Origin of the sequence: Sphingobacterium sp. SGL-16 (assembly GCF_011043515.1) — a bacterium.
Classification (GTDB): domain Bacteria; phylum Bacteroidota; class Bacteroidia; order Sphingobacteriales; family Sphingobacteriaceae; genus Sphingobacterium; species Sphingobacterium litopenaei.
On record NZ_JAAKGQ010000023.1, the window covers coordinates 1 to 56085 of the forward strand.

The following is a 56085-nucleotide window of genomic DNA, read 5'->3' on the forward strand; positions in this document are numbered from 1 at the left end:
TAATAAGATAACCGTAAATTAAGTTGTTAATTCTTAAGTGGATTGATAACCAAGCAAGTATCTATATTTTTCTCGATGTAGATATATGCGATTGTCTATTAACAAATTAAAAAAATTAATATGGGGAAGTTTGAAATTAAAAAGCGTTCTAATGGCGAGTTTCAGTTTAATTTAAAAGCTGGGAATGGTCAAATAATTTTGGGTAGTGAAGGCTATTCATCCAAAGCAGGTTGTTTAAATGGAATTGAATCTGTTCGGACTAATTCACAGATTGACGAAAGATTTGACCGCAAAGAATCCGCTAGCAACAAATATTATTTTAACTTAAAATCTTCTAATGGCCAAATCATAGGTTCGAGCGAAATGTATGAATCTGCAGCGGGCAGGGATAACGGTATTCGTTCCGTAAGTGAAAATGCACCCGATGCTTCAATAGAAGATTTAACAGTTTAAAAAAAATAGGTTTATAAAAAATGAGACAACACGTTGTCTCATTTTTTATTTACTAGAAATTTCATTTTTAAGCATTATGTCGGCATAATAATTATTAAAGGCTGTTTATAACTCAAAACCAGCTTCCAAACTCTTAATAAATCGTAATTTTTTAGCTTTTTTCTGCAAACGTTGTCGGTATCGTTTGCGCAATTTTAGCGCAAAACCTTGTCTAAGCGCCTTATTTATACCTTAATATTGTATATAATATTTTCATCTACCTTGAAAAATATTATGTAATCCTCTGCGGAGGTGGTAACCATTTATACAATAATTAATAAACATTTAATAACAAGGCTATAGCTCCCTTAAGGAAGATGTAGTAGTTGTTTTAACTAATTTAAATCTGTTCACTATGAGGGTAACATTTACTGTACTCATGATGGTACTGATGTGGCAAATCTCCTTTGCCCAACAGCGAACCGTTAATGGCGTTGTCTCGGATACGGACAACAAACCATTGTCCGGTGCCACGGTTAGCGTCAAAGGCACTAATCGAAAATCGAGCACCGATGCCGAAGGAAAATTCAGAATCCAAGTTAATTCTTCCAATGAAATCATTGTGGTGAATCTGATGGGCTATGAAACCCAAGAAAGGGTGGTCGGCAACCAAAATAATCTGCAATTTACCTTGACGAGTGACGAAGCAGCGCTGGAAGAGGTGGTTGTAATTGGTTACGGAACCGTTAAACGTAAAGATTTAACTGGTGCTGTATCTTCAGTTGACTCCAAAACCATAGCTGCAGCTCCAGTTGCTTCTGCATTAGAAGCTATCCAAGGTCGTGTTGCAGGTTTGAATATCGCTACGACTGAAGGTTCGCCTGATGCTGAATTGACTGTACGTGTTCGTGGAGGAGGTTCCATCACGCAGGATAATTCACCTTTGTATATTGTGGATGGCTTTCCTGTGAATTCTATTGCAGATATAGCGCCACAGGATATTGAGACAATCGATATTTTAAAAGATGCTTCATCTACAGCTATCTATGGTTCTCGCGGGGCGAATGGTGTAATTTTAGTGACCACAAAAAGTGGTAAAGCAGGTAAGACCAATATTAGCTTAAATGTTTTCACGGGAGCACGTAATCTAGCGAAAAAACTGGATGTTTTAGTTCCAATGGATTATGTGACATGGCAGTATGAGCAAGCTTTATTGGCAAATAAGTTGACTAATTATACGGATTACTTTGGTAATTATCAGGATATAGATTTGTATGCCAATGTACAAGCTAACGATTGGCAAGAGATTGTGTTTGGTCGTACAGGCAATACTTACAACCACAACTTAAATTTCAATGGTGGTAGCGAAAAAACGAAGTTTAGTGTAAGTCATTCCTTCGTGAAGGATAAAGCAATTATGCAGATGTCGGATTTTCAACGCCAGAACGTGAATTTCAAATTCAATCACAAACTGTACAAGAATTTAACATTGGATTTAGGACTGCGTTATTCGGATATGCGAGTGAACGGCGGAGGTATGAATGAGCAAAATGAAGTTTCTTCTGCGGACTCCCGTCTAAAGTATGCGATGCTATATCCGCCTTTTCCTGTGGAAGGATTGACAACGACAACAGAAACGGATGATGATTTCAATCTGTATAGTCCTTTGGTAGCTATCTCGGACAATGATCAATATTTTCAACGCAAAACATATAATCTTAATGCAGCTTTGACGTATGAAATCGTAAGTAACCTGCGATTGAGAAGTGAGTTTGGTTATGATGGCTACCGCAATGATCAAGATCGTTTTTATGGTGGTACGACTTATTATGTACGTAATGTGCCTACTAGTGCTAATCAAAATTTACCAGCTTTATGGCTTACTAATACAAACCGTAATGGCTGGCGCAATACCAACACCTTGAATTTTGATTTCAAAAAATTGATCTCCAAAGATCATTCGTTGAATATGTTGGTAGGTCAAGAGTATTTAATGACGCAAAATCAAATTTTGTCCAATGTTCTTCACGGATTTCCAGAGACTTTTACATTTGATGAAGCGCGTAAATTGACTACGCAAGGTAAACCAAATTCCATTGACAATAACTTTTCACCAGATGATAAGCTTTTATCATTTTTTGGACGTGTCAATTATGGTTATAAAGAAAAATACTTATTGAGTGCGACGTTTAGAGTGGATGGTTCATCTAAATTTTCGAAAGATAATCGTTGGGGATTCTTCCCATCGGTATCTGGAGCATGGCGTATTTCGGGCGAAGATTTCTTACAAGATGCGCAGTGGCTTAGCGATTTGAAATTGAGAGCAAGTTACGGAGCAGCTGGAAATAATAGAATTCCTGCCGGATTATTGGTACAAACTTTCAATAACTCTACCACAACGTGGGTAAATGGTTATGATAACTATTGGGCAGCTTCCAAAACCATGGCAAATCCCGACTTGAAGTGGGAAACAACTATTACACGCAATATCGGTTTAGATTTTTCATTATTGAATAATAGATTGAGTGGTACGGTAGATGCGTATTTGAATAAAACGAACAACTTATTGATTGCTTATCCTGTAGGTGGAACGGGTTATGATATTCAATACCGCAATATTGGTAATACCCAAAATAAAGGGTTGGAGTTCTCTCTTAACTGGGCCGCTTTGCGTAAAGAAAATTTTGATTTGTCTTTGAATGCTAACATTGCATTTAACAGAAATAAAGTTCTAGATCTAGGTGCTGTGGAGAATATTCCAGGTACCTCACGTTGGGCATCAACGGCGATCAACATGGATTATTTGGTTGAAAAAGGAGCTCCTGTAGGTCGTATGTATGGGTATATTAGCGATGGACGTTATGAGGTGGATGATTTTGAAGGTTATATCTCCAATCAATGGAAATTAAAAGAAGGTGTAGCAACTGCAGCAGATGTGGTGGGCACCATGCGTCCAGGTGCGATGAAGTTGAAAGACGTAAATGGTGATGGTATGATTTCGGTAGCCGATCGTACGATTATTGGAAATGCCAACCCATTGAATACAGGAGGTTTTTCTATCAATTCACGTATCTACAATTTTGATTTAGCGGCGTATTTCAATTGGTCTTATGGCAATGATATTTACAACGCCAATAAAATCGAGTATACGAGCACTAGCCAGTATTTCTCTCGAAATATGACTTCCGAAATGGCTTCGGGCAATCGCTGGACAAATTTACGTGAAGATGGAACCATCAGCAATGATCCCGCGGAGTTAGCACAGATGAATGCTAATACGACTATGTGGTCGCCTTATATGCGTTCGTTTGTATTTAGTGATTGGGCAGTGGAAGATGGCTCATTCTTACGCATGACTACGTTGACGCTAGGATATACTTTACCAAAGCAGATTTCTTCACGTTTACGTATGCAGAATATGCGTATTTACGCTTCAGGCTATAATTTATGGCTACTTACTAATTACACCGGCTTTGATCCAGAGGTTTCTACTCGTCGTCAAACGCCATTGACTCCTGGTGTCGATTATTCGGCTTATCCAAAGAGTAAATCATTCCTTTTTGGCTTGAATGTGAACTTTTAGTAAGACTTAATTTGACTGATTATGAAAAAGATTATTACCATTAGCTTAATATTAGCGGCCTCCCTTGCAACTTGGAGTTGTAAAGATATATTGGAAGCGCCGACCAAATCCTCGTTGGATGAGTCTGTGATTTTCTCCACACCAAGCCTTGCCGAAGGCGTAATTCCAGGGATTTTGCAGTCCTTCGGGGAGACGAACTCCTATCGTGGTCGCTATTTGGTCTATTACGGGACCAATACAGATGTGGAAGTGTACAGTTCACTAAAAACAATTAACGACGACAAATCCAGATTGGGCAATTACAATACCAATGTGGAAAATGACCAAATGAACACCGACAATAATGCCTGGGCAAAGTTTTATGAAGGAATAGAACGTGCTAATATGGCGATTCGAGGCTTGCGTAATTACGGTAATATAGACAGAAATCCAGCTATGGCTCAAGTGTTGGGTGAAGTGTTGGTGTTGCGTGCGGTTATTTATAATGATTTGATAAAAGGTTGGGGGGATGTCCCAGCGCGTTTTGAACCGATTAATACAGAAACAACTTATTTACCACGTTCGGACAAGGATGTTATTTACAAGCAATTATTAGCAGACTTGGATGAAGCTGCAAGCCTTTTGCCTTGGCCAAATGAATCTAATGTCACTAAATCTGTGGAACGCGTGAATAAAGCTTTTGCGAAAGGATTGCGCGCACGCTTGGCATTGGCTGCAGGAGGTTATTCACAACGTTTGGATGGTACAGTACGATTGAGTTCGGATCCAGATCTTTCCAAAGATAAAATGTACGCTATTGCAAAACAGGAATGTTTGGATATCATCAATAGTGGGACGCTGAGATTGTTAGGTTTTGAGGAATTATTCCGCAGATTCAATGGCGAGAATATATTGGCTGGTGGAGAATCCATGTGGGAAATTCCATTTAGTGAAGGTCGTGGACGTGTGATTTTTGATTTGGGTGTGCGTCATACTAAGACGGATAAATATACTGGTCAAAATCGTGGAGGAACTGTCGTTGCTAATCCATTGATGTGGTACGAATTTGATAAGGAAGATGTACGCAGAAGTGTGTCGGTAGTGCCATACGAATGGGATCGTGCTTCTTCAGATGCTGCAGATGCTGGTGGTTTTCAAGTGCCAACCACCTTGGGAAGGATGTATTTTGGGAAATACCGTTATGAATGGATGAACCGTAGGGTTACTTCGACCAATGATGATGGTTTGAACTGGATGTACATGCGTTATGCGGATGTAATTTTAATGGCTGCTGAGGCGATAAATGAATTGGATGGACCTCAAGCGGCTGCACCTTACTTGAAAATGATTTTGGATAGAGCATTTCCGACAAATTCCTCTAAGGTGAATACGCTAATGTCGGAAGCTACATCTTCTAAAACGGATTTTTTTAATGCTATTGTAGATCAAAGAGCTTTAGAATTTACAGGCGAAATGCTTCGTAAAGCGGATTTAATCCGTTGGAATTTGTTGGCAACTAAATTGACGGAAGCTAAAACCAAATTGCAACAACTAGAAACACGGACAGGTAAATATGCCGATTTGCCGACACGTATTTACTATAAAACCTTGGCAGATGGTGAAACGGTTGAAATTTATGGTTTAAACTTTGGTGATACGGATGCAGAAGGTGCTTCATTGGGCTATACAGCCAATAAAACGTGGACTATGTCTGCTTCGAGTGACCAAACTACATTCTGGGATGCGTTGGTATATCCAGGCAAAGATCCTAATAAGCAGCAATTTTGGCCCATCTGGCAAATCTTTATCGAAGGTTCCAATGGCATGTTAGATAACAAACATTTAAACCTGTAAACTGAAATATCATGAAACCTTATAAAATATTTGGTCTTGTAACAACGGCGTTAGCGCTGACTTTTGTTGCATGTGATAGTAACTTGACTACAGAGATTTCAGATCTTCATTTGGATAGAGCGCTTTCGCCTACCAATGTTGTAGCTCAAGTAGTAGAACGTACCAGCGTGCGTTTAAATTGGAAAAAAGTATACAATGCTAGCGCCTATCATATTGAATTTTATGATAATCCTGCGGGTACGGGTACTGCTGTGAAGCGAATTGAGAATATCCAATATGACGAACTTCCATACACTGTTGCAGGTTTGGATGGCGAAACAGAATATTTGGTAAAAATCCAAGCTGTGGGCTCAGAAATTGGAGAATCAAAATGGTCTACGGCCACTTTTACTACGGGTACAGAACAGATACTCCGCGCTGTCGATCCAGAGGAAATTACTTCTTCTTGGGCAATCTTGCGTTGGCCTGTTGGCCTAACAGCTACATCGGTAGAGTTATCTCCAGGAAATCGTTCTATTCCTGTTACCGCAGAAAATATCACCAACGGCTCCATTACTATTGATGGATTGGGTAGTGATATTACCTATACAGCCCGTCTGATGAATGGAGCAAAAACACGTGGAACAATTAGCTTCACTACGATGCTGGGGGATAATGTGACCAAAATCGGACCTTCTGAAGACTTTGCGGCAATTTTAGCTACGCTACAAGATGGCGATATCATTGCGCTAGAACCTGGAGAATATAAAATAGAAAAAGATGTCGAAGTTAACAAGACGGTGACTATTCAAGGATATAGACCTGCGGATAAGCCAGTCTTAAAGGGATTAGTAATAAAAGTAAAAGGCGGTGCTGGATTGACTCTTAAAGATGTCATTATGGATGGCACAGGAAATCCTTCACAAAATCAATCTATTTTCTACGATGAGGATATGAATACTCCTTACGGAGAGCTAACGATTGAGAATTCTGAGTTCAAAAATTATGTGAAAGGATTGTTGCATGTCAACAAAAAGGTGCGTATTCCTAAAGCGACATATTCCAACAATTTGATTTATAATATCGAATGTGCTGGGGGTGATTTTATTGACTTTCGTAATGGCTTGGCAGATGAGTTCTATTTCCGTAATAATACGGTTTATAATTCAGCGCTTTCAAGAGATTTGTTCCGTATGGATGCTGGCGGTAGTACCAATTTCCCTGGTATTCAATCGAAGATTTATATAGAAAATAATATTTTCCATAAGGTGTTAGCGGGTACTTCTAATCGTATGTTGTATATACGTTTGGCTTCGCATCAAATCTATTTTAGCAAGAATATTGTTTCAGAATCAAATGGTATGCATAGTAATCAAGGAGCAACGACTATTACTTTGATGAGCCTAAATAATTATCACAATGCGCCGAACTTTACAGGAAGTACAGCATCGAATGCGAAAAATGATACAGGAAATTTCACTTTGTTGAATCCTCAATTTACAAATGCTGATGCAGGAAACTTTACGTTGGGTAATTTGGATTTAAAACTTAATGGAATTGGTCCAGAGCGTTGGAGAAACTAAGAGAAAAAAATGATGAATTTTGTTCGGCTTTACCATGCTGTTAAGGTAGTAATGTTGTTAGGGGCTACGGTATTATTATTCGTGTATTGTTCAAAGAGCGCGAATACTAGTGATGTAGAACCTCCAACTGAAGAATTGACAGCCCCGCAAGGGATTCAGGTAGAGCCGAACATTTCCTCTGCTTTAGTAAAATGGAACGTCGTTTCAGGGGCGGAGGGATATAGGTTAGAATTGTCTTTAAACAATTCCTTTACAGAAATTATCACTTCTACAAGTATGGTAACCAATACTACCTATACTTTCGATAATTTAAGTCAGCAGACGAAATATTACGTGCGTATTCGTGCTATAAAAAGTAAGCCTACAAACCAATATTCCAGCTGGACAGTAACCGATTTTATGACCAATGGATTGCCACAGGAAGAAGAGTTGGCTTTTCCAGGTGCATTAGGTTTTGGAAAAATGACCAGTGGAGGAAGAGGAGGTAAAGTTATCAAAGTAACCAATCTAAATGACTCAGGCCCTGGAAGTCTTCGCGATGCCATAAATCAAAGCGGTAAACGTATTGTCATTTTTGAGATTTCGGGAAATATAAAACTGCAAAGCCGTTTAGTAATTCGTAATGGAGATTTAACGATAGCAGGGCAGTCAGCTCCGGGCGACGGAATTTGTATCCAAAATTATGAAGTGTATTTGGATGCGGATAACGTGATAATACGCTACTTACGCTTCCGATTAGGAGATGAAACGCAGCAGGAAACCGACGCTATTTGGGGACGTTATCGCCAAAATATTATTATTGATCATTGCTCGATGAGCTGGTCTATTGATGAGTGTGCTTCCTTTTATGCAAACAAAAATTTCACCATGCAATATTGTTTGCTTGCCGAAAGCTTAAACAAATCTTTCCATGAAAAAGATGATCATGGTTATGGTGGTATTTGGGGAGGCCATAAAGCATCTTTTTACTTCAATTTATTGGCACATCACAATAGCCGAAACCCTCGATTTGATGGTGGAAACCGACCTGGCACAGGTGGACTTAGTTCGGTCGGAAAAGATGTGGTAGATTTTAGATTCAACGTATTGTATAATTGGCGGGGAAACTCTATTTATGGAGGAGAAAATGGGGAGTATAACATCTTAAATAATTACTTTAAAGCAGGTCCTGCGACACCAGATAACAAAAAGAACCGTATTCTAGAAGTTTCAAAAGAAAATGGCGCCGCTTATGCACCGGGTTATGGAAGGTTTTTTGTAGAAGGAAATTATGTGTTTGAAAACACCTCTATTTCACAACAAAATTGGTCTGGAGGAATTGTCTTTAGTTCTGGGACTAATCAAAGTTTGGTACAAGCGCTTCAGCCTTTTGAACCGATATGGGCAGCTGAACAACCTACAGCGGAGCAGGCTTATCAAACAGTGTTAGAAAAATCAGGAGCCTCGTACAAACGTGATGCGGTGGATAGTCGAATTGTCGATGAGGTACGAAATGGTACTTATATTTATAAAGGTTCAAAAACAGGATTTTTAGGTATTATTGATTCGCAAACAGATGTGGGCGGATGGCCAATACTAAATACGCAGACTGTACTTTTAGACACAGATGGGGATGGTATGCCAGATGATTGGGAAAAATCAAAGGGACTAGATCATACCAAACCGAATGCGGATGGAAGAGATTTAAGTTTGGTGTATGATAATATTGAAGTCTATTTGAATAGTTTGGTCGGACATTTATATAATCCTGAAATAAACTCATCTATCTTATTTACGGTCGGAATAAACCACGGGTGAAAATACCAAAATGTATGCGGTGAATGCTCAAAATGTAACTCATCGTATGAAATTCCCCATTTTTTGTAGTACTGCATCAAATCATACTTTCCTGCGCTGAATCGTTTGAAGCCACTGGTTATAAAAAGCATAGGCGCAGAATTTTTGGAGAGATGAGTAAGGGCGGAAGCTTGCTTCCAATTTTGTGCTGCCCCAATAGAATCTCCACCTAACCATTCGGCAGCCATTGTTCCTTCTTGGGCATCTGGATGACTAAACGACAATAGACCATCTATATTTATTACTGCTTTCACACTTGGACTGAGTGTGCTTTTATTGGCTTTTGTCGCAAGGGACTTATTTAATACCCCAATCAAAGAAGCGAGTTGTCCACCAGAAGAGGTTCCTAAACAGATAATAGTATTGGGATGAATAGCATACTGTGCCGCATTTTTTTTCATCCAGCGAATGGCATCTTGTAAATCTTCAACAGCAGCTGGGTATTTAGCTTCGAGCGAAAGCCTATATTCTACAGCAAAGCAAGTATACCCTTTTTTTGCTAGGGCTTTGGCCAGCTCGTGCATATGTGTCTTATCACCTGTTTTCCATCCTCCACCATGAATCAGTAAAATTCCAATATTTTTTCCTTCTGCTAAAGGTTGAAAAACATCAACTGTTAGCTCTCGTTGGGCTATATTTTTATAAACGATATCCTGCTTAATCTTCAGGTTGTTGGTATCTGCCAGAGCAATTTCAATATGAGGAAATTTCTTCTTCTCTTTCTCAAAAGTTCCTTTGACAGTGAAAGAAGTATCTCGTGGAAAGGACTTTTGCGCCCACAAATGCGAAGTACAGTGCAGGAATACAAAAAGCAAGACGAATAATTTACTAAAGCTCATGTCTAGGTTATATTGCAAGTGGATTCCAATCTTTGAAGATGTTTTCTATCGTATATTTTTGAGCTTCAGCATCTGTCAATTGGTGAGACCAAGTTACGCGTTTGTCAATACTGGCTGTGCCCGGTCCTTCATTTTTGAATTCCGCATAGTAAGCCGTTTTATTTTTGTCTGGGAAATTTTTGTCTCCGGCCCAAGGATCCCAGCCAGTTGGCGTAATGTGACTACCTAATTTACATTGCATAAAAACTGTTTTTGCATATGGTCGCCAAGGTCTACCCAAATAAACTTTATTCACACTGTTATCAGAAGCTACTATATTACACTTATAAAATACAAAGCCAAATTCATCATGCTGAGTCGTTGAGGCAGCCGTAATATAAGAGTTGACAAGACTTTCAATGGTACAATGCTGGAAATAAGCTGTTGTCGCACCGAAAATAAAATCGGTTGTTCCTTTGATATAGCAGTTATCTACAAACACGCGGACGCCAGCTTTGGAAAGATAAAATGTATCCTGATTACCAAATAAATTACAATTCAACACTTTGATGCGGTCTCCTTCAGTGTGTAATGCAACGGCTTGTCCTACACGTCCTGCAGTATTTTCAATCGTTAAATTTTCTACCGTACAATCATCACCAGCTATGCGAAGGGTATAAGTCGTATATGTTGTATGAAATTCCTGCCCACTCACATCTTTATTTTCCATCTTTTTGCCCGAATAATCATCGTAGCGAATTACAGTGTTTTCGCGATCTAGACCGCGTAGAATAATATTTCTCTTTTGTATGGGAATAGTCACCTTCTCAATGTACGTGCCTGGATGAATATTTATCACCACTGGAAATTCTGCAAAATCTCTGACTTCATTGATTGCATCCTGGATGGTCGTAAAATCTTCCGTTCCATCGGTGCTCACGCCGATTTCAAATTTATTATCCATTGTTTGAGCACAAATGGTAAAACAACTTACTGATAATAAAAGGACTAAAACAGATAATATTCTTGAAATGTACATAGGAGTTTATTTTTCATTGGTTAAAACAAGAATACTAAATATCTCTTAGCACATCAACTCTATTTTATGCAATCGTTCTCGATAACGTTTCCGTATTTATTCCATTGAATACTAGTATTTTGGTGGTAAATTGTGTCTTGAAAATAACCCATATGAAAAGCATCTTTATTACTGCCATTACTATTATGGTGGCTTTTGTATTTTTCAGTTTTTTAGAACAAAGGAAGATAAATGTTTGGATGATAGGTGATTCGACAATGGCGATTAAGGTAGTCAACAAATATCCTGAAACAGGCTGGGGGGTACCCTTTGCCCAAATGTTTACGGATAATGTGCTGGTAAGAAATCACGCTAAAAATGGTAGAAGCACCAAATCATTTAAAAATGAGGGATTGTGGAAAGAAGTCTATGAAAATATAAAGAAAGGTGATTATGTCTTCATACAATTTGGACACAACGATGAGAAAGTAGATAAACCTGCGGTTGGGGTGACACCAAAGGAATTTGAAGCTAATCTGCAGGAGTATGTAGAATTGGTACAATCCAAGCAGGCTAAGCCGATATTGCTAACACCCATTGCCCGACGCAAGTTCGAACAGGGCCAATTGCAGGAAACGCATGGTGAATATGCAACTATTGCTTGCTCACTTGCGCAGAAGCTAAATGTTCCTTGTATTGATTTGCGAAGTCTGACTAACAAGCTCCTAAGTGAAATGGGAGAGGCAGAATCCAAATCATTATTCCTTCATTTAGATGCGGGAGATCACAATTATCCAAGCGGGGTGCAAGATAATACCCATTTGAATCAACAAGGAGCGCAAAAGATAGCGGAGCTAGTGGTTCAGGAAATAAAAAGACAAAAAATAGCTTTACAAGACTACTTGAAATAAGTCCTTACGAAGACAACGATTGCATAGAATACACTTTTTTTAAAAGTTTTATCAACGTAAATTGTTGATAGCGATAACCAAAATATAATATATGATGATGTTACTTAGAAAATTTGCTAAAGAATTCTTAGTGCCCTTAGGTACTACTTTAAGTTTGCTTTTTGCTACAACGAGTATTGTTCAAGCGCAACAACCGTTTCTTCCCGTGATTAAAACAACATCCTTTAGAGCCGATACGGTGAATATAAAAGATTTTGGTGCAAAAGGCGATGGACAATTTTTGAATTCCGATGCTATTAATAAAGCGATAATTGCTATCAATCAACGCGGAGGTGGTGTGGTATTGGTTCCTGCTGGATTGTGGCTTACTGGCCCTATTGAAATGAAAAGCAATGTCAACTTGCATGTTTCGCGTGAGGCTATTCTTTTGTTTTCAAAAAACTTCGATGATTATAAATTGGTGGAATCCAACTGGGAAGGTCAGCCTGCTTGGCGAAATCAAAATCCTATTTCAGGGAAAAATCTTGAAAATATAGCTATTACTGGAAAAGGAGTAATCGATGGTAATGGTGGAGTTTGGCGTATGGTCAAGCGTAATAAAATGACGGATTCGCAATGGAAAAAACTAGTTTCTTCTGGTGGCGTAGTGGATGAGAAAGCGAAGATTTGGTATCCTTCTGAAGGATCCATGAAAGGTGCTTTAGAAAATCGTGGAGGAACCATTAAGCCTGGACTTACAAAAGAAGACTTTCTGGATGTCAAAGATTTCCTAAGACCAAATTTGTTGGTTTTCACGGCGTGTAAAAGAGTTTTAATAGAAGGAGTTACCATACAAAATTCTGCAGCGTGGAATTTACATCCCTTGATGTGTGAAGATGTCACGCTACGTGATGTACTGGTGCGTAATCCTTGGTATGCACAGAATGGCGATGGTGTAGATATAGAATCCTGTAAAAATGTGTTGGTAGAGGACTGTACGTTTGATGTAGGTGATGATGGTATCTGTATCAAGTCGGGTCGTGATAAAGCTGGACGCGATCGCGGTATGCCAACCGAAAATGTGATTATCCGCCGTTCGGTAGTGTATCATGCGCACGGTGGTTTTGTCATTGGTAGTGAAATGAGCGGTGGTGCGCGTAACATTTGGGTGGAAGATTGTTCTTTTATCGGGACGGATATTGGTTTGCGTTTCAAAACAAAAAGAGGACGTGGTGGTGTCGTAGAAAATATTTTTATCAATAATATCAATATGGTTGGTATTCCAGGAGAAGCCATTCTTTTTGATATGTATTATGAGGCTGTAGATCCTATTCCACTTTTGGGGGATGAGAAAAAGGAAGTGAAAGTCGTAAAGCTTCCTGTAACTGAAGAAACACCTCAATTCCGAAACTTTTCTATTAAAAATGTCCATGTAAGTGGCGCCGATAAAGGAATTTTCTTTAGAGGTCTTCCTGAAATGCATGTCAAAAACATAACCTTAGAAAATATAAATATAGACGCCAAAAACGGGATAGAAATTATTTCGGCTTCTGATATCAGTCTGAAAAATGTCCGTGTACATACAGATAACAGCAGTCCTTTTGTCCAGATCGCAGATAGTGAAAATATCAGTTTTGAGAATTTGACGCCAATGAATGAGGTGGATTTATTGTTCCGTGTATCAGGTGATGAAAGTAAAAACATCCGTGCTACGGGAACTGAATTAAAAGGCGTAAAAAAGAAAACTGAATTTGTAGGTGGAGCGAATGCGAAAGCATTGAAAATGTAATGGATATGAAGAAAATTTTTGTAGCAATAATTCTCTTATTGGTAAGTGTGACGATTAGTTTGGCACAAATGCCATATTACGAGCGAATGGCGAATACCACGGTGGAGAAGGTGGTCGTGGAATCGAAGTTCTCCACAAATAAGGGACTGAAATGGACGTACGATTTAGGTGTTCCTTTGGAAGGTATGTTGGAAGTGTGGAGAACCACAGCCAATGGTACATATTTTAATTTCGTCAAACAGTGGATGGATAAGTATGTTGACAAAGAAGGAAATATTTTAAATTACTCACCCGAGGAATTCAATATTGATCATGTAAAGAATGGAAAAGTCCTTTTGGCTTTGTTCAAAGCTACAGGCGACAAAAAGTATTTAAATGCTTGTCATAAGCTTTTTGCACAAATGGAAAAGCACCCACGAACTAAGGAAGGAGGGTTTTGGCACAAGAAAATTTATCCATATCAAATGTGGTTGGATGGCTTATACATGGCACAGCCTTTTCTGACAGAATACGCTTCATTGCTCGAGAAGCCTGAATTGTACGATGATATTGTTAACCAATTTGTGTGGATGGAGAAGAATGCAAAAGACCCAAAAACAGGTTTGTTGTATCACGGATGGGATGAATCGCGTAAAGAGCGTTGGGCAAATCCACAGACGGGTTTATCTCCGCATTTCTGGGCTAGAGGTATGGGCTGGTTTGTTTTCGCTTTAGTCGATGTGTTGGATAATTTTCCAAAAAGTCATCCAGGCCACGAAAAATTGATCGGTATTTTGCAGCGGACAATGGAAGCTGTAGCAAAGTATCAAGATCCCAAATCGGGCGTATGGTATGATATTGTGGATTTAGCGGATAGGGAAGGAAACTACCATGAAGCATCTGCTTCGAGCATGTTTACGTATGCGATGGCAAAAGGCCTTCGAAAAGGATATTTACACAAAAAATATTTAACCAATCTTGAGAATGCGCACGCAGGATTAATTAAAGAATTTGTGGAGGAGGTATCGCCCACCCAAATCAATTTAAATAAGGTCGTTGCCGTGTCTGGATTAGGAGGTAGCAAAAATTACCGTGATGGTAGTTTTGAATATTACATGAGTGAACCTGTAATTTCCAATGATCCTAAAGGTGTCGGGCCTTTTATGTTAGCAACTATTGAATTTGAAAAGCTCCAAAAGAGCGAACAGACCGCTAAATCTCCTCGAGTAACACTGGATAATTATTACAATAATGAATACAAAGAATTTGTTCCAGGTTTGAAAAGACCTTACCATTATTTGTGGGATGGACATGATTTTAATGGTTTTTATATTCTAGGATCTGTATTTGAAACTTATGGTGCTAAATTATCAACCTTGAGAGAAGCTCCAACAGCTAAAAACCTTAAAAATTCAGACATCTTCATCATTGTGGATCCGGATACAGAAAAGGAATCCGAAAATCCTAATTATATGGACGCAAAGACAGCGAAGTCTCTAGCTGATTGGGTAAAAAAAGGTGGAGTCTTGGTTCTTTTATTAAATGACCTGGGCAATTGTGATTTGGATAAAATCAACTTACTGAGTACTATGTTCGGTATGAAGTTCAATCAGGACAGCAGAAATAGAGTGCAAGGTCGAAATTTCGAGCAAGGTGCAGTACTGTTAACCCCTAATGATATCTTTCAAAAAACTTCCAAACTATATTTAAAGGAAATCTCCACTATACAGATCACAGCGCCAGCGAAAGCTTTGGTGCAAGATGGCAATAATACGCTTATGGCTGTGGCCAAATATGGTAAAGGAACTGTTTTCGCAGTCGGTGACCCATGGTTGTATAATGAATATGTGGATGGGCGCAAATTGCCTGCTGATTTTCAGAACTTTTCGGCAGCTCATGAATTGGTACAATGGTTAATTAAACAGGCTAGATAGATATGAGGTTGATTTTAAGTATGTTGTGGGTATGTGTGATGACAGGTTGTATGGCTCAAAAAACACCACCATCACCTAGTGATGTTTGGGATAGAATGCTAGAGTATCAATTGCCAAATGGTGGGTGGGCAAAACATTATACTGACGGAACTGCTGTCGATTATTCCAAACCCATTACTTCTAGTTTAAAATTAAAAATTGCAACAGATGGTATTTATGCCACAATAGATAATCATGCCACGACAAGAGAAATAGAAGCCTTAGCTGAAGGTTTTCAAAAAACATCAAAAAAGCAATACAAAGATGCAGTCATAAAAGGTATCAACTACCTGCTGTCTGCGCAATATGAAAATGGTGGATTTCCTCAATATTTCCCTGATAAGCGCAATTATCGCAGTCAAATAACTTTCAATGATAATGCGATGATCAATGTCCTTACGCTTTTGCGTGAGGTAGGCTCCGAAAGTGATTTATATAATTTTATTGACGTAGATCTTCGTGTGAAAGCACAACAAGCGGTTGAGAAAGGCATTGATTGCATACTTCGTGCTCAGCTCGTTGCGAATGGGCAACTTACAATTTGGGCTGCACAATATGATGAAAACCTCAAACCAGCACAAGCTCGTAAGTTTGAACCAGTGTCTCTCACTTCTAGTGAATCGGTTGGTATTGTACGTTTTCTAATGAAGGAAAAACCCTCTCAGCAAATCATTTTAGCTATTGAAAGTGCTATAAAATGGTTTGAGAATAACAAAATTGAGGGCTATAGGTTTGATACAGTTAAGAAATCTAATGGTAAAATGGAGCGAAAGTTAGTGCCTGATGCTGGTTCTGTCGTTTGGAGCCGTTTCTATGAAATCGGGACGAACAAGCCCATATTTGGAGACCGTGATGACACGGTGCATTATAATTTTGATGAAATATCCGAAGAGCGTAAAAATGGATATGCATGGTTTGGAGAATGGCCGCTCAATCTTATTAAAAATAATTACCCTAAATGGTTAAAATCAATTCAATCTAATAAATAAAAACATTACATTTTATATGAACATCTTGTCTCCCGAAATACTTCATGAGATATCAACAGACAAAGTCTTATTGCCAACTTCAGAATCTTTTAGCTATCCTGAGAAAGTGTTGCAATTTGGAACTGGCGTACTTTTGAGAGGATTGCCTGATTATTATATCGATAAAGCAAACAAACAACGAATTTTCAAGGGCCGAGTAGCGGTTGTCAAATCCACTTCTTCTGGAAGTATACAAGACTTCGTGGAACAAAAAGGAATTTTTACACTTTGTGTAAAAGGTCTTTCAAATGGCAATGTGGTTGAAGAATATATTGTTAATAATTCCATCACACGTGTATTGGAAGCCGCCTCAGATTGGTCAGAGATAATTAAAATTGCAAAATCCGCGGACTTGGAAGTTGTGATTAGTAACACTACCGAAGTAGGTATTGTGAGCAGTGATGACAAAGTAGGAGATAATCCACCTAATTCCTTTCCAGGAAAATTATTAAGTGTCTTATATCATCGCTATCAATATTTCAATGGAGATGTAGAAAAGGGTCTAGTTATCTTACCTACGGAACTTATTTCCGATAATGGAATAAAATTGAAAGATATTGTCTTGTCTTTATGTGATAAAAATAACTTAGGCGAGGATTTCAAAAATTGGTTGCTAGTCGCGACTGATTTCTGTAGCACCTTAGTAGACCGTATTGTGCCAGGAAAGTTGCCAACCGTGGAGCACGAAGCGGTAGAAAAGTATCTGGGATACCAAGATAACCTCATGATTATGGCTGAACCATTTGCCTTATGGGCGATTGAATCGGATTCGGATCGTGTCAAATCCAAACTTTCTTTTGCGCAGACAGATTCGAGTGTGATTATTGTTCCTTCAATCAACAAATACAAAGAAATTAAACTTCGTTTGTTGAATGCTACGCATACATTTAGCTGTGCTGCAGCCTTGCTTTCTGGCGTGAAAACAGTGAAAGAAGCCATGCAGGATGATCTTTTCACAGTTTACGTGAAAAATCTGATGACACAAGAAATTGGACCTTCTATAATTGATTCAGAACTAACCGAAGAAGATGTGACCGCATTTTCTAATAGTGTGATGGATAGATTCAGCAATCCATTTTTGGAACACCAATGGTCAGCTATTGCGATGAATTATCCCTCGAAAGTAGCTATGCGTTGTGTTCCATTATTAAGTAAGTGGTATGCAAAGCACACTGAAACGCCTAAATACATGGCTTTGGGTATTGCAGCATTTTTGAAAATGCAGGCGCAAAATGAAAATAAATCAGTTGATGAATTGATTAATGATCAATCAATCTGGGGTGAAGATTTGAATACTTATCCAGATTTTGTGGAAAGCATTAATAAAAATTTAGAACAAATAGCCGATAGGGGAATTTTAAAAGCAATAGCAGCGAATTTATAAATGAAATCAAAAGTATTACGTATTCATTCGGATGATAATGTGTTGGTAGCACTTAAGGATTTGGCTGCTGGAGAAAGTGTGTTTTTTGAAGGTACAGAATATGTGCTAAAGGAAGAAATACCAGCAAAACACAAGTTCTTTATGCAGGATATGCAACCTCAGGATGAAGTGAAAATGTATGGTGTATTGGTTGGTAAAATTCAGTTCCCTGTTTTGCAGGGTATGCGTATGTCTGTAGAAAACACCAAACATGCCGTTGAGCCTTATGAATTTAGACCTTACAATCAAGGAGAATGGAACGCTCCAGACGTTTCCAGATTTGCTAATCGTACGTTTAAAGGTTATGTGCGAGAAGATGGACGTGTGGGCACAGCGAATTATTGGCTATTTATTCCAACGGTATTTTGTGAAAATCGAAATTTAGACGTGATCAAAGAGGCGTTATATGATGTACTGGGGTATTCGGTGACGGATAAATATAAACTTTTCACGCAAGGATTGTTGGAAGCTTATAATGAAGGAAAGGATATAAGAGATTTTGACACTTTAGATATAAGTCTTGCAGTAAATAAAAAAAATCGTGTATTTGAAAATGTCGATGGTATTAAATTCTTAAATCATCAAGGTGGTTGCGGTGGTATTCGTCAAGATGCTGCGGTGCTTGGTAAATTATTAGCTGCCTATGCTGATCATCCTAACGTTGCTGGAATCACTATTTTGAGTTTAGGATGTCAAAATCTGCAGCTTCAAGAATTAGTGGATGAGATTAAACAAAGAAATCCTAACTTTAATAAACCGTTATATACTTTCGAGCAACAAAAATCTATTAGCGAGCAGGATATGGTAAAGCAAGCTATCAGACAAACTTTTGAAGGTTTAACTTATATTAACCAATTCACTCGCCAAGAAGTTCCTTTGAGTAAGTTAACTTTAGGTGTAAAATGTGGTGGAAGCGATGGGTTTAGTGGAATTTCGGCTAACCCAGCTGTAGGTTATACTTCTGATCTGTTGGTGGCTTTGGGAGGGAAAGTATTATTAGCTGAATTTCCGGAGCTTTGTAGCGCGGAACAAAACCTAATTGACCGTACTATCGAGCCAGAGGCTGCGCATAAATTCATTAAGCTTATGCGCGCTTATAGCGATTCTGCAGAGCGAGTGGGTTCAGGATTTCATATGAATCCTTCTCCTGGAAATATCAGGGATGGCTTGATTACGGACGCTATTAAAAGTAGTGGTGCAGCCAAAAAAGGAGGAACCTCTCCTGTAGTGGATGTACTGGATTATACAGAGGAAGCCACTAAGCCAGGATTGAATTTGGTATGTACACCAGGTAATGATGTCGAAGCTACTACAGGTAAAACGGCTTCTGGTGCTACGTTGATTTTGTTTACCACAGGATTGGGTACGCCAACAGGAAATCCTATTTGTCCAGTGATAAAAGTGGCAACAAATAATGAGCTAGCACAACGTATGGCAGATATCATAGATATCAATACCGGTCCTATTATCGATGGAGACAAGACCATTGAGCAGATGGGTGAAGAAATATTAGAATATTGTATCAAAGCCGCTAGCGGAGAGGTTACACCGAAAGCTGTGCTTTTAAACCAAGATGATTTTATTCCTTGGAAACGAGGAGTCAGCTTATAGAATTATAAACGATTATGAAAAATTTTTTAGACGATAATTTTCTGCTTCAAACTCGCACCGCCCAAGAGTTATATCACAATTACTCGAAAGCGATGCCAATTATTGATTATCACAACCATTTGATTCCTGAGCAAATTGCCAATAATACGCAATTTGAAAATATTACACAGGTATGGTTGAATGGCGATCACTACAAATGGCGCGCTATGCGTACCAATGGTGTGAATGAAAAGTATATTACAGGTGATGCCTCAGATAAAGATAAATTCTTGAAATGGGCTGAAACCGTTCCTTATACCATGCGTAATCCATTGTATCATTGGACACATCTGGAATTGCAACGTTATTTTGGAATTGAAGATTTATTAGGTCCTAAGACAGCAGAAAGTATTTGGGAGAAGACCAAAGAAAAATTAGCAACTCCAAATTATTCGGTACGTGGATTATTGAAGATGATGAATGTGGAGGTTGTTTGTACTACAGACGACCCAATCGATAGTTTAGAATATCATCAGCAATTTGCTCAACAGAACGAAACATTCAAAATGCTTCCTGCATTTCGTCCGGATAAAGCGATGAATTCGGATGATGTTCAGGCATTAAATGGTTATATCAATCAATTGGAGCAGGTTGTAAATAAATCTATAGGCACCCTGCAAGAATATTTGGATGCTTTGAAATCAAGACATGATTTCTTTGCAGCAAATGGCTGTTCAGTTTCGGATCACGGACTCGAACAAATTTATGCTGAAGATTATACAGAAGAAGAAATTGCGCAAATTTTCAATAAAATAAGATTAAATCAAGAAATTACTTACCTAGAGAACCTAAAATTCAAATCCGCAATGCTTGTGTATTTTGCGCATTGGGATCATGAAAAAGGTTGGGTACAGCAATATCATTTAGGGGCATTACGTAATAATAATGCGCGTATGCTTCGTGTAAATGGTCCAGATACAGGTTATGATTCTATAGGCGATTTTAGTCAAGCAAGGGCGTTGTCCAAATTTTTGAATAGACTAGACAACCAAGATAAATTAACAAAGACTATTTTGTACAACCTAAATCCTGCAGATAATGAATTAATGGCCACCATGATTGGTAATTTCAATGACGGTTCAGTTGCTGGTAAAGTGCAATTCGGTTCTGCTTGGTGGTTTTTGGATCAAAAAGACGGCATGACAAAACAAATCAATACGCTCTCAAATATGGGGCTTTTGAGCCGTATGGTAGGTATGCTGACAGATTCTCGCTCATTCCTATCTTTTCCTAGACATGAGTACTTTAGACGTTTATTATGCGATATTTTCGGTCAAGATATTGAAAATGGAGAGCTTCCTAACGACATCGAGTGGATTGGTAAGTTGGTTAAGGATATTAGCTATTATAATGCGAAAGAATATTTTAAATTTTAATTTTTCGATACGGAATAATACGATTTAGTAATAGAGAGTTACATTAAATGGGGTAGGTGTGACGAATCTAATTCATTGCGCCTGCTTTTACTTTTCAAAAAATTTAGGTATACTTACCTAAATTACCTTATTATGTCTTTCCAAAAATATACCTTAAAAGATATTGCTAAAGCGCTTAATTTATCTACTTCTACCGTTTCTAGAGCGTTAAGAGATAGTTATGAAATTAGTGAAGAGACGAAGAAAAAGGTGCTGTCCTATGCGCAAAAGATAAACTTTCAAGTAAATCCCATTGCACGTAGTCTAAAAGAAAGACGAAGTAATACTATTGGTGTAATTGTTAGCGAAATCTCCAACAATTTTTTTTCTCAAGTAATTGAAGGTATTGAATCTGTGGCATATGATAGAAACTATCAGGTTGTAATTACGCAATCACATGAGAATAATAAGCGCGAAAAACTGTTGGTTGAACATTTATTCAAACGTTCCATTGATGGTTTATTGATGACGCTTTCAGCAGAATCAAATGAAACTGAATATTTAGAAGATTTAGTTAAAAGTGGATTTCCTTTAGTTTTTTTTGATCGTGTACCTGAAACTTTTGATGCACATAAAGTCATTGCCGACAATAAAAAAGGCGGGGTAGAAGCTGTAGAATATCTAGTAAGAAAGGGTTGCAGAAGAATAGCGCATATCACAGGGAATCATAATCTTTCGACCAATAGAGAACGACTAGATGGATTCAAAAAGGGACTAAAAGCCAATGGTTTTCCTTTTGAAGAAGAATCTGTGAGGTATTGCCCGCATGGTGGAGCAGATGCAGGTGAGATGGAGAGAGCAGTGCAAGAACTTGAGTCCTATGGTTACGACGGAATTTTTATTTCGGGAGATAGATTAACAACGGGATATTTACAAGCATTAAATAGATTGGGAGGTTTGGAAAATAAAAAGCATAGAATCGTAGGATTTACAAACTCTAAAGTATTCGAAATTTTTAATCCACCTATTGCAGCTATAAAACAACCCGCAATCGAGATGGGTGAAAAAGCTGCTAAATTGCTTATTGCACAGATTGAAGCAAAGTATCCCATGGAAGAATATGAAACCATTATGCTTCCAATTGAGATGGCCAGCAAATAATTGGCATTAATATTGATTGTTATGGAATGTTATAAAGAAACTTAAAATATGGGAATGGGCACACGTTAGCGTGTGCCTTTTTGTTATAATTGTTTTTAACCATTAGAAAATGAGATTATTTTGGATTTTTTGAATAATCAAATATGATTATTTCAATTTATTATAAATTAATAGAGAGGTTGAAATCAATTTTTCCAACCTCTCTAAAACGCGTTATTTGTATTTAAATTAATACCCCATCACATCAACTTCTGCTAAATGTGTGTAATTTTGGCCACCAAAAGAGTCCTTTAGATCTAGCTTGATTTTTTTCAAATATTGGGGGGTAATTTCGAATATTTGCATTTCGTCATTGAACTGTTGCATAACTTGATTGGAAACTAATGTTATCCAAGTCGTACCATCTTGGCTTCCTAAGATATCAAAAGTTTTAAAGCCTGTAGAATTCGCTTGCCTTTTGGTAATTCCTATTTTAGTAGCATATATTTCTTCCCCAAAGTCAATCTCAGCCCAATGAGGATAGTTTGGTGATCCACTACCATATGGAGTATGCCAAAACGTATTTATATTGCCGTCTATTATTGCTCCAGGTATACCAATTGATTCTCCTGTGTGAATTGTTGAAACTTTTGCCGTCCACTTAGTTTTAGGTTTTAGTCTTTCAACAACTGCTGCATAATAAAAAATAGTGCTATTGCCCTCCCTAAATTTATAACCTTGATTATTACTCGCTGTAAGAGCAAGCATATATTCCTTTGTTAGGTCAAATTTTTCAGGTTTATACGTTAAAGTTATAAATTCAGAGCTGGTCGTTCCTGACTTAATATCTGTGCTGGATATGTCAAGCGAAAACGCATCAGCAGGAAAAGGCAGTAGTGGTTGTAGACCTCTGTTTTGTCTAATTTTATTTAAGCTATCTAATGCTTTTTGATCTTGTGAAATTGTAATCTTCAAATCTTCAGCAGGGTAACCGACACCACCATAATTTACTCTGAATACATCTTTTCGTTCCTCAACTTGAGGAAACAAAATTAAATCTTGTTGACCGTTTGCTGCCTTCTGTACACTTAACCACGCTTGCTCACGCGTATCATTTAATTGGTCATATGTCGGAACGCTTTCTTTGCACGAAAACAAAGCGGTGAAACTTACATAGATGATAAATAATGATTTATTTAATTTTTTCATGATTTTTAAATTAATAACCAGGAATTTGGACTAAAGCTTTGTTTCGATCAATTTCCATTTGATGCCAAGGCATAAAATAATTTTTATCGTTCCAGTCCGCTCTTTCTACAGCAACGACACGTTGATGAAATGCAGGGTCGCTTAGATGTGTCCCCTTTGACATATCCATACCTGTGATGGTTCCTCCTTGATAATAGCCCTCTTGATCTGCTACTTTCCATCGCCTAACATCAAAATATCTCTTACCCTCAAAACATAATTCGATACGACGCTCCATTCTTATGTGCTCGCGCATCTGAGCTTGAGATAAACCAGAGGCTAAAGACGGTAATCCTGCTCGGTTACGTATCTTATTAAGGTAAATTAATATATCTGGATTATTTGGCTCTGCCTCATTCAATGCTTCCGCATAATTTAAGTAAAGCTCAGATAGTCTGATTAACATAGCAACCCTATTTGTAGTAGTAGATGGATTAAATCCATATCCTGGATGAATATTTTTTCTAGCAGTGTAACCAGTCTTTGGCCAGTCACGAGGAGCGCCATTTTTTCCTGAATTTCCTGTTGAATAATATTCTACGCGATTCATACCAGATTTTGCAACACCTGGGATTTTGGATCCATTGAAGGTAATATATGCATAAAAGCGAGGCTCCCTATTGGTGTACATTGTATTTGTGCCAGATACGTAATAATCTGTATTTGCATTTACGTATGTGTTTTCATTATAAGTTGCACTCTGACTTATCGTACTACCATCGGCCATTCTAAAATCATCAACTAATTCTTGTGGTACTGCTAAACCATTATATGGTGTACCTACAACAGCCCTTGGCGAAGCATGTCTCTCCCACTGTTCTCTTTGAGTACTTGGCCTTATCCATATTCCCTCTTTTTGATAACCATCCCAGAATAAATCTCGTGTAGAAAGAAATCCTGTTTCAAAAGTACTGTTGCCATTTCTCACAAATAAATCTTTACCATTAGCCAATGCTAAATCAATAGCAACCTTTGCTTGTGTTGCTGCAGCTTTCCATTTACTAGCGTCGTATGATTGATTAATTAATTGTTTACCATCAAGATTTTTCCAATTGGCTAAATCTGTATTCCCATTATACAATGGACTAGCATGAAATAGTGTAATTTCAGATTTTAATGCCTCAGCTACCATTTTATTTATACGTCCTAATTGAGAGCCATCAGGTGTAGAGGTGTTTTGCTGGTAATGTTCTACTGGCAAATCAATTAATGCTTCGTTAATTAAGTCGAGTACAAACGTTACACACTCATCCCAAGAGCTTCTTGGAATTTGATAATTATCAGCACCTGCTTCATCTACATTCATGGGTAGCAACACTGCAGGTCCATGCATTTTCATTACTAACCAATAATAATAGGCGCGTAAGAATTTTGCTTCAGCTTTATACTGCTTTACTATGGTAGGACCATTTTCAGTTATTAATAATTCATCACATTTATCAACATTATCAATAAAAATCTGGCATTGCCTTATTTTATTATAATAATCTACATATGAGGTGTTTACATTGTCGGCAGAAAGTGCGCCTGAATTTTGTGCGAATTCTTGCCAGTTTGAAATATCCATCTCATCTGTAATTGATGAAAAGTAAAAAGCATACGGTTGATCCCAAATGTCAGGAATACGTGCATATAGTCCTCCCCAATAATTCTCAGTTTGCGCACGATTTGAAAAAATAGTTTCAATATTTAATAAATTGTCTGGTTGGGCATCAAAAAATTTATCGTTACAGCTATTATGTGTTATTGTAGCAATCCCCAACAGTAAGGCAAACGTTATTTTTTTATAATTAAATTTCATAGTAATCTTATTTAAAGTTCAATCTTAATCCGACATTGTATACCCTTGTTATTGGATATGCAGTTCCCCTTCCGTCACCCAACTCTGGATCCCAAAAGTCCCATCGAGAAATGGTAAATAAGTTAGTTCCATTTGCATAAATTCGCATCTTTGCAACACCCACGCGAGATAACCATGATTTATTTTCAAAGTTATAGCCAAATTCTGCCTGTTTAAGACGTATAAAATCAGATCTTTTTAGCCACCAGGTGCTTGTATAGTAGTTTGTAGTCACAGTTTCGTTTGTGGATAATCTTGGGTAAAGAGTTTTTTTGTCCGGATTATTTGAATCCCAACGATCCAACAAATTAGTATACATATTACCGAAAGTCGCACCTTGGGAAAAAGGCGTAACCGCGTGTCCACTTGAATAGTTCAAATCAACCATTCCGGATCCCTGGAAAAATAGACTTAAGTCAAAACCCTTGTAACCTCCTCCAAGCGTGATACCATAGGTTAATAATGGTGTAGATCCATATCCAATAGCTGTCTGATCGTTCGAATTAATAATACCATCACCATTTAAATCTTTATATCGAATATCTCCTACACGAACATCTCCAGCTTGTGTTGCTGAATTTGCAATCTCTTCTTCTGACTTAAATAGGCCTTGATCAATATATCCGAATCGTTGTGAAATGCGGTGTCCTTCACGATCTAAGTATGGAAATGCCCAAGGCGGTTTGTTGTCCATTACAACCGTGTTTGTGTTGTAATTCATTGTTCCACGTGCCATAAAGAATCCATTGGACATATGTTTATTGTATTCCAAAGTAAGATCAACACCCTTATTTGCTGTTTCACCAATATTTTTGTAGGGAATATTTCCTGCGTTGAATCCAGAAACAAATGGAATGTTATCTCCAGGCATTAGAATACCTTTTCGGTCTTCTTTAAACAGTTCTGCAATAACTTGTAGATTATTATTGAAAGCATTAAACTCAACTCCAACATTATGTCTATATGATGTTTCCCATGTTACATCACCACGTAATAGGGATTCTATATATCCTGTATACCCTCTTTGTGAACCAGGAGTACCAAAATTATAAGAACCACCTGACTGACTGTATCGAGTTAAGTATAGAAAACGATCAGAGGTATTAGAATTTCCGGAAGTACCGTAAGAATATCTTAATTTTAAATGTTGGATATAATCTTTTGCGGATTCAAAGAACCTTTCATTAGAAACAACCCAGCCAAGTCCTAAGGAAGAAAACAAACCAAATCGATTATTTGGTGTGAAGTTGTCCGAGCCAGAATAAGAGAAGTTGCTTTCAAATAGATATTTTCTGTTGTAAGCATATGTGGCTCTTCCTACCAGATTTCGATTTCGGTAAGGTATAGCAGCTTGGTATGAGTTAACACCTGAACCCGCGTCTGAATAGTCTGACTGGTTGAAAAGTAATAAGCCACCAACATCGTGTAAGCCAAATTCACGATTGTAATTTAATGATGCCTCTGCATACAGTCTTCTTGTTGATGACCTATTTAAACTAAAGCTCAAGTCAGGAGATCCTGTTCCGGTGTTGGTTAATATTAGATTCCCTTCCGTATCTCTTCCTTCGGCAAAATAGGAAGGTAAATTTCTACTTCTAGTAAGTATTGTTTGGCCAAAAACATCAAATGCAAATAGACCACTTGTGCTTAGACCATTGGTTATCATATCAAGATTTTGAGTAAGCCTTAGATTGGATCGTACGACATTATCATATCTATTGTTAATACCAGATTGTGTTAATGCTTTATAAGGATTTTCTGAAGCCCCTCTAACAAAAGACCATGATCCGTCAGAATATTGCACAGGAATAATATGTGGGGATGCCTCAGTAGCTAGCGCAAAAATGCTGTTTCTACCACGTGCAGGTTCGTTGTAATTTTTCAAATAGCCATTTAATCCAAAATCAAGTTTTGTCCTTGGTGTGATGTTTACAGTCAAATTACTTGTAAAATTAAATCTATCCTCTTTTAACGCAGAGTTATAGGTGTCAATATCTTCTGTTTTGAATTGACCGGTCTCATTGTAATAGCCTAAAGATAAATAGTAATTGGCTACATCAGCTCCGCCAGTTATATTTACATTTAAGCGGTTGTTGGTCGCGTTATCATTGAAAAGAACCTCATACCAATTCACATTAGGATATAAATCTGGATCTTCTCCTGTTCTATGTTTTTCTATTCTTTCCTCATTATAAAACGCATTTTTACCACGCATAGTGAGACCCTCATTAAATAATTCCATAAAAGTAGGACCATCTACGAATTCAGGTAAATAGGTAAATCCAGTTATCCCTTGTTGTACTTCTGCGGATATTGATGGTTTGCCAGCTTTACCTTTACGTGTATTGATAATGATTACACCGTTAGCTCCTCTAGTACCGTATACTGCTGTTGCTGTTGCATCTTTTAGTATTGTGAAACTCTCAATATCTTCGGGATCAATGTTGTTAATATCTCGATCTGGAACACCATCAACTATGAGTAAAGGAGTTTGTGGAGAACTAGCAAAAGTTGCTACACCACGTACAAATAGGTTAGCACCATCACTTCCTGGTCCTCCGCTGCGTTGTGTTGCTACTACACCTGCCAGACGTCCCGCTATTGCTGTAGACAAATTGGCAACGGGCACTTTTAATTCAGCACGTTTGATTGTAGATTGTGAACCAACATTACTCTCTTTTTTTTGCGTTCCAAATCCTACTACAACCACTTCGTCTATTCCTTGAGAATCTTCAGTCAGGGTTACACTTATATTATTCTGAATTCCATCAAGTGGAACTTCAACTGGGGTATAGCCCACCAGTTTAAAAACTAGGATGGATTTTGCTTCGACTTCGACAACGAATCGACCATTAATGTCAGTTGAGGTTAATGCATTTTTTTGATCTTTTAGGGAGATTGATACACCTTGCAATATGATTCCACTAACATCTTTAACAGTACCTGTGTAAATCTTACTTTGTTGGAACAATATGCTGGCTGATCGACCTACTGTCTCGGAATCGATTGCATGAGCAATAATAGTATTACATAATAATACAGCTATTACTGAGCATCTACGAAATTGAGGAGAGCGCATGACATTCCTCTTCCATGGGGTTTTGATAGGTTTACTTTTTTTCATAAGATAGTTTATAATTTGGGTGCAATTATTGTGGGATAATAATTACACATAAAGTAATATTACGAAGATATTTTTAAACTACGACAATTGATTACATGTTTTTTAAAAAAATAATGTAATAGTGTGTTTAATTTTTGTGGTGATATCTGTTTTAAACAAAATCTATAGGCATTCATATTTAAGTTATCTTTACAATTGGTAAATAAAATTATTGACATGAGAATATTCTGGATTTTTATCTTTTTAATACTATCTAATATTAGTTATGCACAGCAAGTGAAAAAATCCAATTGGATAGTTGGACCTTCATTAGGGTATCAATATCAAGAGAAAAGTTTTTTAAAGGCTTCCTTCTGGGGATTAACAGATATAGGATATGCTAATTATATAAGGTTTGATGCTGGGGCGAACTTAACTTTCGAGCATAAAAAAGCGTATTTAATTCCCGAACTGGGCATTACGTACTATTTAAGTGCAAAGGGAGTTTGGCCTTTTATCAAAACTGAAATTACTCCTTATACTATATCTCCAAAAGTCGGTGTTGGCTTATTCAATATCGTTGAGGTCGGTGCAGGATATGGTTTTGAATTAAAGCAAAAGGATAATCTTCCACCTATCAAAGGCTTTAATTTCAGTTTGGGATTGAATCTTCCGTTGAATTATCATTTGTATTAGTCTTAATTTTTCTGAATGACTACATTTGCTTGCAAATTGAACCTATGATGAATTCATTTAGACATCTACATCAGCCAACAGGTCGTATCATTGCCATGGACCAGAGGGAATACTTATTTTTTGGCGGCACTGCATATTTAGGCTTATTGGTAAATCCCGAATACCAACTCTTGGTAAATGAAGGAATACAACTGTATGGATTAAATAATGGGACTTCTCGATCTAATAACGTACAATTAGGAATATATGATGAGGCAGAAGCTGTCTTGGCTACCCGATTTGGATATGCTGATGCGGCTTTATTTTCTAGTGGATATTTGGCTGCACAAGCGACAGTCAAAAGCTTGGCTTTGAATGGAAAAATCTATTATGCTCCAAATTCTCATCCTGCATTATGGATTGCGGACAAGCCAAATGTGTTGGCGGATGATTTTAATGAATGGATTACTTTAGTCGTAAAGGAGATTAATGATTCATCCGAAGAAAACTTTGTGATAATTGCAAATGCAATAGACAATCTGAAACCAGAGTTATACGATTTCACTCCTCTAAAAAATATTGAGCTGTCTAAGAAAGTTATATTAATTTTAGATGATTCGCATGGTTTAGGAGTTGTTAATAAAGATTCAATTTCGGCTAATATCTCCGCTTTGTCGACCTTTACGCATATTAATGTGGTCGTAGTGGCTTCTTTGGCTAAAGGATTGGGAACCGATGCGGGGTTGGTCTTAGGCGATAAGGAAGTAATTGCTAAAATAAAACAATCTCCAATTTTTATGGGGGCTTCGCCAAGTAGTCCGGCTTTTATCTATGCTTTAGTAAAGGGGGAAAATATTTATAAGGAAGCTTTCGATAAACTCCACAAGAATCTAGCGTTTTTTGCTTCTATCGTTAAGCCTTCCTGGGGTATTAATTATGTTGCAACTTTCCCTGTTTTTACCTCCACTAACTCAAATTTATACCGCCATTTGTGTCAGAATGATATACTTATTTCAAGTTTTCCTTACCCATTACCTACAAGTCCATTGTTAAATAGAATCGTTATTTCGGCACTACACAGTGAAAATGATATACAAAAGCTAACAGAGGTTTTACAGAGTCATGTTTAATAAAAGTTTGAAAATCAACTAAATAATTGTAGATTTGCAGACTATTTTGAATATGGTAGAGATAGGTGATATGCTTAAACGTTTGATTATGAAAAAAATATGTTTGATAAATACTTCAAAATATTTTTAAACATCATGAAAAAACGATAATTTTGCATCCCCAAATGTGGGTAGTGGAGAAATAAATTATTACAGATTATTAGATATGACTAAAGCAGAAATTATTGCAGAAATCTCTACCAAGACTGGTTTAGAGAAGGTTGATGTACAAGAAACGGTTGAAGCGTTCTTCAAGGTTGTGAAAAATGCGATGATTGAAGGTGAGAACGTGTATGTTAGAGGTTTTGGGAGTTTCGTGGTAAAGAAAAGAGCAGAGAAAACTGCACGTAATATATCAAAAAACACAGCTATTATTATTCCTGAGCACTTCGTGCCTAGTTTTAAACCTGCAAAAGTTTTTGTAGAAAAAGTAAAAAATGGTAATAAAGTAAAAAAATAATTTAATTTCGCTTTATGCTTAATACCAAACAAATTGTTGTAGTCGTAATCGTGGTGGTGATGATAGGTGCCTTGTTAGCGCAGCCTATTAAGGGTTTGGTAGATAAGCAAGAGCAAAACACTACTGCAGCTACCGATGAATCATCTTCAATGTATACATTGAAAAGTGTTTCTGAACTAGCTAAACAAGGAATCAATGCCGCTATCGCTGAAGAAATTTCGGCTTTAGAAGGCCAAGTAGAGAAAGCAGAGGGAGAAGAGAAAGTTTCTTTGTTGCAGTCATTAGCTTCTAAGTGGGAGGATTTGGCCAAACCTATTCCGCAAGGTTTCATCTACAAAGAGATGGCTGAGGTGAAACCAAAATTGGACTATTGGGTGAAGTCGGGTGATGCTTTTCGAGAGGGATATACCAATCAACAAGATACTGCTTTAGCATCTGCGTTGAACAAATTGGCTATAGAATCTTATCAGAAAGCAGTGGATTTGGATGCCAACAATTTAGCGGCTAAGACTGGTCTTGGTGCTTCATTGGTAACAGGTTCTAATAATCCGATGGCAGGTATTGCTTTATTACGTGAAGTGGTGCAGGCCGATCCGAAAAACTTAGATGCTAATAAAACATTAGGTTTGTTTTCAATGCAGTCTGGACAGTTTGATCGTGCGATTGACCGTTTTAAGACCGTCATAGAAATAAAGGCTGACGCTGAATCGTATTTCTATTTAGCTACAGCTTACGAAAAAATTGGTCAAAAGTCAGAAGCTATCGCTGCTTATACAAAGAGCAAAGAGTTAGCTGCTGATCCGACCCTATCTCAATACATTGATCGTCAGATAGAAGAATTGAGTAAATAATAATTAACAGAATTTTTTAACATTATTTAAAAACATTAAAGCTATGCCAAGCGGAAAAAAAAGAAAAAGACACAAAATGGCTACTCACAAGCGTAAAAAACGTTTAAGAAAAAATAGACACAAGAAAAAATAGTTCTTGTTGGTAGTCTTCTAAGATTTATTCAATCCCAAAAAGACATTATACAATCTATGAAAAACTTCGGTTATATTCATAGATTGTATTTTTTCATTAAACAAGTTTTTATGTTTCATAGGGAGTTAATATTGATGCGCGAGGTGTCAATATCCCAAAATTTGAGTAGCTGTTGGTAAAGGAATTAATTATCGATTCGACTCCTGAGAATGGAGTGACTATTGCTTTACTACAGGACAAGCAACTTGTAGAACTAAATAAAGAGCAGGCTGGCAGTCATTTTTCGGTTGGAGATATTTATCTTGGCCGTATCAAGAAAATTATGCCAGGATTGAATGCAGCATTCGTAGATGTAGGCTACGACAAAGATGCTTTTTTGCATTATCTTGATTTAGGACCTCAAGTGCAATCCTTACTTAAGCTAACGCGAGTAGTAAAGAATGGCAGTTATCAAGAGAATCTGCTGAATAGTCTGAAACTTGAAAAGGATATCGATAAAGCCGGCAAAATATCGGACGTACTTAACCGTAATGTTCTAATACCGGTACAGATAGCAAAGGAGCCAATATCAACAAAAGGACCTCGATTGAGCTCCGATCTGTCTATTGCAGGTAGATTTGTGGTATTAGTACCTTTTTCAAGTTCGGTTTCCATTTCCAAAAAAATCAAAGCTAGTGCCGAGCGTACACGTCTTAAAAAGATTGTGGAGAGTATTAAACCAGCAAATTTTGGTGTTATTATTCGTACCGTATCGGAAGGTAAAGGAGTTGAAGAACTTCAAAAAGACCTTTTAGACTTGATTGCGAAATGGGAATTATTTACCAAACGCCTTAAAAATGTAGAACCTCCTCAAAAGATTTTAGGGGAGATGGATAGAGCTTCTACCATTCTACGAGATATTTTGACGGATGAGTTTACACATATTCATGTCAATGACTCTTCTATATATGAGGAAGTAAAATCATATGTACAGGAGATCTCACCGGAATTGGAAAAAATAGTCAAATTGTATAAACACAAAGAACCTATTTTTGACCATTTTGGCGTTGAAAAACAAATTAAGGCGTCTTTCGGCAAAACGGTTAATTTACAGGGGGGTGCATACCTTGTTATCGAGCATACAGAAGCTTTGCACGTCATCGATGTAAATAGTGGTAACCGAATTGCTAGTAAAGAAAATCAGGAAGATAATGCGCTCTTAGTAAACAAAGAAGCAGCACGAGAAATCGCTCGTCAACTGCGTTTACGCGATATGGGTGGTATTGTGGTCATCGATTTTATTGATATGCACAAGCCGCAAAATCGTAAAGATCTGTATACTTACCTGAAAGAATGTATGGGCGAGGATAGAGCTCGTCATACGATATTGCCGCCAAGTAAATTTGGTTTGGTACAAATCACACGTCAGCGTGTGCGTCCAGAAATGAGCGTCGTGACTAACGAAAAATGTCCGGCTTGTGATGGTACGGGAGAAATAAGATCAAGTATTGTATTACTTGACGATATAGAGAATAACTTAAGTTTTATCCTAGAGGAACAAAACGAAAAAGGAGTAACATTGTGTGTACATCCTTACATAGGCGCCTACATTACGTCTGGATTGATTTCTCGTAGATTGACATGGTTCTTTAAATACGGTAAATGGATTAAGGTGAAATCTATTCAATCCTATTACTTGACAGAATTTCATTTCTTCAATCAGAAAGATGAAGAGATTAAGTTATAAGATGAAAGAAATTGAAAAAGCTCCGTAGATTCTACGGAGCTTTTTTTATGATCTTAGAGAAATTATCCTCCAAATTCCATTAAGTAAGATTTCAAAAATTCATCCAAATCTCCATCTAATACCGCTTGGGTGTTTGATGTTTCGGTTCCTGTTCTTAAATCCTTAATCAATTTATATGGATGTAAGACGTAGTTGCGGATTTGCGATCCCCATTCAATTTTCTTCTTAGAACCTTCAATAGCAGCAGAAGCCTCTTCGCGTTTACGCATTTCAATTTCGTACAATTGTGACTTCAGCAAACGCATTGCATTTTCTTTATTTTGCAATTGCGAACGGGATTCCTGGTTTTTGATAATGATTCCAGACGGTTTATGGTGTAGGCGTACAGCTGTTTCCACTTTGTTTACGTTCTGACCTCCTGCTCCACCAGCACGAAATGTATCCCATTCAATTTCTGAATCTTTCACCTCAATCTCGATATTATCATCCACCAAAGGATAAACATATACCGAAGCAAAAGAGGTGTGACGTTTTGCATTGGAATCAAATGGTGAGATACGTACTAAACGGTGGACCCCGTTTTCACCTTTCAAATAACCGTAAGCAAAATCTCCCGAAAACTGTAGTGTTACGGTTTTGATACCGGCTACATCACCTTCTTGGTAATCCTGTTCGGTTACTTTACAACCGTGTTTTTCGCCCCACATAATGTACATACGCATCAACATCGAGGCCCAGTCGCAGGATTCGGTACCGCCTGCACCTGCTGTGATTTGTAAGATTGCATCTAGCTGATCTTCTTCAGCACTAAGCATATTCTTAAACTCTAGTTCTTCGACTTCCGTTAGAGCCAATTGATATTGCTCTTCGGCATCTTGTTCACTAGCGTCACCAGATTGGAAAAATTCATACATAACAGCTACATCATCAACAGTAGCAGCTACTCTATCGAAGTGATCCGTCCAGATTTTTAAGTTTTTAATTCCATGTAATATTTTCTCTGCTTCTTTTGGAGCATCCCAGAAATTGGATTGAAGCGTGATTTGAGTATCTTTTTCTATCTCTGCCTTCTTCGCATCAATGTCAAAGATGCCTCCTTAGGGACGTTACTCTATCCCTCAAGTCTTGAATTTGTTCTTTGGTCATGTTTCAAAGGTAGTAAGTATAATGCTAAATTAGAAATTCAACCTTTTTGCTGTATATTTGTTACTAAATTATTGTCAAATAAAAACTTAAACATGTTGCCCAATATAGATTTTACGAAAACTTCCTCTTATAAATATCTTGTAGATCACTACATCACCTTAAATGAAAAGACTTTAAAAGAATTATTTGCCGAAGACCCTGCGCGATTCGAAAAATTCTCCATCACATTCAATGATATTTTACTAGATTATTCTAAAAATAGAATAAACGAACAAACTATAGCTTTACTTATCCAATTGGCGAAAGAATGTAAGTTAGATGAGGCGATAAAAGCCATGTTTGATGGAGAAAAAATCAACGTAACCGAAGGCAGACAAGTTTTGCATACCGCTTTACGTAACCAGTCTGATAGACCTGTTATAGTGGAAGGTGAAGATGTAATGCTTAAAGTTCATGCCGTATTAGCACATATGAAAGAATTCGTAAATCAAATCGTTTCTGGAGAATGGAAAGGTTTTACGGGTAAAGAAATATCGGATGTTGTTAATATTGGTATCGGTGGCTCGGACTTAGGTCCTGTAATGGTTACGGAAGCATTGAAACCTTATAAAACAAGTTTAAATCTTCATTTCGTATCCAATGTAGATGGTACACATATCGCGGAAACTTTGAAAAAAGTTAATCCTGAGACTACATTGTTTTTAATTGCATCTAAGACCTTTACAACGCAGGAAACTATGGCTAACGCACAGTCTGCGAAAGATTGGTTTTTGCAATCAGGTGCTGTAGAAGCTGATGTAGCAAAACATTTCGTAGCATTGAGTACCAACGAAAAGGGAGTTTCGGCTTTTGGTATCGATACTAAAAATATGTTCGAGTTTTGGGATTGGGTAGGAGGTCGATATTCTTTATGGTCAGCTATTGGTCTTTCTATCGCTTTAGGCATTGGATACGATAATTTTGAAGAATTATTAAAAGGTGCATACGAGGCAGATGAACATTTCCGTACTACGGAATTTGAAGAAAATATCCCGGTTATTTTAGCCTTATTAGGAATCTGGTATAATAATTTCTTTGAGGCTGAGAGTCATGCTATTTTGCCTTACGACCAATATTTGCACCGTTTCGCCGCGTATTTCCAACAAGGAGATATGGAAAGTAATGGAAAATACATAGATCGTAATGGAAACCGTATCGAGTACCAAACTGGTCCAATTATCTGGGGTGAGCCTGGCACAAATGGTCAACATGCGTTTTACCAATTGATTCACCAAGGAACAAAATTAATTCCTTGTGACTTTATTGCGCCAGCTATCTCGCATAATCAGATTGGTAATCACCATCAATTGTTGCTATCCAACTTCTTTGCTCAAACGGAAGCCTTAATGAACGGCAAAACCGAAGAAGAAGTTATAGCTGAATTCGAAAAAGCGGGGAAATCTAAAGAAGAAATTGAGAAACTTAAAAATTATAAAATATTCGAAGGAAATAGACCGACAAATTCTATTCTTTTGAAGCAAGTTACTCCTAAATCTTTAGGTACTTTAGTTGCCTTGTATGAACATAAGATTTTTGTTCAAGGTATAATATGGAATATTTACAGTTTCGACCAATGGGGAGTAGAGTTGGGTAAGCAATTAGCTTCTAAGATTTTTCCAGAATTAAGTGGTGCAGAAAAAGTGGCATCACATGATAGCTCAACAAATGGATTGATCAATCAATATAAATCTTGGAGATAAGATATTAAAATTTAATAAGAGGTGAATAGAATAATTATTCGACACTTTCTTCAAAAGTTTGTAAATAAGAAAAATGTGGAGTTCGTAAATGATTGGATTCCACATTTTTATTTTCATAATTTTATTATTTTGACGGGGCAAAGAATAATTATTAAACAACAAATAGTTTGTAAGGATTTTTTAAAACGTTTCCGACATGTAAAAATTCTTTAGAAAGTTACAAGGTCGAGCAGTCTCTTAGGTGCTAGAAGGAGAATTAGATGGTTATTTAGGCTATGATAAACCTGCTCGTATTGAAGATAGGAACACACACCAGTAAAAAGGTCAGAGGAGATCAAGGTGATATTGAAATTCAAGTTCCTAGAGACCATTAAGGGAGCTTCAATCCTATACTTATTTAAATAACTCAAAAGCTATTGCAAACCTTAGTAGTTCAGTGGATGATTTGCAGTTTATTTTTTTTATTAAATTCCGGCGATGTGTTGATACGGTAAATTGCGAGATATAAAGGGTCTCTGCAATTTCATTGGTGGACATTCCATGTGCAAGTAAGCTCAAAATTTGTTTTTCCCGAGTTGTTAATAGAGCGAACTTTCTATAATTATTTCCTATATATCCTTCTAAATTTAAAGTTTTATTTACTCGATTTATTAAGTTATTAAATCCAATTACTGGAGAGGATATAACTATGAGTTTTTTATTATTTGGATAAATGGTATCTACATGTATTAATTTACAGACTGTAAAAAACCATTCTGGATCTTCGTTACCGGGACGCTTTACCCGTTGAAAAAAGTTGTATTGACTATCTATTTGATCAAATGCAATGTATTTTGAAATATCTTGAAGGTAATCTTTAATTTCTTCAATAAAAAAGTACCGATTATAATATTCTTCTCCTAATTCATTAATTTCTTGAGCAGTTGTTTGTAAGTATCTACAGCCCCAATCATTCATGTAACTACATTTTACTACTTTATTATCTTCTATATCATGAATCATTAATGAGGCTGGAATTTTATTTGCAATATCTTTTATATGTAGCGAGTTATTTTTTAATGCTTCGCTTAATTCATGGAGTGTATGATCGGTGTTGCTCATAAGTTATTTAAGAAATCTAATTGGTATTCCTAATATAAGACTTTTGGTTAAAATATTCCTTCAAAAGCAATATTTTATTGCAATTTGTGAATGTATCTGAACATGAAATAATAAATATGTATTTATTATACAATAGATTTTTACACAGCCTGAGGAGAGCAAAAGGTAATATAAAAAAAAACTAATTAATTGCTTTATAATCAATTCAAAAGGGAAGATAGTTTTTAATTTAGAAGAAGGTACAAAGCAAAATTGGGTGACCTAAAAGGTCTCCCAATTTAATATATAGCATATTATGTTTTTTGCTTATTTATGAATTGTGGTATCATAAAGTTTTATTCCTTGATGATTGATAACTTTTGCACTAATGCATTTATCATCTATTGCAAAATACATAAAACCATAATCCGAAGCTGCAAATTTTGTTATCTCCAGACCTGCTTTGACGGGAGTGGCTTCTGATCCCGAGCCCGAAACAAACTGATGAAAATTCATATTCTCAACTTTTATATGCTGTAGTGAATGATCATGTCCTGAAAGATAAACATCTACTTTATTTTTCTGCAGCACCACTTCTAAAACTTTTCTTACAGCCAAGGTATCGTAGTTGTTGGTTCGAGGCCCAACCGTATAAATTGGATGGTGTCCCACTACGATTTTCCATTTTATATTGGGATCTTGAGTGGATAGCAATTTGTCTAACCATTCTAATTGTTTCTCGGGATACTGACCTGCAACATGTGGGCCGTATTCACTGTTTTTATAAAATTCAGGTATCATAGGATTTGTGTCTATAAATGCTATCAACACCTTTCCTTTACCTTTAAGATTAAAAGTTTTGCTGTAATATCGAGCAGGCATTTTCCAGCGTCTACTGATTTTAGTATACCGAACCTGAGCGTCAGGGTCAGATTTATAATCATGATTACCCAAAATTGGATACCAATCCCATTGTAAAGCAAAATCAGTATAGACGTTTTCAAAGGAATAATGCCAAAGAGGGTCGTGTTCACTAATGACACCACTTGGATAAAAATTATCTCCAGTAGACACAATAAAATCATTGGGATGATTGGTGACCCAATCGCCCATTTGTTTGGCTACCTGTAACTGATGGTCAGCGCCATTACGGCCCCAATCGCCTATTGCAACGAAATTAAGTAAACCTTCCTGCTCTAAATTAGATCTTGCATCAATGTCTTTACTGTCTATATTAGTTATGTGATGTGATAATGATAAATTGGCAAGGGCAGAAGTTGCTATACCTGTCCCTATAGTTGTACTAATGGTGTTTTTCAGAAATTGTCGTCTCTTCATATTTTAATTTACGTAGCCAGGGTTTTGTTTCCATATATTGTTCAGATTCAGGACTGTTGTTGGAACAGGAAATATGCGTCTGAATTTCTCAGTATATCCTGCTGGATATAAATCTCTAAATCCCCATTTGTCTTCAAATTTTCCATAACGAATAAGATCATTACGTCTCCAGGATTCGTCTGCAAATTCTCTTGCACGCTCATCTAACAAATCTTGTAAGGAAGGGGCTATAGTTAGCAAAGGAGCTTTAACATAACTGCGTATTTGATTGATTAAACTCATTGGCGTTTCGCCATTTGTCGCAGATGCCCCACGTAAAATGGCTTCAGCTTTCATTAGTAAAATGTCTGCATATCTAAAAATTGGCACGTCATTACTTTGATTACGTTGATGAGCAGAAGTTACATTTACATCCATGTAAAATTTAATAGATCTATATCCCATTGATCGACCTTTTTGATCATTCCCAACATTAAGCGTAGCCGCTCCATCGGGACGAAGAATAATGTCTCTGGTTAGCTCCAATTGCCATTCAAATTGCGCATCAGCATCTGCGCCCACGTAATCTTGGTCTATACCCTTTTTGGAAGTTCGAATTAAAAATGGTCTAGTTCTGTCTTCTTGATAGTTGCTCCAATAGTATTGCTTTCCGCCAATATATGACGCGTTACGTTCGTCTCCAGCTAAATTAAATTTATCTAAATAAGTGGGTAATACACGAAAAGTTCCTCCCACACTTTGTGGTAGATTTGCAAATTGATTTTGGGCACTACGGTGTATCCAAAAGCGTGAGAATGTCATCCCTTGTTGACTTTCTTTATCGTAGGGCATTACAAAAATAAAATCTTTGATTTGAGGGCCATTATCGGGACGAAATTTTTCTAAGAATTTATGACTAGTGAGGTTAAATTGATTGGAAGCAATGATATTGTCGCACATTTTTACTACTTCTTGCAGCTTTTCGTTCGATGCGTTTGGTGTATAATCTTCTACATTTTGTGCAGTATACACCGACCAATTTAAATACAGCTTAGCGAGTAATGCCTCAGCCATGTATTTGGTTACTTTTCCGTATGTACTAGAGTTTACAGTAGTGGGTAATTTATCTTTTATTTCCAGTAATTCCGACTCAATGAATCGGCATACTTCAGGTCTTGGAGATCTATCTGGTTGAACCTCGACTCTACCTTTTAGTATAGGAGCAGCTCCAAAATTATCCATTAAAATAAAATGGTAGAACGCACGCATAGCACGAATTGGGGCTGCAATATCCGCTTCATCATTATTAATAATGGTTAATACATTATTGCTATTTACTATCCCAACGATGGCAGAATTCCACATATTGGTTAACATGCCATTATCTGCATTCCAGTTGTGGACATGAAATTGTCTATATTGCCCTCCGTCATACCAATCTGAACCCATAGAAACACTTACTGCTTCGTCAGCTGATAAGGTTTGTACCATCCAATGATCTCTTCCCATCGCTCCGCGATACGCTGTGTATACATCGGCTGATATCGCTTCGGCAGCGCGCTCATTGTCAGGAAATTCGGTAAATTGTGATTTTATGTCAACATCTAAATCTGTACAGCTTAATATAGAAAATGATAAAGCTGTGAAAACGAACGGTTTTATTATATGTCTCATTTTTTTAGTGTCCATTAAAAATTAAAAATTAAAGTTTGCTCCAAACATGAAAGTACGCGTGCGTGGATAGGTTTGTCTATTGTCAATACCTGGTTCAAGTCCACCTAGATTGACTTCAGGATCTAATCCTTTATATTTTGTAAATACATAAGGATTATTTACTGTCGCAGCGAGACGAATGTTTTTAATTTGGTTTCCTAAATTTTTAAAGGTGTATCCAAATGAAAGTGTAGAAATGCGTAAATAATCGCCAGATTCTAGATATCGATCAGATAAATAATGTGCATTGATATCCGTTGGCTTTTCGGTGTTTGCTACTTCAGCCAACAGATTTTTGTTTCCAGCATTTCCTACGACGTTAGAATGTCTTGCTCTTGTAGCATTCATAATTTTTCCTCCAAATACACCTTGAAATAGAATGGAAGCGCTCCACTGTTTGTATGCTAAAGTATTATTCCAACCTAGCGTAAATTTAGGAAGTGCAGTTCCTGTGAAGGTTCTGTCTTTGAGTTCGGGAGTAATAGTTGTTTCTCCAGTTCTTTCTCCCATATCTTCATCTCTAACATAAAATGTAGATACGCCATTTTCATTGTATCCAGCCCATTCCCAAGTATAGAATTGGCCTATTGCATAACCTTCCATCAGACGTTGCTGGTTCGCATTTGATTGCCCAGCTCCATCTAAATAGGCTAACTCGATGAACTGAGAAGAGAACTTTTCGTTCGAAATAGATTTAACAATATTTTTATTTTGAGAAAGATTAATTCCCGAATTCCACGCGAAATTATCTGTCTTTGCAGGAATTGTATTAAGACTAACTTCAAAACCTCTATTGTTTATTTTTCCAATGTTTGCAGTAAGATAACCTGATGGATATATTACTGGGGAAACAGCAAAACTATATATCAAATCAGTCGTATTTTTATCGTACCACTCTATAGATCCACTCAGTCTGTTGCTCCATATGGAGAAGTCTACCCCTATATTTAACATATCGGTTCTTTCCCATTTTAAGTTTGGATTGGAGTCTCTTAATGCTTTCAATGTACGTACTATCTGTCCTTGACTGTTTTCAAAGTCAGTAACAGATGCTCCATACACCGATCTTGCTGTAAAAACATCAAAGCCCAGAGAGTTTCCGCTGGCTCCATAACCTGCGCGTAGTTTGAGTTCGTTAAATAAAGTATTATCTTTCATAAAATCTTCTTCAGAAATTTTCCATGCTGCCGATACAGAAGGAAAAGTCCCCCAGCGGTTATTTAATCCAAAAGCAGAAGACCCATCTCGACGCAATGTACCCTGCAAGATATACTTGTTGTTGAAGGTATAATTCAGACGTGAGTAAACGGAGATCATACGGAGGGTCGATAAATAATATCCTCCAAAGCCATTTCTATTAATGACATTTGCCATTCCAGGATTGTAATAGGTAAGATCGTCACCATAGAAGTCAGAAACCGAAAGCTGAATTCCATCATTATTATTAGATTCTTCCCAAGAATATCCTAGTAATGCGCTAATCTTATGCAGACCAGCAAACGTTTTGTCATAAGCCAAATTGGTTTCGAGGACTTTACGTTGATCTTCTACAGCAGCTCGAGTCGCTCTTCCGTTCATGTTACGCGCTATCATGGATAATGAGCTGTTGTATTCGTTGTAGTTGAATTGTCTATTTTGCAACGACAGGTCTAAATTATATTTTAACCCATCGAAGATTTGATAGCCCAATTTGGCATGACCTTGAATTAATTTCGTCTTAGACAGAAGGATGTTTTCTTCAATTAGCGAAACTGGATTGGCATATTGTGAACGAGGCGTATTTTCAAACCAGGTTCCATCTTCATTTTTAAGTGGGGAATAGGGTAGGTAATAATACATCGCATCAAATACGCTTAATCCTTGCCCTTGTGCAGGTACATTATTTTGCTTTGTTAAGCTGATATTGACATTAAAGGACATGTCTAATTTGTCATTCATAGCTTTGGACTGAACGTAACCGCGTGCGATTTGTCTGTCAAGATCAGTACCTTTAATAACACCTTGGTTATTGAAGGTATTGATGCTTGCGCTATATTTTGTTTTCTCACTCCCCCCCAAGATGGAAACATTATGGTTGTGGGAGACTCCTATTCTGCTCACCTCTTTTTGCCAATCTGTATCCGCTCCAGTATCATCTACAGGTTCCATGGAAAAGCCATTATCGTTGATGTAAGATCTATACTGCTGAGCATTCATCATTTCTAAACGTTTAGCAATTTTGTCCATAGCGACATAACTGTCGTAGTTAATGGCAGATTGACCAAATTTTCCTTTCTTAGTCGTCACAATAATAACACCATTGGCTGCTTTAGAACCGTAAATCGCTGTAGCCGAAGCGTCACGTAATACATCAATGCTTTCAATATCTTGCGGAGATACAAGGGCTAAAGAGGCTCCGGGTACTCCGTCAATTACGTAATAGGGTTCTGTTGCTTCACCAGAACGTAGTGTAGATGAACCGCGTAAGGTTACAGAAGGTGTTGCGTTAGGATTACTGTTATTATTTGATATTACTAATCCCGGAACTTTGCCTTGTAATAATTGACCTACATTACTAAAGACTCCAGTATTGAGGTCTTCAGATTTTATGGAGGTTATAGAACCTGTAAGATCTTTTTTGGTTGTCACTCCATATCCGATATATACTTCATCAATGGTTTTCTTCACTGACATTAATTTTACACTCAATGCGATTTGTTGTCCATTTTTGATTGTATATCCAGAAAGGGTATCGCTCTGATAGCCTACGCTACTAAAGATAAACTGATAGGATCCTCCTTCAGGCAAATTGCTGAAAGAAAATAATCCCTTGTTTGATGAGCTGGTATTGAATGTATTACCAGTTTTAGTGTTTAGTGCTTTTATGTTTACGCCAGAAAGATATTGTCCATTTTCATCCTGTGTAGCACCTTTAACTTGCTCTTGTTGTGCATAAAGAAAGTTACTCCAAATTAATGTGAGAACGATTAGAGCCATTTTTGGCAATGGGTTTAGTTGGTTTTTAAGCATGTTTTAATCCTTAAGTTTAGTTTTGGTGGTTTTTATTTTTGTAGATGTGATAGATCCCGTTTTGGGTTCTACGCCATTCTAGGTTATTAATTAGGCAGATGACCTCTAAGGCATCTTCTAAGTTTTCGGTACGCGTATCTACCGAGCCTGTATAAGTTATATGGTCAAGTGATTTGTTTTCAATGACAATTTTTGTTTTATAAAGACGACTTAAAACATTGACAGCTTCAGGAAGAGAAATTTTATCCATTTTTACTACTGCTGATGCGTATTCTTCGCTAACATTTTCGATCTGATTATTTTTATTTATTGATGTAGGATTTATATGACTTAGATGATGGGTAGCACTATTAAAGATGAGTTTTTCACCTTTTTCACTCATATAGATTTCATCAAATTTGGAATCCTCTTTGACAGATTTGATAACAATCTTTCCAGTATGCAAAGTAACGGTTGTATTTTGCTTATTTGGAAATGCATCAATAGTAAAGGACGTACCTAGTGCAGTCGTCTTTGTATAATCACTCCATACTCTAAAAGGTCTTGATGCGTCTTTTTTCACGTTAAAATAAGCTTTACCACTCAACCGTATGTCTCGGTTTATTGCTGAGAAGACTTCTGGATAACTAATTTCAGATGATGGATATAATTTTACTCTTGATGAATCTGGTAAGTATATCCATTTAATTTCTTGAGTTGTATTGACTTGGGTTATCCAAATATCTTCATTCGTTACAGGGAGGCTATAATTTGCTGATAGATCCGTGTTTTTAATCGTTTTATGATTCAGCTGTTGGTAAAAGACCCAAGAAAAAAATAGCATAAGGCAAGCTGCTGCGGAATATTTTATTAGACTATAGATCTTATATTTTTTGTCACGTTTATCGAATTGCGCAATCGTATCTTTGTTAATCTCGGTTTTGACCTTATTATACATTTGATCCGAAGGAATATTATTATCTTTTTCAGATTGATAATTTTCCCATTGATTGATATCGAATAGGTTGTCAACTATCTTCTCCTGATTGCGCCAGATTGATTGTTTTAATTCTTTATTGGTTAGCCTTTTCTTGTCCTTCATATACATATTACGTTTATCAAAGACTTATCCCTAGCTCGAGATCAAATTTTTTATTCGACGTAAAAAGTCGCGTAGGAGGTATTTCTTTAAGAAAGGTTTTCAGGTGGTTATTATTATTACAGCATTATTGAGTATAAATGCTGCTTAAGCTGGAGTAATGCTTTACTGATATGTTGTTCAACTGCTTTGTTAGAGATATTCAGCATTTGAGCAATTTCTTTATGTGTTAAACCTTGTTTTCTACTAAGTTCAAAGACATGACGTCTAACAGGAGGCATGTTGGCAATGTCTCCATCAATTAAGCGCATTAGATCTTTACTTTCTAATGCTTTTATCAGGTTATCTGTAAAGGGGGTTGCTGCAGCTTCTCCCTCATATTTAAATCGATTCGCTTCTTTGCGAAGTTCATCAATCATAACTTGCTTTGCAATACCAAATAATTGAATATTTATGGGTAATGTGTGATTCAATTTGGCTCTATTTTTCCAAGCCTTAATAAAAGTTAACTGCGTTACTTCTTCTGCTAAAAATTCGGATTTAGTGCGTTGAAAAATGAAACCATAAATTTCGCGATGAAAGGTTTCATATACCTGCGAAAACGCATGGACATTATCTTTTTGTATGGATGCAATTAGATTCATTACAAGGCAAATGTATCTAGGTAGAGTTAATTAAAAGTTTAATGAATATTAAGAAAAAATCATTTTTAAATCTTGGTTACTTAATTAAAAATCTATCATATAAATTGTTGAGTATCGTATTCAACAACATAATATTTCATTTTATTATTAGCTTTTTATATTTTAAAAAAATGCTGAAATGGAATTGTTTATATATTGGTTATGCCATATAGCGTGTTATTTGCTTATGATTTATGTTAAATATATGAATTTATTGTTCGAGACAAAAATTCACACAAAATAATTATTTACATAGTGTCTAGTGTGAAAACTAACCAAAGTATTATCTCTAAGAGAATAATCATATTAAAATTTGGTATAGTAAAGGGTATTTTATAATTTCGTGTACGTACACGAAATTATAAACTTAACATCTTGTTTAAATTATTACTATATAATGGTAGGTTAATAACCGCGAATGGCATATTGGAGTTCGCTTATTGCTACATGGAAGATGGCGTAATTAAGCAGTATGGTGTGGGCGATATTCAAGTGAGTGAAGATACGCTAGAAATTAATGTTGCCAACAAATATATATCTGCTGGTTTTATAGATATTCATATTCATGGTGGTGGTGGATATGATTTTATGGATGCAAATGTTGAATCCTTTTTAGGCGTGGCTAATACACATATTAAATATGGTACTACCAGTATGTGCCCCACAACCTTAACCGCGGATTCAGAACATTTGGAAAAAGTCCTCACCGTATATGAACAGGCAAATTTACATAATTCTAAAGGGTCTAAATTTTTAGGTCTTCACCTAGAAGGTCCTTATTTTGCGATGAATCAGCGCGGTGCGCAGGATCCCAAATATATTCGCAATCCGGATTACAAGGAATATTCTCGTATAGTGGAAATGAGTCCTCATATAATTAGATGGAGTTCAGCTCCTGAATTACCAGGAGCGTTAGAGTTTGGAGATTTTCTAACTGATAGAGGAATTATAGCAGCCTTTGCACATACTGAGGCATTGTATGATGACATAAAACTTGCTTTTGACCACGGTTATCGTTTAGCCACTCATTTTTATTCTGCTATGTTGGGCGTGACAAGAAAGAATGCTCACAGATATGCAGGAGCTGTGGAAGCCTGTTATCTGATAGATGAAATAGATGTAGAGGTTATTGCCGATGGGGTGCATTTGCCCAAACCTTTACTGGAGCTGATTTACAAAATAAAAGGTTCAGAAAGAATAGTTTTAATTACCGATGCTATGCGCGCTGCTGGAACCCATGTTAACAAAAGTATTCTGGGAAGTTTGCACGATGGTATCGAAGTAATAGTAGAGGATGGTGTGGCTAAACTTGCCGATCGCTCTGCATTTGCTGGAAGCATTGCAACAGCCAATTTGCTGGTTAGAAATTTCCTAAATAATACTAAAGCATCTTTCCCTGAGGTAATAAAAATGATAACCGAAAATCCAGCTCGCATCCTTGGGTTTGCACACCGTAAAGGTAAGATAGAGAAGGGATATGATGCGGATGTAGTAGTTTTTGATGATAATATAGATGTCTATTTGTCGATTGTGGAGGGACACATAAAGTATAACAAATTAAATTTTAATTCGAATGAATCCTAAAAGTTTAGGTGTAAAGGATATAGCGAAGTTGGCGAATGTTTCTATCGGTACGGTGGACAGAGTGCTGCATAATAGGGAAGGTGTGTCCTTAAAGACAAAGGAAAAGATATTAGCGATAATCAAGCAATACAATTATGAACCTAATATTATTGCCCAATCACTAACCAAAAAAAATATTAAATATTTCAAAGCTATCATCCCAAAATCATCAAAGGAATCTACCTATTGGCAGGCTCCATTGCAAGGTATACGCGATGCGATTGAGGAAATAAAAAAATATGGCATAGAGGTAGAGATCCTATTGTTTGACCAAAATGATATCGCGTCATTTAATGCATTGCAGGAAAATTTAAATTTCAACGAATTACATGGTTTGCTTATTGCGCCAATGTTTAAGCAAGAGACTCTGGCATTAATCTCTAAATGTGAGGAAAACGCAATTCCTTATGTGTTGATTAATTCTGATCTAAGTCAAGCTAGTCCTATAGGTTATTTTGGGCCAGATCTTTACCAAAGCGGGCTGGTTGCAGCAAATTTGATTCAATATTCTTCTGCTCCTCAAGAATCTATATTGATTGTAAATATCTCCAAGGAATTATATCCTGAGCATCATCTTTATATCAAGCAGGAAGCATTTATCTCCTATTTTAAACCTCATAAGAAACGACAAATCCATACGCTAGATATACGTTCGACAGAAAGTGAGGTTATTAATCGTGAATTGCATCGTTTTTTTGAACATCATAAAGTTAGAGTAATATTTGTGACCAATTCGAGGGTATCAAGTGTAGCTTCCTATTTGAAGTCTAAAGGCCTATACGAAGATATACTGTTAATTGGGTTTGACTATTTAGAGGATAACCTGCAGTATTTAGAAGAAAATGTCATTGATTTTTTGATTTGTCATAAACCCATACAGCAAGGTTATCAAGCGCTACTCTCTCTGTTCAATTATGTAAAATTTGGAAAGAAGGGGGTACAAAAAACGTTCATGCCAATCGATATTATAAGCCAGTACAATTATAAATACTACGATAATTAAAATGATTACTATAAACTACCCTATTATGAAAAAACTATTTCCTTATATAATTCTTCTTTTTTATGTACTCTCTTGTAAGCCTTCGGTAGGTCAAGAGAAAAAATTTCCCATTCAAGGCTTTCATTTGGACCTGAGAGTTCAAGCCATGCAGATTGATGCTTTAAAAAAGTTGGCCACACAACTCCATCAAGGAGGGATCAATACCTTAGTAATGGAATGGGAAGCAACGTATCCTTTTGAAAAACATCCATTGATTCCCAATCAATATGCTTATACACGTGAGCAGGTTGTAGATTTTATCGCGTATTGTGAGAATTTGGGCATTGATGTAATACCGCTGCAGCAAAGTTTTGGTCACGTAGAATACATTCTAAGACATTATAAGTACAAAGAGCTCAGAGAAGATCAAAAAGATTTTTCTCAGATTAATCCTTTAAAGGAGGAGTTGGCAAAAGAGCTTTTTAGGGATTTATATTCGGATTTAATATCGACCCACAAATCTGAATACATTCATATTGGAGGTGATGAGACATACCTGTTGGGGCACTCTAAAGAATCTCAAAAGAAAGTAGCTGAAGTTGGAAAAGGACGCTTGTATGGTGATTATATAAAATTATTATGTGAATTGGTAGTTTCTCTAGGTAAACGACCTGTGATTTGGGCTGATATTGCCATGAAATATCCAGATGCCTTGGAAGGCTTGCCAAAGCAAACTGTATTCATTGATTGGAATTATGGGTGGGACATTAATATGTTTGGAAAACATAGCAATCTGTTGAATTCTGGTTTTGAAATTTGGGGTGCACCATCTATTCGTAGTCATCCAGATAATTATTTTGTCACCCAATGGGAAAAACACTTTAAAAATATTAGAGATTTCATACCTCTAGCTAAGGAGTTCAATTATAAAGGAATCATAATGACTTCATGGTCTACATCTGGTCTTTATTCGAGTGTCTGGGAGAGTCCAAAGGATTTGGTTGAGTTATATCCAATACGTCGAGTATATCCTTTGAATGGCTTTAATATGCTTATGGAAGCCTATTTTGAAGCACTAAAGACACCTGAAGCTTTAGAAATAGAAAAGTTTGTCCAGCAATATGCTTATCAGCGTTATGGTTTTAATGATTCTGAATCTCAACTTTTCTGGAATGCTCTTAAAGCAAATCCTTATGAAATAAATCAAGGTGTAGTCAGTGCTGGTGGACCAGCGATTAAAATAATGGCAGATAGCGCTTTGTGGGTGGTAAATAACTTGAAGAGTTTGAAGCCAAAAAACAATAAGGACGAATATGCGCATTATGTTTTAATGTCCGAGATCAGATATGACTATCTAGTATATATGACTATAGAGGAGCGGCTTAATTCAAAAGACTTCAATTCAGATGAAATTCCGCATATACTAAAGCAGTTAAAACAGTTGGAAAATTCAAATAAAAATAAAGAGTTTAACAGATTGCACAAAAACTATCTTTTCCCTGCTGAAATAAGACAGGAAAACGAATTGCGCAACAGTAAGATTAAACTGATGTATGATAGGTTAAGTAAAAATTCAAAGTAGATTATTTATGAAGATATTAGCATATATTATTGTTTTCGTTTTAGTTCTGACCTCCTCAGGGTTTTCACAAAGTGCTTCGGATGTTAGCATTAAAGTTTCTTGGCAACCTTTGGAAAATAATTACAATGGAAAGGAAGAGGCTTTATCCCGAATTGTATTTAAGAATGAGGGCAAAACGGTTCTTGATAAGAGCGGATGGAAGTTATATTTCAATTTTATTCGAATTTTTGAGCCCAAGAACTCTAATCCTGTTTTTGATATACAACACATCAACGGAGACTTGTTTGTACTGACGCCCAATGATTCTTTTAAGCCATTAGCTCCAGGCGAAGAATTAGACCTGCAAATAGTTTCTAAATCATGGATTGTGAATTTTAATGATTCCCCTCAGGGATTTTATATAGCCTGGGATAATGGAAAAATTACCCCGTTAGGAGAGGTGGAAAGGCTGGAGCCTGTAGATAAAAAGAGATTTTATAGGGTAGCGAACGACGTAGAAATGACCCCTGATTTGATCTTTGAGAAGAATAAAAGATATGTGGATTCTCATAGTGTACAGCCTGGAAAAATATTTCCCACTCCATCCAAGTTCGTGTCAGTAGATGGTTATTTTGACTTATCTGGTACTACGCTGATACAAGGGGGAGGATTATTTACAAATGAAATAGATTATTTCATCAATGAAATGGGAGAACTTTTCCATATTAATTTTTCTATCCACAAAAAGCCGAGGTCAAAAGATGTAATCAAATTTAAACTAGATAAAACCTTAAAAGAGGAAGCTTATAAACTTTTGGTGACTAAAGATTCAATTGTCGTGACTTCAAGAAGCGGAAAAGGAGCTTTTTATGCTATTCAGTCTATTAAATCCTTAATAAAAGCCGAAGATTATAAGTCGAGCAAAAAAGACGTAATATATATTCCTTGCGTTGAAGTGTACGATGAACCGAGATTTTCGAGCAGAGGTTTTATGATTGATGTCGCTAGAAATTTTCAGTCCAAGAAGCAGATTCTTAAACTAATAGATATTCTTTCCTTTTATAAAATAAATACCCTGCATTTTCACCTTAATGATGATGAAGGCTGGAGGTTAGAATTGCCATCTTTTCCAGAACTTACTTCCGTTTCTTCGGTGCGTTCGCATGCATTTATTTCTTCTTCGTCACTTCCTCCCTCTTATGGGTCAGGACCTTTGGCTAAAAATAGAGGTACGGGATATTATTCTATACAAGATTTTAAAGATATCTTATTGTATGCTAATGCAAGACATGTTCAGGTCATACCAGAGATAGAAACTCCGGGTCATGCACGAGCTGCGGTGAAAGCTATGCAATATAGATATGAGAGATTGAAAGATAAAGATCGTAGTGAAGCTGAAAAATACTTGCTTTATTCAGTAGGAGATACCTCTAAATATTCCAGTGTACAGAAATGGAATGATAATGTCATGGATGTCTCTTTAAGTTCAGTATATAATTTTTTGGAACAGATTACCGATGATATCATTGGAATTTATAAATCGGTAAATGTGCCCTTACACACCATTCATTTCGGAGGAGATGAAGTTCCTAATGGTGTTTGGGAAGGTTCTCCTGCCTTTAAAAAATTAAAAAATGAAGACCCGAATATCAAAAGTGTTGAAGATTTATGGTTTCGTCATTTTAATAAATTATATGAAATATTAGATGCCCGAGGTTTGTATTTGTCGGGCTGGGAAGAGGTCGGCATGAAAAGAGGCGTGACAGAAACAGGTAGGAAAAAATGGTTTGCTGATAAAGGATTAACGAATAAAAATATTCATTTAAATGTTTGGAATAATCTAACGGGGAATGAAGATTTAGCCTACAAGTTGGCGAATTTAGGCTATAAGGTCAAATTATCTTTTGTGAGCAATTTCTATATGGACATGTCCTATCAAAAAAATTTCAAGGAACAGGGATTTTATTGGGGAGGATTTATTGACATGGAAAAACCTTTTAGTTTTATTCCTTACAATTATTTGAAAAACCAGCAAATGGACTGGCTAGGGCGCAAACTTCCTAATAACACATTAGAGAATCATGAAAAACTTACTCCAGAAGGGGAAAAAAATATTGTAGGGATTCAGGCTTTGCTCTGGTCGGAAACTATAAAAAGTGAAGAGCAGATGGAAAAAATGATATTCCCGCGATTGCTTTCTTTTGTGGAAAAAGCTTGGGCACCTGCTCGGGAGTGGGAAAATTTGGACAGGGATTCTTATGAAAAAGCTTACCATAAAGATTTAAATGAGTTTTTTGGCATTGTGGGTAATCAGGAGCTTAAAAGGCTTCAATATTATAAGCAGGGGTATAAATGTCGAATTCCAACCCCAGGTGTGGCATTGGTGGATGAGATGTTGCATGCCAATACAGATTTGCCAGGATTCAAAATTTATTTTACTGAAGATGGTAGTATGCCGACTTTAAATAGTAAAAAGTACACAGGACCTATTAGACCAAACAAAAATATGGTCTTTAGAGTGTTAAACGATAATGGTGAAGGAAGTTTGCCTGCCTATTACACGCATCCTAATTAAAAGTTATGAAGAAAAGTATCCATAATCCTATAAGTGTAGATCAGTTAACCTCTCAGCAAAAGGTGATATCAGTGATAATAATCGCTGTGCTTTTCTTTGTTTTTGGCTTTGTTACCTGGGTAAATGCTATTTTAATTCCCTATTTCAAAATAGCATTTGATTTAAGCCATTTCGCTTCTTATTTAGTAGCTTTTGCTTTTTACATTGCCTATTTGGTCATGGCGGTACCTTCGGGATATATCTTAAAATATTTCGGTTTTAAGGGGGGGATGATGCTGGGCTTTTTTATGATGGCTATTGGTGCATTTCTTTTTATTCCCGCTGGGGCCTACCGTATCTATGAGGTGTTTCTCACGGGATTATTTACACTGGGCGTGGGATTGTCCATTTTGCAAACTGCCGCCAATCCCTATGTCACGATTCTGGGCGACAAGGAGCGTGCTGCTCAGCGTTTTAGTATAATGGGAATTAGTAATAAGGTTGCTGGAATTATTGCGCCATTATTATTTGCAGCCATCATACTAAAACCTGAAGACAAAAGCTTTTTTGAAAATTTATCCTTGCTTCCTATAGCACAAAAAGAGGCTGCTTTGGATGAATTGGTAGGTAGGGTTGTTGTGCCTTATATGGTTATAGGCTTTATTCTTGTAGCGCTAGGATTGCTTGTAAAATATTCACCATTACCAGAAATAGATAGCGAGAAAGAAACCGACGAGAACAGTAGTAGTAATAGTTCAAAAAAGTCTGTGTTATCCTTTCCCTATTTGGTTTTAGGAAGTGTCGCTATATTTTTTCATGTTGGTTCTCAGGTTATTGCCGTGGACAGTGTTATTAATTATGCCCAATATCATGGTTTGAACTTTTTAGAAGCCAAATCATTTCCCTCCTATACGCTAACAGCAACCATACTAGGGTATTTGCTGGGAATAACATTTATCCCAAAAGTCTTAAGCCAATTATTAGCTTTACGAATTTGTACTTGTTTAGGATTTATATTGTCGTTGGGCGTAATATATGTATCAGGTCATGTTAGTCTTTTAGGTCATCATACGGATGTTTCCGTGTGGTTTTTAGTCGCTCTGGGGTTCGCCAATTCCATGATATGGGCCGGCGTATGGCCATTAGCATTAAATAATTTAGGTAAATTTCTAAAAGTAGGCGCATCTTTGTTGGTCATGGCATTATGTGGCAATGCCATAATGCCTATGATATATGGTTATTTTGCCGATACAGAAGGATTGCGGTTTGCCTATTGGGTACTTGTTCCTTGCTATATTTATCTTATCTTTTACGCTTTTTACGGATATAATATTAAGAGCTGGAAAAAATAAAGTCTATTATAAATGCACCTTAAAGAAAAGGAGCATTTATTTTTTTACTTTTTTTGTACTATCTCTTATGATAAGATCTGTTTTGACAAGTATTTCTTGGTGGTCTATTTTTTTCTGAAACTTATCTTCGATTTGTTGAATTAAGATTTTAGCTGCAATATTTCCCATATAGTATGCATTGTCATCAATGGTGGATATATTAGGCTCAATAATGGTTGAAATCGGATAATTACTAAATCCTATAATAGAAATATTTTCAGGGATTGAAATATTCAATTTTTTAAATAACTGGACCGCTGCTGATGCGGTATAATCATTGGCGCATACTATTCCGTCAATAGGATTTTTCAATTTTGAAAGCTTCTCAGCAGCAACTAATCCTTCTTGATAGGATAAATTATGCGTTTGGTATAATAATGCTTCTTCAAATTCCAAATCATTATCTACCAATGCCGCTTTATATCCTTCAAATCTTTTATTGAAGATATTTACATTTAGATTTCCAGATATATGAGCAATTCTTTTGCATCCTGTATTTATTAGGTGCTTAGTTGCATCGTATGATGCTTGATAATCATTGATACATACAATATTTGTATCTAGATTCTCAATAGGTCTATCGTATAGGACGAGAGGGATGTTGGATTTTATTACTTTCTTAAGGTGATCCACTTTTTGTGTTTCAAGGGAAGGACAAATAATAATTCCAGCTGCGAGTGACGTCTCTAGAAGTTTTAGGATTTCTTTTTCTTTTATATAAGAATCTTTGGACTGAAAAATAGTGATTTGATAGCCTAATTCAGAGGCATAATCTTCTATTCCACTAATTACTTTCGAGTGAAAATCTACATCAATTCTTGGAGCTACAACACCGATGGATTTAGTCTTCTTGCTTCTAAAGCTGGAAGCAATGGGATCTAATGAAAAACCTAACTCTTTGACTTTGTCATTGACTAATTTCTTGGTTGCCTCACTAATGCGAGGGTTGTTAGAGAGAACTCTCGAGATAGTCGAAGATGAAAGGTTTAGCTCTTTGGCTAAATCTTTAATTGTTAAACGTCTGGAGTCTGATTTTTTCATATAAAAGTTTATCTAAGCTAAGATAAATTAAAAATATAGGGAATCAAAAATATTGTATGAATAATAATTGTGCAAACAATTGCATTGGTTTTATATGGTATTGTTAATTATATAACTATATAAGTATTTTTTTATTGTGCAAATGTTTGCACAATAAAAAATAATATTTATCTTAGTGTTGTAAACTAATTTATTATAAACTTAAAATCAGAATTATGGTTTTAACTACTAACTACCTACCTAGAATTTTTAATTCTTGTCTAGCGAAAATAATATCGTTAATTATTTTTTCTTTTGTTTGCCTGAATTCTGGAGCGTTCGCGCAACAGAAAAGTATTAAAGGTAAAGTATTAGACGCGTCAACCTCTTTACCTATTGCTGGGGTAAGTGTAAAAGTTGCTGAGACAGCAAAAGCAAGTTCTACCGATCAGAATGGACAATTTGTTTTAAATGATGTTGTAGTAGGAAATACGATTAATGTATCATCCGTAGGTTATTCGGAGTATTCTTTTAAAGTCTCCAACCAAAACGAATATATCATTCGTCTTTCCTCTGAGCTAAATACCATAGAGGAAACCGTAGTGGTCGGTTATGGAACTCAAAAAAGACGAAATGTAACCGGCTCGATAGTGTCTGTTGGATCTCAGGAGATTGAAAAAACCTCTTTGCAAGATCCAATTTCTATTTTACAGGGGCGTGCTGCCGGGGTTCAGGTAACTTCTAACTCTGGTGCTCCTGGGGGTGAGATGACTATCCGTGTGAGAGGTAATTCATCCTTGAATTCTGGTAACAATCCTTTGTTTGTGGTCGATGGTATTCCAATTGAATCAGGTTCTGTTAGTTCTTTAAATGGAACGCAGAATTTTGGACTTAATCCTCTTGCTGATATAAACCCAAATGATATTGCTTCAATTGAAATTTTAAAAGATGCAGCATCTACAGCAATATATGGTTCAAGAGCAGCTAATGGTGTTGTTTTAATTACCACAAAAAGAGGTGCAGAGGGTAAACCGGAAATTCAGGTAAATGCAACTACAGGTGTAAGTTCTATAACACGCTTTTTAAGTGTCTTGAATGCTCGTCAATATAGAGAAGCTGTGCTTGAATCTTATGGTGCTCTTGCTGTGCCTGAAGAACCATATTACACGCTGATTGATTCACTAAGTCCAATGAACAATGGTGATGTGAACTGGCAAGATGAGTTAATGAGAACAGCTCGAGAAAATAAGGTTGATTTTTCTGTTCGTGGAGGAAATGAATCGAATAGATTCGCTTGGAGTTCTTCTTATCTTGATCAAGATGGGATAGTTATAAACTCTAATTTTAAAAGATTTACATCTAGAATTAATACTGATTTCAAACTCTCAGATAGAATCCGTGTGGGTCAAAGTGCTTCCTATACCAATGGGGTCAATAATAGAATTAATGCGGCAGGTACTGGCAACTTAAGTATCATTAGAAGTATGCTGGTTAGACCGCCTAATATGTCTATGTATTTACCAGATGGGTCTATAAATGGATATATGATTGGTCAAAGAAATCCTGTAGGTATGGCCTTGTATGCGACAAATCTTGGGAAAAGTAACAGGTTGATAGGAAGTCAGTATGCAGAGGTAGATATTGTTAAAGATCTTAAATTCCGTACTAATTTTAA

The 56085-nt window shown here is 36.7% G+C and carries 38 protein-coding genes; 25 read left to right on the forward strand and 13 right to left on the reverse strand.

The features are described 5' to 3' along the window. The first annotated feature begins 120 nt into the window (after window positions 1–120). From G5B32_RS09275 to G5B32_RS09295, 5 genes are all read left to right on the forward strand, one after another. Window positions 121–453 carry a YegP family protein gene (locus G5B32_RS09275; RefSeq protein ID WP_165291268.1) on the forward strand — a complete coding sequence of 111 codons (333 nt, stop codon included), beginning with the start codon at window positions 121–123 and terminating at the stop codon, window positions 451–453. Window positions 454–847: 394 nt separating this feature from the next. Further along, window positions 848–4015: a SusC/RagA family TonB-linked outer membrane protein gene (locus tag G5B32_RS09280; protein WP_165291269.1), complete on the forward strand. Its 3168-nt coding sequence runs from the start codon at window positions 848–850 to the stop codon at window positions 4013–4015. Between the two features lie 21 nt (window positions 4016–4036). Further along, window positions 4037–5848 (forward strand): RagB/SusD family nutrient uptake outer membrane protein, encoded by a 1812-nt coding sequence (locus G5B32_RS09285; protein WP_165291270.1) that lies wholly within the window; start codon window positions 4037–4039, stop codon window positions 5846–5848. Between the two features lie 11 nt (window positions 5849–5859). Then, a complete protein-coding gene (locus G5B32_RS09290) occupies window positions 5860–7410 on the forward strand; it encodes a fibronectin type III domain-containing protein (RefSeq protein ID WP_165291271.1) in 1551 nt (516 codons plus the stop codon). 9 nt (window positions 7411–7419) lie between these two features. Continuing rightward, window positions 7420–9207 (forward strand): DUF4992 family lipoprotein, encoded by a 1788-nt coding sequence (locus tag G5B32_RS09295; RefSeq protein WP_165291272.1) that lies wholly within the window; start codon window positions 7420–7422, stop codon window positions 9205–9207. Here the strand turns inward: G5B32_RS09295 and G5B32_RS09300 are convergent. Next, window positions 9123–10085, reverse strand: coding sequence for an alpha/beta hydrolase (locus G5B32_RS09300; RefSeq protein ID WP_165291273.1), 963 nt, complete (start codon window positions 10083–10085; stop codon window positions 9123–9125). The genes G5B32_RS09295 and G5B32_RS09300 overlap by 85 nt on opposite strands. A 7-nt stretch (window positions 10086–10092) precedes the next feature. Then, window positions 10093–11028: a pectinesterase family protein gene (locus tag G5B32_RS09305; RefSeq protein ID WP_240899039.1), complete on the reverse strand. Its 936-nt coding sequence runs from the start codon at window positions 11026–11028 to the stop codon at window positions 10093–10095. 227 nt (window positions 11029–11255) lie between these two features. On the opposite strand from G5B32_RS09305, the gene G5B32_RS09310 reads away from it, so the two are divergent. The 8 genes from G5B32_RS09310 (at window position 11256) to G5B32_RS09345 (ending at window position 22330) form a co-directional block, all read left to right on the forward strand. Further along, window positions 11256–11993: a rhamnogalacturonan acetylesterase gene (locus G5B32_RS09310; protein WP_165291275.1), complete on the forward strand. Its 738-nt coding sequence runs from the start codon at window positions 11256–11258 to the stop codon at window positions 11991–11993. Between the two features lie 91 nt (window positions 11994–12084). Further along, window positions 12085–13761 (forward strand): glycoside hydrolase family 28 protein, encoded by a 1677-nt coding sequence (locus tag G5B32_RS09315; protein ID WP_317166102.1) that lies wholly within the window; start codon window positions 12085–12087, stop codon window positions 13759–13761. A 5-nt stretch (window positions 13762–13766) separates the two neighbouring features. Next, window positions 13767–15674, forward strand: coding sequence for a glycoside hydrolase family 88 protein (locus G5B32_RS09320; protein ID WP_165291276.1), 1908 nt, complete (start codon window positions 13767–13769; stop codon window positions 15672–15674). Between the two features lie 2 nt (window positions 15675–15676). After that, complete coding sequence (pelA, locus tag G5B32_RS09325; RefSeq protein ID WP_165291277.1) at window positions 15677–16702, forward strand: pectate lyase; 1026 nt, start codon at window positions 15677–15679, stop codon at window positions 16700–16702. Between the two features lie 16 nt (window positions 16703–16718). After that, a complete protein-coding gene (locus G5B32_RS09330) occupies window positions 16719–18125 on the forward strand; it encodes a tagaturonate reductase (RefSeq protein WP_165291278.1) in 1407 nt (468 codons plus the stop codon). Next, window positions 18126–19775 (forward strand): UxaA family hydrolase, encoded by a 1650-nt coding sequence (locus G5B32_RS09335; protein WP_165291279.1) that lies wholly within the window; start codon window positions 18126–18128, stop codon window positions 19773–19775. Between the two features lie 14 nt (window positions 19776–19789). After that, window positions 19790–21190 carry a glucuronate isomerase gene (uxaC, locus tag G5B32_RS09340; protein ID WP_165291280.1) on the forward strand — a complete coding sequence of 467 codons (1401 nt, stop codon included), beginning with the start codon at window positions 19790–19792 and terminating at the stop codon, window positions 21188–21190. 132 nt (window positions 21191–21322) lie between these two features. Next, window positions 21323–22330: a LacI family DNA-binding transcriptional regulator gene (locus G5B32_RS09345; protein ID WP_165291281.1), complete on the forward strand. Its 1008-nt coding sequence runs from the start codon at window positions 21323–21325 to the stop codon at window positions 22328–22330. Between the two features lie 228 nt (window positions 22331–22558). On the opposite strand, the gene G5B32_RS09350 is transcribed toward G5B32_RS09345, so the two are convergent. Genes G5B32_RS09350 through G5B32_RS09360 form a run of 3 tightly spaced genes read right to left on the reverse strand, consistent with a single transcriptional unit; the run spans window position 22559 to window position 28521 of the window. After that, entirely contained in the window at window positions 22559–23518 is a 960-nt protein-coding gene (locus G5B32_RS09350; RefSeq protein ID WP_165291282.1) for a discoidin domain-containing protein, read from the reverse strand. A 10-nt stretch (window positions 23519–23528) separates the two neighbouring features. Next, window positions 23529–25358: a RagB/SusD family nutrient uptake outer membrane protein gene (locus G5B32_RS09355; RefSeq protein WP_165291283.1), complete on the reverse strand. Its 1830-nt coding sequence runs from the start codon at window positions 25356–25358 to the stop codon at window positions 23529–23531. 7 nt (window positions 25359–25365) lie between these two features. Continuing rightward, complete coding sequence (locus G5B32_RS09360) at window positions 25366–28521, reverse strand: SusC/RagA family TonB-linked outer membrane protein (protein ID WP_165291284.1); 3156 nt, start codon at window positions 28519–28521, stop codon at window positions 25366–25368. Between the two features lie 216 nt (window positions 28522–28737). Between G5B32_RS09360 and G5B32_RS09365 the strand changes: the two genes are divergently transcribed. The 5 genes from G5B32_RS09365 to G5B32_RS09385 all read left to right on the forward strand — a co-directional run bounded on the left by G5B32_RS09365 (window position 28738) and on the right by G5B32_RS09385 (window position 33514). Then, window positions 28738–29196, forward strand: a complete 459-nt coding sequence (locus tag G5B32_RS09365; RefSeq protein ID WP_165291285.1) for a hypothetical protein — start codon at window positions 28738–28740, stop codon at window positions 29194–29196. Between the two features lie 44 nt (window positions 29197–29240). Further along, window positions 29241–30305: an aminotransferase class I/II-fold pyridoxal phosphate-dependent enzyme gene (locus tag G5B32_RS09370; protein ID WP_240899040.1), complete on the forward strand. Its 1065-nt coding sequence runs from the start codon at window positions 29241–29243 to the stop codon at window positions 30303–30305. Window positions 30306–30510: 205 nt separating this feature from the next. Then, window positions 30511–30804: an HU family DNA-binding protein gene (locus tag G5B32_RS09375; RefSeq protein WP_132777778.1), complete on the forward strand. Its 294-nt coding sequence runs from the start codon at window positions 30511–30513 to the stop codon at window positions 30802–30804. Window positions 30805–30818: 14 nt separating this feature from the next. Next, window positions 30819–31655 carry a tetratricopeptide repeat protein gene (locus tag G5B32_RS09380; protein ID WP_165291286.1) on the forward strand — a complete coding sequence of 279 codons (837 nt, stop codon included), beginning with the start codon at window positions 30819–30821 and terminating at the stop codon, window positions 31653–31655. Between the two features lie 305 nt (window positions 31656–31960). Beyond that, complete coding sequence (locus G5B32_RS09385) at window positions 31961–33514, forward strand: Rne/Rng family ribonuclease (protein ID WP_165291287.1); 1554 nt, start codon at window positions 31961–31963, stop codon at window positions 33512–33514. Between the two features lie 62 nt (window positions 33515–33576). Here the strand turns inward: G5B32_RS09385 and prfB are convergent. Beyond that, a protein-coding gene (gene prfB / locus G5B32_RS09390) for a peptide chain release factor 2 (protein ID WP_165291288.1) occupies window positions 33577–34660 on the reverse strand; the annotation gives its coding sequence in 2 pieces (ribosomal slippage) (window positions 33577–34599 and window positions 34601–34660; 1083 coding nt in all). Window positions 34661–34752: 92 nt separating this feature from the next. On the opposite strand from prfB, the gene pgi reads away from it, so the two are divergent. Further along, the gene (gene pgi, locus G5B32_RS09395) at window positions 34753–36399 is read left to right on the forward strand and encodes a glucose-6-phosphate isomerase (RefSeq protein ID WP_165291289.1); all 1647 of its coding nucleotides are present in this window, start codon (window positions 34753–34755) and stop codon (window positions 36397–36399) included. Window positions 36400–36792: 393 nt separating this feature from the next. On the opposite strand, the gene G5B32_RS09400 is transcribed toward pgi, so the two are convergent. From G5B32_RS09400 to G5B32_RS09425, 6 genes are all read right to left on the reverse strand, one after another. Further along, window positions 36793–37500: a LuxR C-terminal-related transcriptional regulator gene (locus tag G5B32_RS09400; protein WP_165291290.1), complete on the reverse strand. Its 708-nt coding sequence runs from the start codon at window positions 37498–37500 to the stop codon at window positions 36793–36795. Window positions 37501–37806: 306 nt separating this feature from the next. Then, window positions 37807–38817 (reverse strand): metallophosphoesterase, encoded by a 1011-nt coding sequence (locus tag G5B32_RS09405; RefSeq protein WP_165291291.1) that lies wholly within the window; start codon window positions 38815–38817, stop codon window positions 37807–37809. 3 nt (window positions 38818–38820) lie between these two features. Then, window positions 38821–40470, reverse strand: a complete 1650-nt coding sequence (locus G5B32_RS09410) for a RagB/SusD family nutrient uptake outer membrane protein (RefSeq protein ID WP_165291292.1) — start codon at window positions 40468–40470, stop codon at window positions 38821–38823. A gap of 21 nt (window positions 40471–40491) precedes the next feature. After that, window positions 40492–43518, reverse strand: a complete 3027-nt coding sequence (locus G5B32_RS09415; protein WP_165291293.1) for a SusC/RagA family TonB-linked outer membrane protein — start codon at window positions 43516–43518, stop codon at window positions 40492–40494. Between the two features lie 16 nt (window positions 43519–43534). Then, the gene (locus G5B32_RS09420) at window positions 43535–44599 is read right to left on the reverse strand and encodes a FecR family protein (RefSeq protein WP_165291294.1); all 1065 of its coding nucleotides are present in this window, start codon (window positions 44597–44599) and stop codon (window positions 43535–43537) included. 116 nt (window positions 44600–44715) lie between these two features. Further along, the gene (locus tag G5B32_RS09425; protein ID WP_165291295.1) at window positions 44716–45240 is read right to left on the reverse strand and encodes an RNA polymerase sigma factor; all 525 of its coding nucleotides are present in this window, start codon (window positions 45238–45240) and stop codon (window positions 44716–44718) included. Window positions 45241–45654: 414 nt separating this feature from the next. Here G5B32_RS09425 and nagA point away from each other — a divergent pair, with 414 nt between their 5' ends. The 5 genes from nagA to G5B32_RS09450 are packed head-to-tail and all read left to right on the forward strand — an operon-like array spanning window position 45655 to window position 53351. After that, entirely contained in the window at window positions 45655–46863 is a 1209-nt protein-coding gene (gene nagA / locus G5B32_RS09430) for an N-acetylglucosamine-6-phosphate deacetylase (RefSeq protein ID WP_165291296.1), read from the forward strand. Continuing rightward, window positions 46853–47905 carry a LacI family DNA-binding transcriptional regulator gene (locus G5B32_RS09435; protein ID WP_165291297.1) on the forward strand — a complete coding sequence of 351 codons (1053 nt, stop codon included), beginning with the start codon at window positions 46853–46855 and terminating at the stop codon, window positions 47903–47905. Before nagA ends, G5B32_RS09435 begins: the two co-directional genes overlap by 11 nt. A gap of 25 nt (window positions 47906–47930) precedes the next feature. Beyond that, complete coding sequence (locus G5B32_RS09440; protein ID WP_165291298.1) at window positions 47931–49466, forward strand: family 20 glycosylhydrolase; 1536 nt, start codon at window positions 47931–47933, stop codon at window positions 49464–49466. Between the two features lie 7 nt (window positions 49467–49473). After that, a complete protein-coding gene (locus G5B32_RS09445; RefSeq protein ID WP_165291299.1) occupies window positions 49474–52020 on the forward strand; it encodes a family 20 glycosylhydrolase in 2547 nt (848 codons plus the stop codon). A 5-nt stretch (window positions 52021–52025) separates the two neighbouring features. After that, on the forward strand, window positions 52026–53351 hold the full coding sequence (locus tag G5B32_RS09450) for a sugar MFS transporter (RefSeq protein WP_165291300.1): 1326 nt from the start codon (window positions 52026–52028) through the stop codon (window positions 53349–53351). 36 nt (window positions 53352–53387) lie between these two features. Here G5B32_RS09450 and G5B32_RS09455 read toward each other — a convergent pair whose 3' ends face one another. Beyond that, a complete protein-coding gene (locus G5B32_RS09455) occupies window positions 53388–54431 on the reverse strand; it encodes a LacI family DNA-binding transcriptional regulator (protein ID WP_165291301.1) in 1044 nt (347 codons plus the stop codon). Between the two features lie 215 nt (window positions 54432–54646). Between G5B32_RS09455 and G5B32_RS09460 the strand changes: the two genes are divergently transcribed. Continuing rightward, window positions 54647–56085, forward strand: a 1439-nt coding sequence (locus G5B32_RS09460; protein ID WP_165291302.1) for a SusC/RagA family TonB-linked outer membrane protein, incomplete at its 3' end; no start/stop codon positions are given.

Bases quoted from the DNA above. Each gene is read 5' to 3' on its own strand.
- G5B32_RS09275 (WP_165291268.1), top strand. From the start codon at position 121: ATGGGGAAGTTTGAAATTAAAAAGCGTTCTAATGGCGAGTTTCAGTTT.
- G5B32_RS09280 (WP_165291269.1), top strand. From the start codon at position 848: ATGAGGGTAACATTTACTGTACTCATGATGGTACTGATGTGGCAAATC.
- G5B32_RS09285 (WP_165291270.1), top strand. From the start codon at position 4,037: ATGAAAAAGATTATTACCATTAGCTTAATATTAGCGGCCTCCCTTGCA.
- G5B32_RS09290 (WP_165291271.1), top strand. From the start codon at position 5,860: ATGAAACCTTATAAAATATTTGGTCTTGTAACAACGGCGTTAGCGCTG.
- G5B32_RS09295 (WP_165291272.1), top strand. From the start codon at position 7,420: ATGATGAATTTTGTTCGGCTTTACCATGCTGTTAAGGTAGTAATGTTG.
- G5B32_RS09300 (WP_165291273.1), bottom strand. From the start codon at position 10,085: ATGAGCTTTAGTAAATTATTCGTCTTGCTTTTTGTATTCCTGCACTGT.
- G5B32_RS09305 (WP_240899039.1), bottom strand. From the start codon at position 11,028: ATGGATAATAAATTTGAAATCGGCGTGAGCACCGATGGAACGGAAGAT.
- G5B32_RS09310 (WP_165291275.1), top strand. From the start codon at position 11,256: ATGAAAAGCATCTTTATTACTGCCATTACTATTATGGTGGCTTTTGTA.
- G5B32_RS09315 (WP_317166102.1), top strand. From the start codon at position 12,085: ATGATGATGTTACTTAGAAAATTTGCTAAAGAATTCTTAGTGCCCTTA.
- G5B32_RS09320 (WP_165291276.1), top strand. From the start codon at position 13,767: ATGAAGAAAATTTTTGTAGCAATAATTCTCTTATTGGTAAGTGTGACG.
- pelA (WP_165291277.1), top strand. From the start codon at position 15,677: ATGAGGTTGATTTTAAGTATGTTGTGGGTATGTGTGATGACAGGTTGT.
- G5B32_RS09330 (WP_165291278.1), top strand. From the start codon at position 16,719: ATGAACATCTTGTCTCCCGAAATACTTCATGAGATATCAACAGACAAA.
- G5B32_RS09335 (WP_165291279.1), top strand. From the start codon at position 18,126: ATGAAATCAAAAGTATTACGTATTCATTCGGATGATAATGTGTTGGTA.
- uxaC (WP_165291280.1), top strand. From the start codon at position 19,790: ATGAAAAATTTTTTAGACGATAATTTTCTGCTTCAAACTCGCACCGCC.
- G5B32_RS09345 (WP_165291281.1), top strand. From the start codon at position 21,323: ATGTCTTTCCAAAAATATACCTTAAAAGATATTGCTAAAGCGCTTAAT.
- G5B32_RS09350 (WP_165291282.1), bottom strand. From the start codon at position 23,518: ATGAAAAAATTAAATAAATCATTATTTATCATCTATGTAAGTTTCACC.
- G5B32_RS09355 (WP_165291283.1), bottom strand. From the start codon at position 25,358: ATGAAATTTAATTATAAAAAAATAACGTTTGCCTTACTGTTGGGGATT.
- G5B32_RS09360 (WP_165291284.1), bottom strand. From the start codon at position 28,521: ATGAAAAAAAGTAAACCTATCAAAACCCCATGGAAGAGGAATGTCATG.
- G5B32_RS09365 (WP_165291285.1), top strand. From the start codon at position 28,738: ATGAGAATATTCTGGATTTTTATCTTTTTAATACTATCTAATATTAGT.
- G5B32_RS09370 (WP_240899040.1), top strand. From the start codon at position 29,241: ATGATGAATTCATTTAGACATCTACATCAGCCAACAGGTCGTATCATT.
- G5B32_RS09375 (WP_132777778.1), top strand. From the start codon at position 30,511: ATGACTAAAGCAGAAATTATTGCAGAAATCTCTACCAAGACTGGTTTA.
- G5B32_RS09380 (WP_165291286.1), top strand. From the start codon at position 30,819: ATGCTTAATACCAAACAAATTGTTGTAGTCGTAATCGTGGTGGTGATG.
- pgi (WP_165291289.1), top strand. From the start codon at position 34,753: ATGTTGCCCAATATAGATTTTACGAAAACTTCCTCTTATAAATATCTT.
- G5B32_RS09400 (WP_165291290.1), bottom strand. From the start codon at position 37,500: ATGAGCAACACCGATCATACACTCCATGAATTAAGCGAAGCATTAAAA.
- G5B32_RS09405 (WP_165291291.1), bottom strand. From the start codon at position 38,817: ATGAAGAGACGACAATTTCTGAAAAACACCATTAGTACAACTATAGGG.
- G5B32_RS09410 (WP_165291292.1), bottom strand. From the start codon at position 40,470: ATGAGACATATAATAAAACCGTTCGTTTTCACAGCTTTATCATTTTCT.
- G5B32_RS09415 (WP_165291293.1), bottom strand. From the start codon at position 43,518: ATGCTTAAAAACCAACTAAACCCATTGCCAAAAATGGCTCTAATCGTT.
- G5B32_RS09420 (WP_165291294.1), bottom strand. From the start codon at position 44,599: ATGAAGGACAAGAAAAGGCTAACCAATAAAGAATTAAAACAATCAATC.
- G5B32_RS09425 (WP_165291295.1), bottom strand. From the start codon at position 45,240: ATGAATCTAATTGCATCCATACAAAAAGATAATGTCCATGCGTTTTCG.
- G5B32_RS09435 (WP_165291297.1), top strand. From the start codon at position 46,853: ATGAATCCTAAAAGTTTAGGTGTAAAGGATATAGCGAAGTTGGCGAAT.
- G5B32_RS09440 (WP_165291298.1), top strand. From the start codon at position 47,931: ATGAAAAAACTATTTCCTTATATAATTCTTCTTTTTTATGTACTCTCT.
- G5B32_RS09445 (WP_165291299.1), top strand. From the start codon at position 49,474: ATGAAGATATTAGCATATATTATTGTTTTCGTTTTAGTTCTGACCTCC.
- G5B32_RS09450 (WP_165291300.1), top strand. From the start codon at position 52,026: ATGAAGAAAAGTATCCATAATCCTATAAGTGTAGATCAGTTAACCTCT.
- G5B32_RS09455 (WP_165291301.1), bottom strand. From the start codon at position 54,431: ATGAAAAAATCAGACTCCAGACGTTTAACAATTAAAGATTTAGCCAAA.